We start from the raw sequence: 56,891 nt of genomic DNA on the forward strand, positions 1-56,891 counted from the left end.
TACGACTGGATGTCGTGGCAGACCGGCGCCATGGTCGGCGGTTCGGTGCTGCTCGGGCTGATCTTCGTGTTCGTCGAGTCCAGGGCGAGCGAGCCGATCATCCCGCTGCGGCTCTTCCGCAACCGCACCATCACCCTCGCCTCGCTCGCCTCGCTCTTCGTGGGTGTCGCGATGTTCGCGGGCACGGTGTTCTTCAGCCAGTACTTCCAGCTGGCGCGGGGCGAGTCCCCGACGATGTCCGGCGTCATGACCATCCCGATGATCGGTGGTCTGTTCATCTCCTCCACCGTGTCCGGCCAGGTCATCACCAAGACCGGCAAGTGGAAGGCGTGGCTGGTCAGCGGTGGTGTGCTGGTGACCGCGGGCCTCGGTCTGCTCGGCACCATCCGGTACGACACCGAGTACTGGCACATCGCGATCTTCATGGCCCTGATGGGTCTCGGCATCGGCATGATGATGCAGAACCTGGTCCTCTGCACGCAGAACCAGGTCGCCCCCGAGGACCTCGGCTCCGCCAGCTCCACCGTCACCTTCTTCCGCTCCCTGGGCGGTGCGATGGGTGTCTCGGCGCTCGGCGCCATCATGTCCACGCGCATCACCGACTACGTCAAGGACGGCATCACCGACCTCGGCCCCAAGGCCGCGGCGCAGTTCGGCCACGGCGGCACGGGCGGCGGCGGCATCCCCGACCTGGACAAGATCCCGGAGCCGTTCCGCACGGTGATGGAGAGCGCGTACGGGCACGGCATCGCCGATGTCTTCCTGATCGCCGCGCCGATGGCGCTGATCGCCTTCCTGATCACGCTGTTCATCAAGGAGGTTCCGCTGCGGACGTCGGGCGGGCTCGCCCAGGCCGCGGAGAGCACGGAGGGTGCGGCCCCGACCGCCGCCACGGCCCCCGCAGACACTGCCGCCACCACCGCCGAGCAGCCCGTGCTCGCCTCCGTCACCTCGACGACCGAGACCGGGCCCGAGGGCACGCAGCGGCTCGCCGCCACGGCGTCCGCCGCGCAGCCCGGCGCGGGATCCGGTGAGCTTCCGCAGATCACCGGCGGCATTCCGGTACGCGGCTTCGTCCGCGGCGCCGAGGGCGCGCCCGTGCCGCAGGCCGCCGTCACGCTGATCTCCCTCGGGGGACGGCAGCTCGGCCGCTCGGTCGCGCAGGGCGACGGCGCCTACACCGTCGACGCCCCGGGCGCGGGCTCGTACGTGCTCATCGCCTCCGCCGACGGCTTCCAGCCGCAGGCCTCGACCGTGGTCGTGGGCGAGGAAGCGCTGTCGTACGACATCCTCCTCAGCGGCACCAGCGGGCTGAGCGGCCTCGTGCGCGACGCCGACAGCAAGCTGCCCGTCAGCGGTGCGATGGTCATCGTGACCGATGTACGCGGTGACGTCCTCGCCACCGGACTCTCCGGCGAGCAGGGCGAGTTCACCTTCGCCGAGCTGGTCCCCGGCACCGTCACCATCGCGGTGAACGCCGCCGGACACCGGCCGCTGGCCCTGCCCGTCGAGGTGGGCGGCACCGGGGTCACCCGGGTCGAGGTCGAGCTCAACTCCGGTGCGCGGGTGCTCGGCACGGTGCGCGCGGGCGGCGGCCCGCTGAACGATGCGCGGGTCACGCTGGTCGACGCCGCGGGCAACGTCGTCGCCACCGCCACCACCGGGGCGGACGGGGCGTACGCGTTCACCGACCTGGACAGCGGGGAGTACACGGTCATCGCGACCGGGTACCCGCCGGTGGCCACGGGCCTGACGGTCGCCGGCAGCGGCGTCGAGGGCCACGACATCGAACTCGCCCACCCGGGCGAGTGACCGACCCCGGCCCGTGGCCGCGGACGTGCTTCGAGCGGAGGCGCGGCGGCCCCGGGCCGGTCGTGGGGAAGGCCCCCGGGCCGGCGGTGGCATTCATGGCAGGGGACGGCCGGCCACCGCCGCCGGGGGCCGCCCGCGTTCTGTGGGCCTGTTGGGGCCTGCGCGGCCTGCGCGGCCCGCACGGCCTCTATGAAGCGTGAACGAACGTGAGCTGGACTGTGAGGCTTCCGATCGGATCGGAAGCCCGGCAAGGAGTAAAACGGGATGGGACTCAACGCTCGGATCCGTACGCGTGACGGGTGGGCCGTGCCCCACGCCGTCGTCACGGTGACCGACATGACCGGGGCGCAGGTGCTGCGGGCGGACGCGGACGCGGAGGGCGTCGTACGGGACGGGACGGCGCTCGCGGCCGGGCCGTACACCGTCATCGTCACCGCCGTCGGCTACGCGCCGGTCGCCTCCACCGCGCTCGTCACCGCCAGCGGGCGGGCCGAGGTCGGCAACGTCGTCCTCGCCCGGCAGGGCGGCACGGAGCTGCCCCCGCCCGGGGCGTGGACCGTCGACCCCGCGCACTCGACCGTGGGCGCCGTCGCCCAGCACCTCGGGATCACCAGCGTGCACGGGCGGTTCCTGGAGTTCGGCGGCCGCATCGAGATCGCCGAGGACGTCGAGAAGTCGCGGGTCGAGGCGGTCATCCGGGCGGCCTCGATCGACACGGGGAACGGTATGCGGGACGGTCACCTGAAGTCGGCCGACTTCCTGGACGTCGAGCAGTACCCGGAGATCACGTACCGGTCGAGCGGGCTGAGCCCCGTGGGGCCCGACCGGTGGACGGTCCACGGCGAGCTGGGCATGCACGGCGTCGTGCGCCCCGTCGACCTGGACCTCAGCTACCTCGGCACCGGGGCGGACCCGTGGGGCGGCACACGCGCCGCCTTCCGCGCCACGGCGGAACTGCGCCGCGAGGACTTCGCCATGAACTACAACCAGGTGGTCCAGGCGGGCATCTCGGCGATCGGCACGACGCTGCGGGTGGAGCTGGACATCCAGGCCGTGCAGGGGGAGAGCTTGCCGCAGGCGGGCTGAGGTCCGCGAGTCGCGGACTGCGGGTTGCGGGTTGCGGGCTGTCGGCGGGCTGACGGCTTATGGCGGGCGCCCGAAGGTGAAGCCCCTTCGGGCAGTTGGGGCAGCGCGAGGGCAACAAGGGCAACGCCTGTGACAGAACGAAGACAGCGCGGAGGACCGGCCGTAACTCGGTGCGGGCTACAAATAGTTACGACCACACGCACGGCACCCGCACACCCGCCGCACTTCTTCTGGGGGAAACCATGAAGAACACCCGCATCACCGCTCTCGCCGCCGTCAGCCTCGCCGCCGCCCTCTCGCTCACCGCCTGCGGCGGTGACGACGACGGGCCGGACGCGTCGTCCAAGGGCACCTCGAACTCCTCGTCTTCATCCTCATCCGCGGGGAGCTCCGAGGCGGGCAACGCGGGCAACAAGGAGTCGGGTTCCGGCGAGGACACCAAGACCGAGGCAGCCGCGGGCGGCGCGAAGCCCGGCGCCAAGGCCACGTTCTGCAAGACGGCGGACCTCACCATCGACGCCCGGGACGCCGCCCCCGACGAGAACACCGGCAGCATCGACATCACCATGACCAACCGGGGTTCGACCACCTGCTCGGCGACGGGCTTCGCGGGCGTCGACATCAAGGACGTCGACCACACCTCAAGCTCGATCGAGCGCGGCCGGGCGCAGCCGCGGGTCACCACCCTCAAGCCGGGTGACGCCGCCGTCTTCAACATCGCCTACGACATCGACACCAGCGGCAAGAGCCTCGCGTCGCCGACCCACATCATGGTGACGCCCCCGAACGAGACCCACACCGTCACCCTGAAGTGGCCCGCAGGCGCCGGCGCCATCAAGGGCGCCTACACCGACATGCAGGTCTACCCCACCCACACCAAAAACTAGCCCCGCTCCCCCCGCCCGACCCCCTTCAGCAGCTCACAGGGCCCCCACCCACCCGCCCTACTCCCGCGGGGACATCGCAAGGGCACCCCACCCCCGCGCCCCCGCAGGACGTCGCGAGGAACACCCCCACCCACCCGCCCCTACCCCCGCGGGACGTCGCGGGGCAAACGGGTGGGTGGGTGGGAAGCATCCGCCGCGAAGCGGCGGGCTAGGTGCCCCTACCCCAGCGGTACGACGCAGGCCAAGCCCACCCCACCCACCCACCCCACCCGCCCGCCCCGCGCCGGGTCACGCCTCCCTGGAGAGGAGGGACTCGATTCCCGCGACCATCAGGTCGAGGGCAATCGTGAAGTCCCGTTCCCACATCTCCTCAACCGTGTCCCCCTCCCGAGCCGCCATCAATTCATCCGCACTCTCCAACAGCCCGTGCGACGCCAGCTCGTCGCGGACCGTACCGGCCGCCTCCCGGTAGTACTCCTCCTGCGTCATCCCCACCTCCGCGCACCGCGAGATGTAGTGGCCCTCGATGGTGCCGAAGCCGTACACGAACTGGAAGACCGCCGAGATCGCCCCGTTCTGCGTGTACGCGGGAAGCCCGGTGTTGCGCACCGCGTTCTGGATGGCGAGGGCGAAAGCCAGCCAGTTGGGCCCGATGTTGAGGAAGCGGCCGACCAGCGGTGACACCCAGGGGTGCCGGATCAGCGCCGCCCGGTACTCGCCGGCCAGCGCGCGGAGTTGTTCGCGCCAGTTCTCGGGCGACGCCTCCGTCTCGGGGAGCCGCATCTCGCCGCACACCGAGTCGAGGGCTAGCTCCAGGAGGTCGTCCTTGGTGTCGACGTACCAATAGACGGACATCGCCGTGACGTTCAGTTCCCCGGCGAGCCTGCGCATGGAGAACTTGTCGAGCCCTTCCGCGTCCAGGAGCCGGACCGTGACCTGGGTGATGCGTTCCCGGTCGAGGCCGTTCGGCTGATCGCCCTTGCGGCCGCCGCCACGGGGTGTCCTGGCCTGCAGCCAGACACTGGTCCGCGCCGTGTTCTTCGTGCGGCCGGCTGCCTTCGCCATGGCGCACCTTCCTCGTTGGTCCTCGGGCCCCGGAGCCGTTGTCTCCGGGGGGGAATGCTATGCCGCTGTCTTACCCACGGAGTCTGCCCTCTCCGCCCTGCGCAGCAACGCCGCCGCCAGCATGCCGCCGACGAGCACCGCAGCCGCGCCCACCAGCTGGCTGGTCTCAAGGCCCGAGGAGAACGCGTCAGCGATCCGCTCCCGTTCACCCGTCGACTTCGCCGCGGCCATGGCCGCCGGGAACGACGCGGCGGAGACCGCGACGAGCGACGCGAAACGGGAGTTGAGGACCGCGCCGAGCACGGCGACGCCCAGACCGTTGCCGAACTCCGCGAGCGTGCCGTTGATGCCCGCGCCCACGCCGGCCTTCTCCGGCGGGATGGCGCTCATGATGGCGTTGGCCATGGCCGGCATGGCGAGCGCGATGCCGGCGCCCATCACGATCAGGCCGAACAGCAGGCCGTTGTAGTTGTCGCCGCCGAGCACCGCTATGGCCGCGAGGCCCGCGGCGAGCAGGCTCATGCCGGACATGATCGTGACGGGCGTGCCCATCTTGGCGTGCAGCTTCGCGCCGATGCCCGCCAGGTTCAGGGCCACGATGGTCACCGCGAGCGGCGCCGTGCGCAGGCCCGCCTCCAACGGCTCGTACCCGAGCACGAACTGCAGGTGCTGGGTGAGGAGGAAGAGCGAGCCGCTCAGCCCGAAGGCGACGAGGATGGCGCCCGCCACCGCACCGACGAAGCGCTGGTTGCGGAAGAAGTGCATGTCCAGCATCGGATACGGGATGCGCAGCTCCCAGAGCGCGAACGCGCCGAGCACCAGCACGCCGACGGTGGCGGAGACCAGGACCTGCGCCGACGTCCAGCCGTGCTCGGGGCCGGAGATGATCGCGTAGACGACCGCGGCCATGCCGATGGTCGAGAGCAGGGCGCCCAGCAGGTCGGGGCGGTCGCCCTGGGGGTTCTTGGACTCCGGGACCAGCTTCAGGACCGCGACGAGGCCGAGCAGCGCCACGGGGATGTTGATCAGGAAGATCGAACCCCACCAGAAGTGGTCGAGCATGAAGCCGCCGAGCAGCGGACCGGCGGCGAACCCGAGGGAGTTGATGGTGGCCCAGAGGCCGATCGCCTTGACGCGCTCGGCGTCGTCGAAGATCTGCACGACGACCGCGAGGGTGGTGGTCATCAGGAGCGCGCCGCCGATGCCCATGCCCGCGCGGGCGGCGATGAGCTGTGAGGAGCTCTGGGCGAGGCCGGCCGCCAGCGAGCCGATGCCGAACAGGGCGAGGCCCGCGGCCAGCATCTTCTTGCGGCCGTAGCGGTCGGCGGCGCTGCCCGCGGTGAGCAGCAGACCGGACTGGACCAGCGAGTACGCGTTGATCATCCACTGGATGTCGGACGTGGACGCGTCCAGTTCCCGGGTGAGGGAGGGGATCGCGACGCTCAGGACGGTGTTGTCCAGCAGCACGGTGAGCTGCGCCAGGCAGATGACGCCGAGGATCAGCCAGCGCTGCGGGTGCCTCTGCGAGGCGGTGGGGGTCTCGGCAGTCGTCGCCGTCATGCAGCCCTCCCTTTCCGGGGACCGGTTCTTCTACGGTGTACGGGGTTCTGACGATGTACACCGTAGAACCACCCTCGTACGCCGTACAAGAGATTTTCCGGAAAGGGAGTCGCGCGCCGCGCCGCTCATCCGCCCGCGCAGCTTGTCGCCGTCCGGCGCGACGGCGGAGAGGACGAGCCGTGTCCGTAGGGTCCCCGGGCGGGGACCTCTCACGCGGAGACGGGCACGGCGGCCTTGATCAGATAGCCCGCCCCGCGCCGGGTGTGGATCATCGGCTCCCGGCCGGCATCGATCTTCCTGCGCAGATACGAGATGTAGAGCTCGACGACGTTGGCCTGGCCCCCGAAGTCGTAGTTCCACACCCGGTCGAGGATCTGCGCCTTGCTGAGCACGCGCCGCGGATTGCGCATGAGGTAGCGCAGCAGCTCGAACTCGGTGGCCGTGAGGTGGATGCTGTCGCCGCCCCGCGTCACCTCGTGGCTGTCCTCGTCGAGGGTCAGGTCCCCCACGACCAGCGTCGACTCGCTGCGCCTGTCGGCGGCGCCGGCCCGCCGGATGAGGCCGCGCAGCCGCGCCACGACCTCCTCCAGGCTGAACGGCTTGGTGACGTAGTCGTCGCCACCTGCTGTGAGCCCGGCGATGCGGTCCTCCACCGCGTCCTTCGCGGTGAGGAACAGCACGGGCACGCTCGGCATCTCGCGGCGCAGCCTGCCGAGCAGCGAGAGCCCGTCCATGTCGGGCAGCATCATGTCGAGCACCACGGCGTCGGGGCGGAACGCGCGCGCGGCCCGCACCGCGCCCGCGCCGTCGGCCGCGCTGCGGATCTGCCAGCCCTCGTAGCGCAGGGCCATGGACAACAGCTCGGTGAGCGACACCTCGTCGTCCACGACGAGCACGCGGACGGGGCTCCCGTCCGGCCTGAGCAGTTCGGTACGCGCCTGAGGCGTGGTCGTGGTCATGTCCCACACCCTGCGACCCGCCCCTGAGAGCACTCTTGCGTCAACCTGTGAATTCCCTGAGAAACGGCGCGGGGAGCGCCCTCAGGCTCCCTCATGCACCCTCAGGCATTAAGCCCGAACAACCGGGCACCGTTCCCGTGCAGCACCCCCCGCAGCCACGCGTCCCCGAGCCCGAGCCGCTCCAGGGACTCCAGCTGATGGACGTACGCGTACGGGATGTTGGGGAAGTCGCTGCCCAGAAGCACCTTCCCGCCCAGGTCCGCCAGGCGCGCCGTCTCCTCCTTCGGGAACGGCATGAGCCGCTCGCTGAAGTCCGTGAACGCCATGGTCGTGTCGAGGCGCACCTCCTCGTACCGCTCCGCGAGCGTGAGGAACTCCGCGTACTCGGGCATCCCCATGTGCGCGACGACGACCGGCAGCCGCGGATGGCGCGCGAGGAGCCGGGCGACCGGCTCGGGCCCGGTGTGCTCGCCGGGCGCCGGGCCGGAGCCGCAGTGCATGACCACCGGCACCCCGGCCTCGGCGAGCAGGCCCCACACCGGGTCGAGCAGCGGGTCGCCGGGATCGTAGCCGCCCACCTGGACATGCGACTTGAAGACCCGCGCGCCCGCCTCGACGGCTTCCCGCACATACCGGTCCACGCCCGGCTCGGGGAAGAACGTCGCGGTGTGCAGACAGCCGGGCGTACGCCGCGCGAAGTCGGCGGCCCATCCGTTGAGCCACTCCGCCATGCCCGCCTTGTGCGGATAGACCATCGAGGTGAAGGCCCGCACCCCGAACTCCCGGAGGAGCTCGACGCGCCGCTCCTCCTCGTGCCGGTAGGTGATGGGCCACCGCACCACGCCGGTCGCGTCGTACGAGTCGAAGTACGCCCAGACCTTCCTCAGCACCCGCTCCGGCATGAAGTGCGTGTGTACGTCGACGAGACCGGGAACCCCGACCCGCTCCAGGAACCGCCGTACGGCAACACCGTCCCCACCACTGCTACTTCCACGGCTACTCCCGCACAAAGCCATGACTTCGCTCGACCTTGGCGACGTGGAGGACGTACGACTCGTACCAGTCCTCGCGCCCGCGCCGCTGGGCCGCACGGTGCTCCAGGTCGCTCCGCCAGGCCTTGATGGCCTCCTCGTCGCGGAAGTACGCCACGGTGATGCCGAGGCCTTCCGGGTCGCGGGCCCCGTCGACGCCGAGGAACCCCGGCACCTCGGCGACCAGCTCGTCCATGCGGTCGGCGGTCTTCCCGTAGCCGTTGTCGCCCGCGGTGCGCACGGAGGAGAAGACGACGGCGTAGTACGGCGGTTCGAAAGGCCCGGCGGGACCTCTGTCGTGATCACTCATGGCGTCACATTCGGGCCCGCGCCCCGTGCCTGTCCACCCCTTTCCCCTGTCTCTTGCCCAACGGTCAGCAGGAATTGACCATTCGGTCAGCGAGAACGCAGCGGTCGCGGCTCTCAGAAGAGTCCGTCCTGCTCGACGCCACCGCCACCGCCACCCGCGACCTCCACCGCCTGCACCGGCACCGTGACGCCCGCCCCCGCGCCGGCCGCCACCAGCTCCCACCCCACGAGCACCCGCGTGTCGACCACCAGCGCGCCGCCGCCTGCGATCTCCAGGTGCAGGTCGGGCCCCGCCGCGGCGACGAGCCGCCCCGCGACCGCCCCGCCGTCGACCAGCTCCCGCACGACCCCGCCCCCCGGCGCGGGCCCACCGCGCGCGCCGAGCCCGAACTCCTCCGCGTGATCGACGGCCTCGAAGGCCACCCGTTCCAACGCCTCGGCCCACCCGTCGAGCGCCACGGCCCGCCGGTACAGCTCGTCCAGCTCCCGCGCACGCTCCGGCCGGGCGGGGAGCTCCGCACGCACCCCGCGCTTGCGGGCGTACGCCACCCGGTCAGGCACCCCGAGCGCCGCCCGCAGCAGCTCCTCCGTACGCCGCGCCGCCATCAGCGGCCCACGCCCCAGCCAGCAGAACGCCACCGCGCCCTGCTCCAGGAGCCGCCGGGAACCCCGCTCCTCCGCGGTGATCCCGACCTTCACCAGACCGGCCCCGAACCACGCGAGATACACCCGGTACGTCCGCGGATCGTCGGGCACGCCGTCCGCCGCCACCGAGAACGCCCGGTCGAGCCGCGCACACTCCGCGCAGCGCGCCTGCGTGGCCCGGCCCGGCACGACGGCCCGCAGCGGACACGGATTCCCCCGCGCCCCCACGCACCGCCGCTCACCCACGGCCCGGAACCCGATGTCCGTCCCGTACGCGAGGGCGCTGCGCCGGCCGCCTTCCCACCGCAGCACGGGTCTCCCATCCGGCCACCCGAGCCCCGCGCACCGCCACGCCATCCGCGACTCCCTCATCAACCCCATCAACGCAAAAGGCCCCCGGATCATCTCCGGGGGCCTTTCGACTGTGTGCACTCGGCAGGATTCGAACCTGCAACCTTCTGATCCGTAGTCAGATGCTCTATCCGTTAAGCTACGAGTGCTTGTTTTTTTCTTTTGTTTCCGTCTCCGCTTCCCGGCCCTTCGGCCCGCTCGCGGCGACAGGAAGAACATTACATGACTGCCGCCGCCATGTGAAATCCGTTCTCCGGACCCCTTGTGAGCTGCGGAAACACCCTTCAGCGCGGCGACGGGGCCACGACGCGCCGAAGCCCCGGTCCTCAGGGACCGGGGCTTCGGATCATGCTGCGGAGGCGGAGGGATTTGAACCCTCGATGGGCTTTAAGGCCCAAACCGCATTAGCAGTGCGGCGCCATAGACCGGACTAGGCGACGCCTCCAGCTTGCACACCTGCGCGAGCGCGGGGGGTGCGTGCAGATGATGACACAGCCGAGCGGTCTGTCACCAATCGCGGACTCCACGGTACTAGTCGCGCGGCCCACAGGGCAAAGCGTTTCGCCGCGCCGCCAGACACCGCAACGAAGCGCGGCGTACGGCGTTAGAGCGGTAGAGCCACCCGTCCCGTCGGACTCCGACCGTCCCGCGTCTGACTCCGGCCGCCCTATGCAGAGGAGCCCGCCATGCTGCGTCGTCTCGCCCTCACCGCCGCCGTCTCCGCCGCCGCACTCTCCGCCCTGCCCGCCACGGCCCACGCCTCGACGCCCCCCACGACCCCGATCGACCGGCTCACCGTGACGGTCACCGGCATGGGGGCCGAAGGCGACGGGACGTACCGGCTGAACTGCCACCCGGCCGGCGGCACGCACCCGCAGGCGAAGGAAGCGTGCGCGCGGCTCGACGAGATCAGCGTCTACGGAAGGGACCTTTTCGCCCCGGTACCGCCCGGCACGATGTGCACGATGCAGTACGGCGGGCCCGCCACCGCACGCATCACGGGCACCTGGCACGGACGGCCCGTCAACGCCACGTACGACCGCAGCAACGGCTGCGAGATCGGGCGGTGGAACGCTCTCGTCCCGGTGCTGCCCGCGACCTCCGCGTGACCAGGCAGTACCGAAAACTCACATCTTCTGCGTGCGACCTCCCTCTCATCCGGCGTCGCGCGCACAACCACTCCCCGTAGACTCACTCCCGTGACACGCCACGGGCCGAGGGGCAAAATGGCCTGAGCGAGTCGGCAAGCAGCGGTAACCAGGGAGGAAGCGTCGTCGTGAGCAGCAGGCCATCCCGAGGCGCTGCTCGCCTCGCAGCCATACTCGACGCGCTCCCTGACGCGCTCGTCCTCGTCAACGCCAACGGCACCGTGGTGAACGCCAACGCCATCGCGCTGGAGGCGTTCGAGACACCCGGCACCGCGCTCGTGGGGCGCGGTCTGCTCGATCTGCTGCCGGAGTTCGACTCCCGGCTCATCCCCGGGTCCATGCGGCGCCCGGACACGATCGACGAGCGCGGGCGCACCAAGCCGACGCGGATGACCGCCCGGCGCACGGACGGCAGCGAGTTCCCCGTCGAGGTCACCAGCTCCCCGCTGGAGGACGGCAGGGACGCGTACGACCAGTACGGGTACACCGGTGACGAGCTGCTGATGCTCGTCGTGCGGGACCTGTCGGGCACCGTGGACACCGAGGCCGAGCTGGCGCGTTCGCAGCGGCAGACCGAGATGATCCTGCGGGCCGCGGCCGAGGGCGTCGTCGGCACGGACACCGACGGCCGGGTCGTCCTCGTCAACCCGGCCGCCGCCCAGATACTGGGCTTCCGGGCGAGCGACCTCGGCGGGCGGGAGCTGCACCCGCTGGTCCTGCACTCGCGCGCCGACGGCGAGCCGTTCCCGTACGAGGAGTCCCCGCTCGCCGACACCCTGCGCTCCGGACGCAAGCACCGGGTGCGCGGGCAGGTCCTGTGGTCCAAGAGCGGCGCCAAGGTGCCGGTCGACCTCACGACGTCGCCGGTGCGCGACGGGGACCAACTGGTCGGCGCGGTGATGACGTTCACCGACCGCAGGCCCTACGACGAGCTCAACGAGAAGTACGAGGCCGCCCTCGCCCGGCACGCGGAGGAACTCACCGCCGCCGCGGAGGAACGCGCCGCCGAGATCAAGGCCGCCGAGGAGCAGCGCGCCGAGGCCCTCGCCGCCGAACAGGAGCGGTACGCGGCGCTCGCCGAGCGCGAGAAGGACCGCTTCGAAGAGCTGGCCGAACGCGAGAAGGCGCGGTACGACGCGCTGGCCGCGCGCCACGAGCAGCTGCTCGCCGTGCTCGGCTCCTCCCTGCGCGGGCCCCTCGACGAACTGCGCCGCGAGCTCGCCGCGCTCGCCTCGGACGACGCGGGACAGCTGTGGCCCGAGGCCAACCAGGTCCTGCACCACCTGTCGGCCGGGTACGCCCGGATGACCACCCTCGTCGACAACGTCCTCGGCTACCAGCGGCTCGACGCGGGCGCCGAACAGCTGTCCCGTACGAGGGTCATGCTCGACGCGGTCGTAGCCGCCGGCGTGGAGGGCGCGGTCGAACTGATCGGTCCCGGGCGCGCCCAGTTCGCGGTGCACGCGCCGCCGATCGAGCTGGTGGCCGACGCGGAACGGCTCGCCACGGCGGTCGCCCACCTCGTCGCGGACGTGGTGGGGATCGACGCGACCGGCAACACGCGCGCGGGTGGCTATCCGGGCGGCTACGCGGACTCGACCGTCGTCGTGGCCGCGGCCCAGCGCGGCGAGGTCGTCCGCATCGAGGTGCGGGGCCCGTACAGCGGCGGAGACCCGGTGCACGAGCCGATCGTGCGGGGCATCGTGCGGGCCCACGGAGGCGTCCTCCAGACGCACGAGGTGCCGGGCATGGGCGGCAGTGCGTATGTCCTTGAGGTGCCGATCGGGGCGGGGCCTACGGAGGGTGCGTCTTCTTCGGACGCCCCGGGTTCCGCGGGGTCCTCGGGCTCTGCGGGGGCTGCAGGCTCTGCGGGATCTGCGGGGTCTTTGAGTTCGGTGCCTTCTGGGGGTGCCGCTCCGGGTAGCGCGGTGGTGGTGCCCGAGCAGGCGTCGGCCACTTCCGGCGGCGGGCGCCGACGGGCTCGACGCCCCTCGGTGGACTCCTTCCTGGAGAGTGCGAGTTCGAGTTCGAGTGCTGTGCCGGGGGCCGCGGGCTCTTCTGGTGGGGCCGGGGCGGAATCCGACACTGACGGCTCCGGCTCCGGTGTCGCTGGTGCGCAGGGCGCCGCGCAGGGTGCCGCGCCGAGCGGCGGTACGGGGCGGCGCAGGGGCAGGCGTGCGGCGGAGGCCTCTTCTCCGGAGACGCTCGGCGGAGCGGTGGCCACGGAGCTGGTGAGCGGCCCCGGCACGGGGACGCAGGCTGCGGAGGCGGCCAGTGGCGGTACCGGGCGGCGCCGCGGTCGGCCGAGTGCCGCCGAGGGCACTGAAGGCACCGAAGGTGCCGTGATGACGGCCGCCGAGCACGCGGCGGGGTCCGCCGCGCTGGGCGAGACGGTGCCGCCGCAGGGCGTACCCGTGCCCAACGGGCCGACGGGGCGCCGCGCCCGGCGCACGGGCGAGCAGCACGCGCTGCCCGCGCTGGCCTCGGGGCCCGCTGAGACTTCCGGGGCCGCCGGAGCCGTCCCGGGCACCGAGCTCGCCGCGGTGGAGGCCGGACACGGTGACGCCGCGCGGCCCACGGGGCGGCGGGCGCGGCGTGCGCTGGCCGCCGCCAGGGAGCGTGCCGCCGCCGAGGAGGCCAACAACGGCCGCGTCTTCGCGCTGCCGCCCGCCACGGCCGACCGCGCGCCGGGCCAGGACACCGCGGGACAGGAGTACGCGGCTGTCCAGGGCGACACCGGGCACCATGCCGCGGCCGTACGTGGGGGCGATGACCACACGCCACCGCAGCCTCATCCGGTGCAGGCGCCGCCGCATGCCTCGACGCAGGCCGCGTCGCAGGCCCCGACGGGGCGCCGTGCCCGACAGGCGCCTCCAGGGGGTCCTGCGGCTCCGGCTGCTTCGGGGACGCCCGCGCAGGGGACGCCCGCGCAGGGAACGCCCGCGCAGGGCGTGCCCTCTCAAGGGGTGCCCTCTCAGGGTGGCCAGGGCCCGAGGGGTCCGCAGCAGGGCGGCCGGGGCGCCGCCGCCGAGCCCGGTCCGCTGCCCGCGCCGCAGCCGTGGCCGGACGGCACCACTCCGGCGCAGGGCATTCCGACGCCGGCCCATGGAGCCGCACTGCCGCCCGAGCGCGGCGCGCAGGCCCGGGCCGCCCAGCCGCTGCCTGCCGAGACCGCGCCCGGTGCGCCCGGTGCGCCCGGTGACCCCAACTCGACGCAGGGGCGTGCGATCAGCGTGCGTACCCTCGGGCAGGGCGTGCCGTTCAGTCGGCAGATCGTGGAGCAGCAGCGCGGTCCGCAGGGTGGAGCGCAAGGTGGCCCGCAAGGTGGACCGCAGGGGGGTGGCGGCCCGGCCGTACCCGGCCAGGGCCAGCAGCCGCCGCGGAACGCCCGCATCCCCGAGTCGCCGCAGCCCCCGCTGCCGCCCCAGACACCTCACGCACCTCAGACGCCTCCGTCCGGTCAGACGGCAGCGGCGGCGGGCGTGGGTCCGATGCCCGCACCCCAGGCCCCGGCTCCGGCTCCGGCTCCGGGGCCGGAGGCCTCGCCCACCGAACCGCAGCAGCAGGCCCGGACACCGGGACAGACACCGGCTCACGCACCGGCTCACGCACCGGGGCAGACACCTGCTCAGCCGCAGGCGGCCGCCGCGCAGTCGCACACCCTCGGCGGCTCCGGGCGCAGGCGCAGGCTGGCCACGCCGCCCGAGCCGGCTGCCGACGGGCGCCCCGACGCCTCGGCGCGCCCGCACCCGCTGCCCCAGCCGCAGCCCCACGCACCGTCCCACCCGCAGCCGTCGGCACCGGCGCACCCCCAGTCCCGTATCGGGTCCACCACCGAAGGGGCCGGTCGTTCGTACGCGATCGGCGCCCCGGATGAGGACGCCGACGAGGGACCGGAGCCGTTGGACGGGCCCGGCGGCGCCGTCGAGGTCGCGAACCGGCCCCAGCCGCAGCCGATGGACGACGAGCTGCCGCCGGAGCCGCTGGACAACCCGCGCCGTCTCCTGGTGTGGCCCGCGCCCGACGCCACCACCCAGCAGGCGCTCAGCGACCGCGGCTACCGTCCCGTGATCGTGCACTCGCGCGAGGAGGTCGACGCGCAGATCGCGGCGTTCCCCGCGGCTCTCTTCGTGGATCCGCTGACCGGCCCGATCACGCGCACGGCGCTGCAGTCGCTGCGTCAGGCCGCCGTGGCCGCCGAGGTGCCCGTGCTCGTGACGGCGGGCCTCGGCCAGGCGACGCGCGAGGCGGCGTACGGCGCCGACCCCGCCGTACTCCTGAAGGCCCTCGCTCCGCGCGACAGCGAACAGCACCCGTCACGCGTCCTGCTCATCGAGGAGCACGAGGAGATCGCGCTCGCCCTGACGGCCACTCTGGAGCGGCGCGGCATGCAGGTCGCGCGGGCCGAGAGCGACGCGGACGCGGTGACGCTTGCGGCACAGATGCGGCCGAACCTCGTGGTGATGGACCTGTTCCAGGTACGTCGCCGCAGGGCGGGGATCGTCGACTGGCTGCGCGCGAACGGCCAGTTGAACCGCACTCCGCTGGTCGTCTACACCGCGGCCGTCGACGAGACGGAGCTGCCGAAGCTTGCGGCGGGCGAGTCCGTGCTGTTCCTGGCGGAGCGCTCCACCAGCACCGAGGTGCAGAGCCGGATCGTGGACCTGCTGGCGAAGATCGGCACGAACTAGCGGACCGGCCGGGGCGCGAACCAGCGAACCGGCCGGGGCGTGAATCCGCGAACCGACCGGGGCGGTAACCGGCGAACCGGCCGAGGCGCAGGCGGCGTCAGACGGCGTCAGGCGGCGTCAGGCGGTGTCAGACGGCCGTGATGCTTCGTACCGCCGCCTTGATGGAGGCGCGCAGCCGCTCACGGTCGGCGTCCTCGTCACCGACGAGAATCCGCCGCATCTGCGGCACGGCCGTCGACCAGCCGGCCAGCGCGACCACCATGAAGAGCAGGTGGGACGCGGGGATCTCGTCGCTGATCACGCCCCGGGCCTGGGCGTCGGCGAGGACGGCGACCTTGCGGTCGTAGTGGTCCCGGCGCTCCCGCTCGTCGGGCAGTTCCTCCGTGCCGTACTCGATGCCTTCCCAGAAGAGCAGGCGCAGCAGCTCGGGATGGGCGGCGTGGTAGTCCATCAGCCGGTCCAGCCAGCCGTCCATGTCGTCCGCGTCGACCGGGTTGGCGACGGCCATGTCCAGCATGCGCTTCTCCAGAACCTGCGCGAACAGCTCCGCCTTGTTGCCGAAATAGGCGTAGATGAGCTGCTTGTTGGCCTTCGCCTCGCTCGCGATGCGGTCGATGCGGGCGCCCGCGATGCCGTACCGGGCGAACTCGGCGACCGCCGCCTCGAAGATCCGCGCCTTGGTGGCCTCGGGGTCTCTCACTGCCATGAGCACAGGTTAGGCGAACCCGTTCGGGTAACCAACTGTTTGGTTGCTTGACAGCCCGATCTCCACAGGCGCAGACTTTTCCCAGCAGCCAACCAACTAGTTGGTTACTACGGCCTACCCCCCGCCCCGTGCCCGTCCTCGTCCTCGTCCCCGGAGGAGCCCCCGCCCATGCCCTCATCAGCGACCTCCAACTCCGCCTCCGCCTCCGCCTCCCCACCAACATCCCCCCTCACCCCCGCACCCCCTGCTCCCCTCCCCGTCCCGCCCACCGTGTTCCTCGTCCTGATCGCCGTCTGCACCGCGGTGACGGCCGCCAACATCTACATAGCCGCGCCGCTGCTCCCCCTGATGGCCCGGGACTTCGGGTCGACCCCGTCGGCCGTCGCGTGGATCGCCTCGGTGGCCCAGTTCGGGTACGCGGCGGGGCTGCTGTTCTTCGCCCCGCTCGGTGACCGGGTCGACCGCCGCAGGCTCGTCGCGGCGCTCTCCGTGGTCACGGCGGTGGCACTCGGCCTGGGCGCGGCAGCCTCGGGGGCCACCGCGCTCGCCGCCGCCGTCCTGGTGGCCTCCGCCGCGACGGTCGTGCCGCAGCTGCTCGTGCCGCTGGTCGCCGAGCGGGCGCCCGCGCACCGGCGGGCCAGCCATGTCGCGGCGCTCATAGCCGGCCTCTTCACGGGCATCGTCGCGGCCCGCGTCCTCGGCGGCCTCGTCGGCCAGGCCTTCGGCTGGCGTTACGTCTTCGTGGGCGCCGCCGCCCTCACGGCCCTGCTCGGCCTGGCCTCCGCCGCCGTGCTGCCCGCCGAGCACCGTCGGCGGACCGGACCGCTCTTCGCCGGTCTCGTCCAACTGCCCGCCGTGGTGCGGAGCTCCGCCGAGCTGCGACGCGCCTGCATACGCCAGGGCGGGATGTACGGCGCGTGGAGCGCGCTGTGGACCTCGCTGGCCCTGCTGCTCACCGGCAGCGGCGGCGACGGGTACGGCATGTCGACCGCCACCGCGGGCCTCTTCGGCCTCTTCGGTCTCGCCGCGGCTGTCGTGGCACCGCTCGCGGGCGGCCTGGTCGACCGCTTCGGCGCGGCCAAGGTGGTCTCGTCCGCGTACGGCACGGCCGCTGTGTCGGTGCCGCTGTTCTGGCTGGGCGGCGGGGCGCTCTGGGCCCTGTGCGCGGCGGCGGTCGTCCTCCACATGGCGCTGGTCGCCAACCACATCGCCAACCAGACGCTCGCGCTGACGACCACCTCCACCCCCGCGGTCGCCAACACCGCCTATGTCGTGGCCGGTTTCGCGGGCGGCGCGATCGCCTCCGCCCTCGCGGGCACCGCGTTCACCCACTGGGGGTGGACCGGTGTGTGCGCGGTCGCAGCCTTCTGGCTCGCGCTCGGCTGGGCGACGACCGCGATACCGGGCCGCCGCCCCGGGCGGCCCGTCAGAGCCGCGTGACGTCCAGCTCGCCGTCCGCGTACTGCCTGCGCAGTACCTTCTTGTCGAACTTGCCGACGCTCGTCTTCGGGACCGCGGGGATGACCGCCCAGCGCTCGGGCAGTTGCCACTTGGCGATGTGCTCCGCGAGGAAGTCGCGGAGGGCGGCGTAGTCGGCGGTCGCGTGTTCCTTCAACACGACGGTGGCGAGCGGGCGTTCGCCCCACTTCTCGTCGGGGACGGCCACGACCGCGGCCTCGGCGACTTCCGGGTGGGACATGAGGGCGTTCTCCAGCTCGACCGACGAGATCCACTCGCCGCCCGACTTGATGACGTCCTTCGCCCGGTCGGTGAGGGTCAGGAAGCCGTCCGCGGTGATCACGCCGACGTCGCCGGTCTTCAGCCAGCCGTCCTCGCTGAACTTGTCCTCGGGCCGGAGCATCTCGCCGCCCGCGCCGCCGTAGTAGGCGCCCGCGATCCAGGGGCCGCGCACCTCCAGCTCACCGGCGGACTCGCCGTCCCACGGCAGGTGTTCGCCGCCGGGGCCGACCAGCCGGCCCTCGACGCCGGCGGGGAAGCGGCCCTGCGTGAGCCGGTAGCCGAACTCCTCGTCGGTGCCGATGGCGTGGGCCGGCGGGCGGGCGACCGTACCGAGCGGGGATGTTTCCGTCATGCCCCAGGCGTGACAGACCCGCATCCCGAACTGGTCGAAGGCCTCCATCAGGGCGGGCGGACAGGCCGAGCCGCCGATGGTGACCTGGCCCAGCGAGCTGACGTCACGCGGCTTCGCGGTGAGCTCGGCGAGGAGGCCCTGCCAGATGGTGGGGACGGCGGCCGCGTGCGTGGGCCGCTCCGACTCGATCATCTCGGCGAGCGGGGCGGGCTGCAGGAAGCGGTCCGGCATCAGCATGTTCACGCCGGTCATGAGGGTGGCGTGCGGCAGTCCCCACGCGTTGACGTGGAACTGCGGGACGACGACCAGCGACGTGTCCGCGTCCGTCAGACCCATCGACTGCGCCATGTTGACCTGCATCGAGTGCAGGTAGATGGAGCGGTGGGAGTAGACGACGCCCTTGGGGTCGCCGGTGGTGCCGGAGGTGTAGCACATGGCGGCGGCCGCACGCTCGTCGAGCTCCGGCCAGTCGTAGGCGATGGGCTTGCCCGCGATCAGCTCCTCGTACTCGTGCACCTGCGCGTGCGAGCCCGCGAGCAGGGAGCGGTCGCCCGGGCCCGACACCACCAGGTGCTCGACGCTCGTCAGCTGCGGGAGGAGCGGCGCGAGCAGGCCGAGGAGGGAGCCGTTGACGATGATGACGCGGTCGGCGGCGTGGTTGACGATCCACACCAGCTGGTCGGCGGGCAGCCGCAGGTTGAGGGTGTGCAGGACGGCGCCCATGCAGGGCACCGCGAAGTAGGCCTCGACGTGCTCCGCGTTGTTCCACATGAAGGTGGCGACGCGCTCATCGTCCGTGACGCCGAGGTCCTCGCGCAGGGCGTGGGCGAGCTGAGCCGTGCGCTCGCCGATCTCGCGGTAGCTGCGGCGCTGCGGGTCGCCCTCGCCGGTCCAGGTCGTGACCTGTGATGTCCCGTGCACGGTCATGCCGTGCCGGAGGATGCGGGTGACAGTCAGCGGTACGTCCTGCATCGTGCTCAGCACGGCGTCCTCCTGGGGCGACATCGCCTGCGCGGCGGTACGGGCTGCGCGGCAGTAAGGGTTGGCGCTGATTCTGCGCGCATACCACTTGGTATGTCACTACTCCAGGGGATGATCGATCATCCGCCCCCGGCGCGCCCGCTCAGCGGACCGGCGTGAGTTCCGGGTCTTCGCGGAGCTTGCCGAGCGCGCGGGACACGGCGCTCTTCACGGTGCCGACGGACACCCCGAGCACCTCGGCGGTCTGCACCTCGCTCAGGTCCTCGTAGTACCTGAGGACGACCATCGCCCGCTGCCGCGCCGGCAGCTTCAGGATCGCGCGCCACATCGCGTCGCGGAGCACCTGCTGCTCGGCCGGGTCCCCGCCCGGCGTCACGTCCGGCTCCGGCAGCTCGTCGCACGCGAACTCGTCGACCTTCCGCTTGCGCCACTGCGACGTACGCGTGTTCAGCAGGGCCCGGCGCACATAACCGTCGAGGGCGCGGTGGTCCTCGATCCGGTCCCACGCCACATACGTCTTGGTCAGCGCGGTCTGCAGCAGGTCCTCGGCATCGCTCGGATTCGCGGTCAGCGAGCGGGCGGTGCGCAGCAGTACGGGCTGGCGGGCCCGTACGTAGGACGCGAACGACGGGTACGTGGAGGGCCCTATGGCCCGCGTCGGACCCGTGCCCCGCGTCGCGGCCGTGGAAGCGCTGGTGCACACGGACACCATGGATGCGGTCATGGCTCCACGCTAGAAGCGCCCCCTACTTCAGCGGATCGGCCGGAGGTCCCGAAGCCGTGTCCGCCTCAGGTTGTACGAGGGGTGTTGTCTACACCTCCTACAGGTGGAGGAGACGGAGCACGTCTCTGAGGGTTCGCCCCCGAGAGCCGCCCGGGCGCACGGTCCGCCCGGGCGGCCGTCCGGCTAGCTGATGCGCGCCACCGGAGCGTGCACGAGGTTGCGGTCGATCACCAGCGTGCGCCCGCCGTGCCGCTCCTTCACGTTCCCCGCGTACTGGTGGATGCGCCGCGCCGGGCGCCACGCGTTGTCGCTCAGCGAGGGCTCCCCGTACAGGTGCGGCTTGGTGCGCCAGCGCGCGAACCACATCACCGACGGCAGGTCACCCACGCCGGCCCGCCGTGCCGCCTCCATGTGCCGCACGCCGGAGTCGGCACTGCTGTAGAAGCCGGGGACGTAGCCCTGTCTGCGCACTTCGCGGTCCCAGGAGCGGACGAAGGAGAGCGTGGTGTTCGCGCAGCTCTTGTTGCGGTAGGCGTACGCCTCCATGTCCAGGTAGAGCGGGCTGTCCTGCTGGATGCCGACCGCCTTCGCCGCGCGTACCGCGTCACGCCCCTCCTGCTTCCCCTGACTCCAGGGCTGCCGCCCGATGCGTACGTTCTTCTTGTTCTTAGCGACGACACACGGCGACTGCGACCCCACGTACAGCGGGAGGACGCGCCAGCCCATCCCCTTCACCGCCCGCATCCAGGCGTGGTTGAGGTGCGGCTGCCGCTTGCAGGCCCGGCCGCGGCCCCCGAAGTACACGCCGACGGCGCCGTACTTGGACTGCCGCCAGCGCCGCATGGTGTCCGTGGACCGGGTGAGGCAGGTGTCGAAGGCCCAGCCGCGGAAGGTCGACACCTTCGCGGCTGCCCCGCGGGCGGTGTGGTCGGAGGCGACGCCCGGTGGTGAGGCGGTCATGTCCGCGGCCAGGGCCGTCAGGACGAGGACGAATCCAATGATCATCGTTCGAAGACGCATACGCCGAGTGAAAGCGTCCGGGCCCGATCCGCGGCCGGGACACGCGCCGCGTTCAGCCGTCCGACCGCAGAATCAACCCCGATGTGGGAACGCCCGTGCCCGCCGTGACCAGAGTGCGCGCCGCGCCCGGTATCTGGTTCACGGAGGTGCCGCGCACCTGCCGGACGGCCTCCGCTATGCCGTTCATGCCGTGGAGATACGCCTCTCCCAACTGTCCGCCGTGCGTGTTCAGGGGCAACCGCTCCTCGGCGACGAAGCCCGCGCCCTCGCCTGGCGGGCAGAATCCGAACTCCTCCAATTGCATCAGCACGAACGGGGTGAAGTGGTCGTAGAGCACCCCGACGTCGATGTCGCCCGGCGCCAACCCGGAGGTGCGCCACAGCTGCTTCGCCACCACGCCCATCTCGGGCAGCCCTCTCAGGTCGTCGCGGTAGAAGCTGGTCATCTGCTCCTGCGCCCGGCCCGCGCCCTGGGCCGCCGCAGCGATCACGGCCGGCGGACGCGGGAGGTCGCGGGCCCGCTCCACGCTCGTGACGACGATCGCCTGCCCGCCGTCCGTCTCCTGGCAGCAGTCCAGGAGACGCAGGGGCTCGACGATCCAGCGCGACGCCGCATGGTCCGCGAGCGTGATCGGCTTCCCGTGAAAGTACGCCGCGGGGTTGGTGGCCGCGTACTTCCGGTCCATGACGGCCACATGACCGAAGGCCTCCGGCGTCAGACCGTACGCATGGAGATAGCGCTGGGCCGCCATCGCCACCCAGGAGGCGGGCGTCAGCAGTCCGAACGGCAGGGCCCAGCCGAGCGCCGCGCCCTCGGCGGACGGCTCGCGCCGCTGCACCCCGGAGCCGAATCTGCGCCCCGACCGTTCGTTGAACGCGCGGTAGCAGACGACGACCTCCGCCACCCCGGACGCCACCGCGAGGGCCGCCTGCTGGACGGTGGCGCAGGCCGCCCCGCCGCCATAGTGGACGCGGGAGAAGAAGGACAGTTCCCCGATGCCGGCCGCCTGGGCGACCGTGATCTCCGGGCTGGTGTCCATGGTGAAGGTGGCCATGCCGTCCACGTCGGCCGGTGTGAGCCCGGCGTCGTCGAGCGCGGCGCCCACCGCCTCCACGGCCAGCTTGAGCTCGCTGCGCCCCGAGTCCTTGGAGAACTCCGTCGCCCCGATCCCGACGATCGCGGCCTTCCCGCCGAGGCTGTCGCGCGTACGGACGCTCATGCGGTGCCTCCCGGGGGGACGGTGACCGTGACCGTGCCGGTCACGTGCTTGCCGATGCCGTTGGTGCCGACGACCGTGACGACGGCCGTGTCGCCCCCGGGCGCGGCCTCGACGTCCTCGACGGTTCCGGTCAGCACCATGGTGTCCCCCGGGTAGTTGGGCGCCCCGAGGCGTATCGCCACCTTGCGCAGCACGGCGGTGGGGCCGAAGTGGTCGGTGATGTACCGCCCGACGAGGCCGTTGGTCGTGAGGATGTTCATGAAGATGTCGGGGGAGCCCTTCGCCCGCGCGAGCTCCGCGTCGTGGTGCACGTCCTGGTAGTCGCGGGACGCGATGGCCCCGGCGACGATGAGTGTCCGGGTGATCGGGATCTCCAGCGGCGGCAGCTCCTCACCCGTCGTCACACCGGTCCCGCTCTTCACAACACCGGACCCGCCCTTCGTGATATCGGTCCCGCCCTTCGTGACATCGGCCGCGCTCTGCGTGACACCGGTCTCCCCCTTCATGACGGCTCCCCCTTTGCGATCAAGTCACCCAGCTCCTGGAGCACTTCGCTGCCGCACCCCAGATACGCGTCCAGCTGCCGCCCCCACAGGAAGTGCCGGTGCACGGGGTGGTCGAGGTCGGCGCCCATGCCGCCGTGCAGGTGCTGGCCCGCATGCACGACACGCTTGCCCGCCTCCGAGGCCCACCAGGCGGCGGTCAGGGCGTGCGTGCAGTACGGCAGTCCGGTGTCACGGCGCCAGGCCGCCTCGTAGGTCGTGACTCTGATCGCCTCGGTGTCCATGTAGGCGTCGGCGGCGCGGAGTTGGACGCCTTGCTTCGCGGCGAGGGGGCGGCCGAACTGCTCGCGCGTGTTCGTGTGGGCGACCGCGCGGGCCAGCGACCCCGCGCACACCCCGGCCTGCAGCCCGGCGAAGGCCGTCCGTGCGCACGCCTGCACGTCCTCGTATGCGGCGGGACCTCCCAGCCGCTCCCCCGGCGTCCGGTCGAGGATGAGCCGGCCCGCCGCCCAGGGCGCCGTCAGCTCGACCGGCTCCACGCGCGCGTCGGCGACCCGCACCAGCCACAGGCTCCGGTCGGCCGCCGCCACCAGGACCCGCTTCGCGTCCCGCAGCCACGGCACCCACGTCACCGTGCCGCTCAGCACCCCGTCCGCGGACGCCACCACCCCGCCGCGGGCGGGCAACGCTCCCGTGACGACCGCGCTCCCCTGCCTGAGCGCCGGCAGCAGCCGGTCCCGCTGCTCGGCCGTGCCGTGCGCGGCCACCGCGAGTAGGCCGTAGACACAGCTCGCCGCGAACGGCACCTGTGCCGTCACCCGCCCCTGCTCCTCCAGGAGCAGCACGAGCCCGAGCAGCCCGATGTCCTCGACCGCGCCCGGCAGCCCCGCCGCGCACAGGGCCTTCCAGAGCTCGGCGTCCGAACCCGTCCCCACCGCCGCGAGCCGCTCCGGCGTGGCCAGGTCGGTGAAGATCTCCCGGGCGAGGTCGCGCGCGGCCGCCTGCTCCTCCGTAGGCGTGAAGTCCACGTCAGCCACCGCCTTCCGTCGCGCCCCCGGAGGCCGCCACGCCCCCGGAAGCCGCCGCACCCCCAGAAGCCGACACGCCTTCGACGGCCTCCCCGCCCTCGACGGCCCGGAACACCGGCAGCTCCAGCTCGGCGTCCACCCGCTCGAACGCGAGCCGCACCGGCATCCCGATCCGCACCTTGTCGTACGGCACGCCGGTCACGTTGCTGATGATGCGCACGCCCTCCGCCAGTTCGACGAGCGCCACGGCGTAGGGAGGGTCGAAGGCGGGGAAGGGCGGGTGGTGCATCACGACGTACGAATAGACGGTGCCCTCGCCGCTCGCCTCGACCGTGTCCCACTCGAGCGAACCGCAGGCGTTGCAGCCGGGGAGCCAAGGGAAGCGGAGTGTGTCGCAGCCGCCGCAGCGCTGGATCAGCAGGCGGTGCGCGGCGACGCCCTCCCAGAAGCCGGCGTTGTCCCGATTGATGACCGGACGGGGGCGCTCGCCCTTCGGTTTCCGTTTCGCCGGAGCGTATTTGAGGATGCGGAAGCGGTGGGTGCCCGCGAGCCGGCCGCCCGCGCGGACGTCCATCCGTGTCGTGACGAAGTGCCCCGTGCCCAGCTTGGTCGTCTTGCGCTCCGACACCGACTCGATCACCGCGTCGAAGGTGATCTCGTCACCGGGCCGCAGCGCCCGCAGATACTCCTGCTCGCAGTCGGTGGCGACCACCGAGGTGTACCCGGCGTCGTCGAGCAGGGCGAACAACGCGTCGTACGCCTCCGAGCGGCCGTCGTGGCCGGAGAGTCCTCCCATCGTCCAGACCTGGAGCATCGTCGGGGGCGCCACCGGGTCCGCGCCCCTGTACGCGGGGTGCGTGTCGCCCATCGCCTCGCACCAGTGCCTGATCATGGGTTCGTTGACCAGGTCCTTGCCCAGGCCCGCCTCCGCCGCCGGCCTCCCCTCGAACGCCCGCAACTCCTCGTACGCGGTCTCCTTCACAGCTGCCTCCGCCGTCTCCGCTGCCCCCGCCGTCTCCGCCCCCTGGGCCCCCGCCGTCACCGCCCCCTGGGCCGCCTCCCTCTCCGACACCTGGGCCGCCTCCGCCTTCGTCACCCCCGCCATCACCGTCGCCCCCTCCGCATGCCGAGCCGCATCGTCGCGACGATCTCTCGCTGCACCTCGCTCACCCCGCCCCCGAACGTGTTGATCTGCGCGGCCCTGTTCATCCGCTCCAGCTCGCCGTCGTCCCCGAGACCGCCCGGCGAACCGGCTCGCACGAGCCCCGCTTCGCCCGCGATCTCCTGACACATTCGGTACACCTCCACGGCCGACTCGGTTCCCGCGAACTTCACGCCGCTCGCGTCGCCCGGCGCCGGACCCCCGGTCCCCACATCACCCACCAAACGCCAGTTGAGCAGGCGCGTTGCCGCAAGCCGGGCATGCGCTTCGGCCAGCCTCGACCGCACCCACGGAGCGTCAATCCGGCGCTCACCCGTCACCGGATCGGGTGTACGCGCGCGGTCCAGCGCCGCCGCGTAGAAGTCCTCGGCCTGCATGCCGATCGCGGCGAGCGCGACCCGCTCGTGGTTGAGCTGGTTGGTGATGAGCCCCCAGCCGCCGTTCTCCTCGCCGACGAGGTTCGCGGCCGGCACCCGGACTCCGTCGTAGTACGTCGCCGTCGTCGTCAGTCCGCCCACCGTCTCGATCGGTGTCCAGGAGAAGCCGGGGTCGTCGGTCGGCACGAGGAGGATCGAGATGCCCTGGTGTTTGGGGGCTTCGGGGTCGGTGCGGCAGGCCAGCCAGATCCAGTCGGCGTTCTGCGCGTTCGAGGTGAAGATCTTCTGCCCGTCGACCAGCCAGGTGTCGCCGTCGCGCACGGCCCGGGTCCGCAGCGCCGCCAGGTCCGTCCCGGCGGAGGGCTCGCTGTAGCCGATCGCGAAGACGACGTCGCCGCTGAGGATGCGGGGCAGGAAGGTGTCCTTCTGCTGCTCGGTGCCGTATTTCATGAGGGTCGGCCCCACGGTGTTCAGGGTGACCATCGATACCGGGGCGCCCGCGCGGTGGGCCTCGTCGAAGAAGACGAACTGCTCGTCGGCGCCGCGCCCCTGGCCGCCGTACTCGACGGGCCAGCCGAGGCCCAGCATGCCGTCGGCGCCGATGCGGCGCAGCAGGCGCCGCTGTCCCTCCGCGTCCGTCCCGTCGGGCGGCCCTTCGGGCATCACCTCGCGGAAGTACGCGCGCAGTTCGGCACGGAGTCGGCGCTGGCGTTCGGTGGGGGCGAGGTGCACGGGGGCGGCCTCTCCGTCTCGTACCGGCAGGGTTTCTGACTGTCCGTCAGGTACGGTGCGGTGTCAAGGGATCACCCGCCGCCGGCTCCACGGAGGAGCCCCCCCCCCCCGGACCCGTCACCCCCCTCCCCGGACCCGTCACCACCCAGACCCGGCACCGCCCCCCCCGGACACGCCTGTGCGGCGGCACCGAAGCGCCGCCGCACAAGAGCGTCACACCCCACAGCTCACGCCCCTTGGAGCCGTCCCGAGCGGCTCCAGAGGGCACCGGCTCACCAGAGCTCGGCGAAGTTGACCGCGACGTTGTCGTTCGACTGGTCGATCGCCGTGAAGCCGGATCCGTTCACCTGGGCGGTGTTGTTCTGGTTGGAGGCTCCGTTGCCGATGGCCTGCTGCTGCGTCGTGGTCGAGTTGCCCCCGTTGTCATCACCCACGCCACTGCCGTTCACAGTCGCCACACCGGCGTTGGATCCGTTGTTCGCGAAGGCTCCGTTGTCGGCCAACGCGACGCCCGAGAAGAGCGCGGCGGCCAGCGGCACGGCTGCGGCGGCGGCGATGATGCGGGCGCTACGGATACTTGCCATGTCTGTTCCTCCAGAGCAGGAGGCACGCGTCGGCCGAGGCCTGGCGCACCTGAAGTACGGCTTATTCCAAGGCAGTTGGCCGACCGCCCCGGAGTGTGCTGCACGACGTCGCGGGTCCAGAGTTGCCCACCGAATCCCCGGCGAACCACCCCGGAAGCCGTGATTCCCCCGCAAGCGTGAGGACATATCGATAAACGCTCCGCGCGCCCCACCGGTCTGCTCCGAGGCCCACGGACCCCCGGCCGCATTGCACCCCCGGCCGGGCATCGCACGAGGTGAAGCGTTACGGCAGCCTTCCTCCCGAAGGCCGCGCAGGGGGGCGGCGCCCCCTCCCGGATCACCCCGTCCGGCCCAATCCCGGCCCGCTCCCTCTTCCCTTCTTCGAACGTGCGTACGAAAATGAGGTCATGGCCACCACCGACCGCCATGCCACCACCCTCGCGCTCGCCCACGCCCTGTCGGCCGCCGAACGCGGCCTCGCGGTGCTCCCGCTGTCCCGCACCAAGCTCCCCGCCCTGCGCTCCCCCCACCACGGAGACCCCCGGCCAGCCCTCTGCCACGGTGAATGCGGACGCCTCGGGCACGGCGTGTACGACGCGACGACCGACCCCCGGCGCATCCGCGAACTCTTCGCCGCCGCCCCCTGGGCCACCGGCTACGGCATCGCCTGCGGGCTGCCGCCACACCATTTGATCGGCATCGACCTGGACACCAAGTCCGGTACGGACGCCTCGGCGGCCCTGCGCGAACTGGCGCTGCGCCACCTCTTCACGATCCCCGACACCGTCGTCGTGATCACGCCCAGCGGCGGCCGCCACATCTGGCTCACCGGCCCACCGGACACCGTGATCCCCAACTCGGCGGGCCGGCTCGCCCCCGGCATCGACGTCCGGGGCGCCGGCGGCTACCTCGTCGGCCCCGGCTCCCGCACCGAGCACGGCCTCTACAGCACCGCGCCCGGCACCGCCCACCTGCCCCCCGCGCACTGCCCTCCGGCCCTGTTGCGCCTGCTCACGCCCCCGCCCCGCCCCCACCAGCACGCACCCCGCGGGGCCGACAGCGCGCCGGCCGGACACCCTGACGCGTTACCCCAACGCGGCCAGGGGCTGGTGCAGTTCGTTCTCGCGGCGCACGAGGGCCAGCGCAACACCCGCCTCTTCTGGGCCGCCTGCCGGGCCTACGAGAACGGCATCGGCGAGGCCCTGGCGCCCCAACTCGTGGACGCCGCCCTACGCGTCGGCCTCACCGAACGCGAGGCCCTCTCGACGATCGCCTCGGCGGCCCGCCTCACGGGTGACACGTGAGCCGACCCGGCCCGCCCAAGGGCATGTCTAAAGGGCGCCCAAGCGCCCAACGGGACCCCAAGCGCCCAACGCGACAGGGCACTGCAACCTTCTGATCAGTGCGTCGGACAGGGCCCCTCGTGATCCGCTGTACGAAAGGCCCCGAGATGTCGTAGCGTGGTAAGGCTTCTGCTCCGGAGATCTCGGCAGCAGTGGCCGAAGTTCCTGTTCCTTCTGCTTCCTGTTCCTTCTGCGTCGATCTTGAGGTGACGTCCTATTAACCAGGCCATGTAGCCGTCCGCGTTCCCCACGTGCTGTTTTGTCGCACGTGTCCGGGGGCGGACGTCGCGCTGGCCTGAGTTGCGTCACCCCCGTGTGTCCCCCCGCAGTTTTCTGTCTTTCCCCGGGTGCAGCTCTGCCGTCTGCCCCGGGTTTCGTGTTTTTCCGACCCCGGTGCGGCTGTCGGCAGGGCTCCCCGATCCCCTTGGATCAGGAGTTTCCGTCGTGTCTTCCTCCGCGCTCGACAACGAGCCGCAGCACACCACCCAGTCCCCGCCCCGCCCAGCACCCGGATCGTCGAAGTTGGGCCTGGCTGCCTGGATCGCTCTCTTGGTGCTCCTCGGCGCCGAGCTGATGGACATGATCGACCAGTCGGTCGTCCTCACCGCCCTGCCCGCCATCCAGGAGTCCACCGGCGCCGGACCTGACGCGGTGCAGTGGGTGACCACCGGCTATTCACTGCCCATCGCCGTCGGGCTGATCACCGGCGGACGCCTCGGCGACCTCTACGGCCGGCGCAGGATCCTGCTCATCGGCACCGTCGTGTTCACCGCGGCCTCACTGCTGTGCGGCCTCGCTGCCGGGCCGGGTCTGCTGATCGCCGCCCGCGCCCTCCAGGGCGTGGGAGTGGCCGTGATGATCCCGCAGATCCTGGCCACCCTTCACGTCACCTTCGAGGGCCAGAACCGCAGCAAGGTGTTCGGCCTGTACGGAGCCGTCATGTCGCTCGCCAATGTCCTGGGCCCGGTGATGGGCGGTCTGCTGACCGAGGCGGACCTGTTCGGGCTGTCCTGGCGGCCGATCTTCCTGGTCAACGTGCCCGTCGGCCTCGCCGTACTCCTCCTGGGCCGCAGGTTCATCCCCGAGTCGACCGTGCAGAAGGCCGACCGGCTGGACCTCACCGGCATGCTGCTGTCCGCGCTGGCCATCGTCCTCATCGTCTTCCCGCTCACCGAGGGGCATCTGCATCACTGGCCGCTGTGGTGCTTCGCCCTGCTCGCCGCGGGCGTTCTCGTCCTCGGCGTCTTCCTGCGCCACCAGCGGCGCAAGCAGGGCGACGCACCCCTCGTGGCCCTGTCCCTCTTCCGGAGTCGGCAGTTCTCCGGCGGCATGGCCGCGCAGCTGATGCACGGCCTGCTGTGCGGGCTGTTCTTCATGACCTGGACGCTCTACCTCCAGCGCGGACTGGGCATGAGCCCCCTCCAGGCGGCCCTGGCCTTCGTGCTGCTCTCCCTCGGAGAGCTGGCCGGCGCGACGATCGTGGCGAAGAGCGGCGGGCGCTTCGCCCGACGGCTGCCGCAGACGGGAGCTCTCGTCGCGCTCGCCTCGATGGCTGCCTACGGACTCCAGGTCGACGCGGGCCAGGCGGGCCTGACCCTGCCGGCGATGACCGCTCCGGTGGTACTGATCGGGTTCGGACTCGGCATGGTCGGCGGCCCGCTCGCCGACATGTCGCTGGCGCGGGTGCCGCATGAGGACGCCGGGTCGGCCTCGGGCCTGTTCAACACCGTCATGCACCTGGGCATCGCCCTCGGCACCGCGCTGACCGCCCTGGTGTTCTTCGCCACCACTGGCGGCTCGCTCGACGCCGGGCTCAACCGTGACGCGTTCCTCACCGTGCTGTGGTGGGCCGGCGGCCTCCTCGCCCTCCTGTGGGCCCTGATGTTCTGCCTGCCCAAGCGGCCGAACGGCCCGGCCGATTGCTGAAAAAGGGTGTCTCCCCATGGGAGACACCCTTCTGCACTGCTACTGCTCTGACCTGCAAGCGGTGGGTGTGGGATTTGAACCCACGGTGGCGTGAACCACGACGGTTTTCAAGACCGTTCCCTTAGGCCGCTCGGGCAACCCACCCCGCGCCGTCCGACGGAAACCGAATCAGGACCGCGCGGGGACAAGACTAGCGGGTCAGCTGTCACCCTTGCGCTGGCCCAGGGTCACGTCGACCGCGTGCTCCTTGCCGTCGCGCTCGTATGTGATCTTGACGGTGTCGCCCGGCTTGTGGGTCCAGATCTGGCCGATCAGGGTCGGGCCGCTGTCGATCACCGTGTCGTCCAGCTTCGTGATGACGTCGCCGGGCTTGAGGCCCGCCTTGTCCGCCGGGCCGTTCGGGGTGATCGGTTCCGCGCCGCCCGTGGCCTCCTGGGAGATCGTCGCGCCGTTCGTGCCCTCCTGCTGGAGGGAGACCGAGGCGCCGATCACGGGGTAGACCGGCTGACCGGTCTTGATCAGCTGCTGGGCGACCTGCTTCGCCTGGTTGACCGGGATCGCGAAGCCCAGGCCGATGGAGCCGGACTGGCCCGACCCGCCGAGGCCGCCGCCGCTCTCGGCCGGCTTGATCGCGGAGTTGATGCCGATGACCGCGCCGCGCGAGTCGAGCAGCGGGCCGCCGGAGTTGCCCGGGTTGATGGAGGCGTCGGTCTGCAGGGCGCTCATGTACGAGCTCTTGCCGCTCTGTCCGCCGTCGCTGGAGGTCACCGGGCGGTTCTTGGCGCTGATGATGCCGGTGGTGACGGTGTTCGACAGGCCGAAGGGGGCGCCGATCGCGATGGTCGAGTCGCCGACGGCCACGCGGTCGGAGTTGCCGAGCTTGAGCGGCCGCAGACCGTCGGGGGCGTTCTTGAGCTTGATGACCGCCACGTCGTAGCCCTCGGCGCGGCCGACGACCTCGGCGGCGTACTTCTTGCCGTTCGAGAACGTCACCTGGAGCTTGCCGCCCTCGGCCGCCGACGCCACCACGTGGTTGTTGGTGAGGATGTGGCCCTGCGTGTCGTAGACGAAGCCGGTGCCCGTGCCGCCCTCGCCGCCGCCGCTCTGCGCCTCGATGGTGACGACGCTCGGCAGTGCCTTGCTGGCGATGTCGGCGACCGAACCGGGCTCGCGCTTGAGGTCGGCGGGGGTGTCGGGGGCGGACACCGTGGTCGAGCTGGTGTCGCTGTCGTTCCGCTCGGCCGCCCAGTAGCCGACGCCTCCGCCGATGCCGCCCGCGATCAGGGCGGCCGCGAGCACCGCGGCGACCAGGCCGCCGCGCCGGCCGCCGGGCTTGGGCTCCTGCGGGTGGTACGAAGCGCCCCAGCCGGACCCGGAGCCGCCGCCCGTGGCGTACGACGGCATGGCGGGCGGCTGCGGGGGCGGCCAGTCGGCACCGGCAGCGCTCGGAGCGGCGCCTTGCGGGGCGCCTTGCGGGGCGCCCGATACAGGACCTTCCGGGGCACCTTGCGGGGCGCCCGGCACAGCACCTTCCGGGGCACCCGCGGAGGCGTGGGCGGGAGCATGCCCGGGGGCGTGTGCGGGCGCGGCGTGCGAGGGGGCGGCGTGCGCGGGAGCAGAGTGCGCCCCCTCATGCCCCGGCTGCCCGCCCGGCGCACCGGACCCGGCTGCACTGGAGTCGGCGGGAACAGCGGGAGCGTCCACCGGCGCGGGGGGCGCGGACGGGGCCTGGGGTACCTCGTTGCCCTCGTTCTCGGTGCTCACAGCTCTTCTCCTCGGTCCATGCTGTCGTTACGTACGTTCTCGGTCACGGCCAGGGGTGTGCCGACTGTGCAGTTGTCAGCGGGTGCCGGCGGGTGCCGGCGGGTGCCGGCGGGTGCCGGCGGGCGTCAGCGGAGGCCGACGACTGTCGGCTGTCGTCCGCCCGTCCTCTGCCCCGTCATCTGCCATCCGTCATTTTTGTCTGCTGTCAGCTTTTCCCATGGGCTGTCAGGGCACCATAAGCCGATCCTGTGTGTTCGGCGTCCCGGCGGGGTGTCGTCCGGTGGGGTGCCGTCGGCGGAGTGTCGTCCGGCGAGCCGACGAGTACCCCGTGATGGCACCATGACGCGGTGACCCTCGCACGACAGCACCAGATTCAGGTCATCGCCCACCGCGGAGCCTCCGAGGACGCCCCCGAGCACACGCTGGCCGCCTACAAGAAAGCGGTCGAGGACGGTGCCGACGCCCTCGAATGCGATGTGCGGCTGACCGCCGACGGCCATCTCGTGTGCGTCCACGACCGCCGCGTGAACCGCACGTCGAACGGCCGCGGGGCCGTCTCCGCCCTTGAGCTCGCCGACCTCGCCGCCCTGGACTTCGGTTCCTGGAAGAGACATCACGGCGAGGCCGAGGAGGACCCGGACTGGGAGGGCTCAGCCGAGGACACCTCCGTGCTGACCCTGGAGCGCCTCCTTGAGCTGGTGGCCGAAAGTAATGCCTCGGGACGACAGGTGCGGCTGGCCATCGAGACCAAGCACCCCACCCGCTGGGCGGGCCAGGTGGAGGAGCGCCTGCTGCTTCTCCTCAAGCGCTTCGGCCTGGACGCGCCGCCCGCCGACGGTCCTTCGCCGGTACGGGTCATGAGCTTCTCGGCGCGTTCACTGCACCGCGTCCGGGCCGCTTCGCCGACGCTGCCGACCGTCTACCTGATGCAGTTCGTCTCGCCGCGCCACCGCGACGGCCGCCTTCCGCAAGGGGTGCGCATCGCAGGTCCCGCCATGCGGATCGTGCGCAACCACCCGTCGTACGTGGCGAAGCTGAAACGCGCGGGGCACGAGGTGCACGTGTGGACCGTGAACGAGCCGGCGGATGTCGAACTCTGTGCCGAACTGGGCGTCGACGCGATCATCACCAACCGCCCCAAACAAGTTCTGTCCCAACTGGACCGGCTGGGACTCCGGTAACTCCCGTTACAGGGAGTGCACCGGCGCGTTCGGTGCGTATTCGATCGTCACGAGTGCGTCACCGGGCGTGGGTTGGCCGGTTTCCGGTCCAGTCCATTGGGGCATCCACACCGTGGCGTGGGGCGAAGGAGGTCTCGGGGGTGGCGTTGGTGGTGGCACGGGAGGTGCCCACGTCGTCGAGCATGGCCGTACCCCATGGCCCTGCGGGCGTGGGGGAAGCAAGACACCGTATGCGTGATCAGCTGCGCATGAGCGGGGTCTCGGAGTCGGTCGTCGACGATGCCGTACTGATCCTGTCGGAGTTGCTCAGCAATGCCTGCCGGCACGGCAGGCCGCTGGGCCGCGGGATGGTCGGGGACGGGGACGTGCGCGCGGCCTGGCACGTCGACAAGGCGGGCAGGCTGACGGTCGAGGTGACGGACGGCGGCGGTCCGACCCGTCCGGCCCCGGCCACCCCGTCGGTCACGGCGCACGGCGGCCGCGGGCTCAACATCATCACGGCGCTCGCCGACACCTGGGGAGTCCGTGACGACGTGCACGGCGAGGTCACCGTGTGGGCCGTCGTCCAAGCCGCCCACCACCGCGAGGATTTCGCTACGCGCGTCGCCGCCCCGTCGGCGGCCGCGATATCCGACCTCGCCTTCGTGGACCCCTTCGACGAGTCGGACTGAATCCGCGAACGGCTAGGCTCGCGCCCGTACGCAAGAGAGCCGTAGCCGGGAGACACCCAAGATGGCCAAGAAGCGCCCCCAGCCCAAGGGCAAGCAGCAGCCGCAGCTCAAGGGCGGCCCCGGCGACGGGGAGATTCCCGTCGTCGGCGCCCGTGAACCCTGCCCCTGCGGCTCGGGCCGCCGCTACAAGGCCTGTCACGGCCGGGCCGCCGCGCACGCGGTGACCGAGCTGGTGCAGCGCCCCTTCGAAGGCCTGCCCAGCGAGTGCGACTGGGTCGCGCTGCGCGAGCTGGTCCCCGCCGCCACGGTCGAGCTGACGCTCAAGGGCGGCCTCCCCGAGGGCATCCCCTCGGTCTCCCTCGCCACCGTGCTGCCGATGGCCTGGCCCGCGCTGCGCCGCGACGACGGTTCGGTCCTGATCGGCCTGCAGAACGACACCTCGTCCGGTGACATCAGCCGCGACCTCGCCGACACGCTGCAGCGCGCCCTGGAGGCCGACCCCGGCACGCCGGTGAAGGGCCGCCGCGCGCCGGCCGACGGTCCTCGGCTGCAGGACCTGCTCGACCCGGAGGGCGCGTTCGAGCCGGTCGTGCACCCGGGCTTCGAGTTCTGGGTGCCGGACGCGGACAACGCCACGCCGGAGGTGGCCGCGTCCCTCGAGCGGGCGAACGACGCCGCCATCCCGACGGCGAAGCTGACCGGTGTCGACGCCGCGTACTGGTGCGAGACCCCGGAGAAGAACCACCTCCGCTGGGTCATGCCGCACCCCGAGGAGAAGCTTCTGGACGCGCTGGCCCGGCTGCACGCGGCCGGCACGTCGAGCCTCGGCGAGGGCACGCGCCTGGTCGGCTCCTTCCGGGCGCACGGCCTGACCGTGCCGGTGTGGGACCTGCCGACCGGGGTCTCCGCCGCGGACGTCGAGAAGCCCGCCGCGGAGTTCGCCGAGCGGCTGGCGGCGGCGCTCGCCTCGGACGCCCCGCTGACCGCGGACGAGCGCCGGGCGCGCGGTGGTCTCACCAACCGTCAGGTGACGCTCAGCTGAAGCGCGCTGCCCGACTGACCGTGCCGTACCGACTGACCCACCAGTCAGTCGGTACGACACGAAGTGGAATGCGTGGCTCCTGTCACGGCTTCCCGTAGTCACGGATAAATCGCTGTCCGGATAACTGGGATCGAATTTGCCAGGAGCCGATCTCTTGTTACCGTTCAGGTAGCCCGGTTGCTGGTGCATCCCCCGTCGCCAGCAACCGGGCCCTTTTGCGCCCGGAGACCGGTTCAGGACTCAACTGTCCTGCGGCGATGCCGAGTTGCTGCCCGCCCGCAGCAGCAGCCCTTCCGCTTCGCCCGCCGCGTACTCCGCCACCGCCGAGTACGCCGTCGCATCGCCCGCCGACCGCTCGCGCGGGGTCTCGCACGCTGCCGGTTCGTCCCCCGCCGCCACCTCGCAGTACAGCTGTACGGTGCGCGCGTCCGGGCCCATCAGGGTCAGGACCGCGGTCAGCTCCTCGCCGGTGGCATTGCGGTAATAGGTACGCGCCCAGGTGTCGCGGCCCAGCGTGAGGACACAGGTCTGCGCTTCGAGGCCGTCGGGCGAGGAGAGTTCGGGGCCGCACCGGGCGGCGGTGGCCGCTCCGAGACCCGTGAGCAACGAGGACTCCGGACCCGTCTCCGCCGCCCGACGCTCCCCCGAAGAGGCGTTCGAGGGAGGGGGCGACGGGGAGGGGAGGGGCGACTTCGCGTCACGGTCGCCGACCGGTCCCGCGGACGCGCCCGCGAGCGGCAGGAGGGCCGTGACGGCCACGATGCCCAGGAGCACGATCAGGCGGGGTTGCATGAGCCGAAGATAACGACCGCGGGCGCGCGGCCTGCTCGCCGCGCGCCCGATTCCCCTACAACTCGGGGGCGCTCACACCCGTACGAGTGAGCGCGTCCACCACGGCGTCCACCACCGCTTCGACGTCCGGCACCCAGGGGGCGGCGGAGCCGGGCAGCGGGGCGCGCTCCCAGCGCACCCGGCCCTGTCCCGTGTCGGAGGGCGGCAGGGCGAGATAGCCGCCCTCGCCGTGGAAGCGGAGCGAGCCCGGGACGCAGTCCTTGGCATAGAGGAGCTCGCCCAACTGGGCCATGGAGTACGGCGCGACGAGCAGATGGAGTCTGGCCTCGGTGGCGACCACCGGGCCGAGCCTGATGCCGGCCTCGTCGAGTGCGGCGAGGGCGCGTGCGCCCGCTTCCGCGGGGAGGCTCACGGCGCACGGGGCGCGGCCTCCGGTGGCGAGTACGACGGGTGCGCCGGGTCGGTTGGTCCACCACCAGCGGACCATCCGCTCGTCGGTGGTGGCGGCGAGGAGGCCGGGGTCCAGGGGGTGCGCGCCCGGTACCGCGCAGTCGGGGTCGGGGCAGGAGCACCGGCTGCCGTCGCGCCGGTCGAGACCGACTCCTGGCAGTACGGGCCACCGCCATGCGGTCGCGAAGGTCAGAGCCGCGCCGAGCTGTCCGGCACTCCGGCCGGGCTTCCTTCCGATTCGCCAGGACAGGAGCCTGCGTCGCCTTCCGAGGATCTCGCGCATGAGCGCTCGTTCCTTTCCGTTGCACGCCGGCGTTAGCCGGGGAGACTGCGGGCCACATCACACCATGTGTGGATCACTTCGCTGTACGTACGAACTGGCACATCCGACCCCAGCCTGCGGCATGGGGAACCACTCTGAACCGAGCGTTGACGTGGCGTGGGGTGGCGGCGCCTGGCGTTTGCCGTCCCGCGATATTGCTTGCCGCCTCCGCCACGGGAGGATGGGGCACGGTCGTCGTGAATGAGGACGCCCGGGTCCTTGGTCAGGTTCCGGACGGACCCCAACTGCCCCTGGCCATCACTGAGTACGTACCCAGCGCGACCACTGCAACGCTCTACCGAACAACGTCAGTCGACCCTAATATGCCCTAACCCGGCGCTGTTTTCAGCCAACTTAACAAGATCTTTTACAGCTCTCGCAAATACCTCGGACACCAGGAATCCCCGCAGGACAATGCTGGACATCCCCTCACCAGGGCGTGTACATCTGGAGACATTGCTAGCGGCGCATAATGACATGGGGGTTTGCGATGCTATCGAGCATTACGCACCGGCCGGAAAGCCGTCAGCCATGAACGCCCCGCACCTCCCGAAAGTGGCCGGAATCGATTCAACAGTTCCGCCACCGGCCCACACTGTCGCGCCCACCGCGCAGACCCCGCCCGCCGCAGCACCCCCGGAGGGCCCTTCCGTACCGAGCGCGCCCTGCGCCGTGCTCCAGGACCGGCTCGCCGGCTGGGTCTCCGACCTCACCACGCTGCACGAACTCACCGAGCGGCTCGCCCGCACGGGCACCCTCGACGAGGCGCTGCGGGAGCTCCTGCGCGCCGGTGCCGCCCTGGTGGGCGCGCGGCGCGGACTCGCCGTCGTCGAACCCGCCGACGGCCTCGGGCCCGACACCACCGTCGGCCTCGGCCTGGCCCGCGCCGACCTCGGGCACATCGAGACGGTGCCGCGCGCGGCCACCTCGTACGGCAGGATCCTGGACGCCCCCGAGGGCCGGCCGGGTGCCGTGCCGGTGGAGATCGCGCAGCCCGACCTGCTCGCCGAGGAGGGCCTCGACCCGCTGCACCGCGAGGTCGCCCACCGCATCGGCTACGCCGCCAGTTACGCCCTCCCCCTCGCCACCGAGACGGCGGGCCGGCTCGGCGCCGCCGCCTGGCTGTACGACGAGCCCGCCGAGCCGGACGAGCGCAGACGCCACCTCGTCGGGCTCTACGCCCGGCAGGCCGGCGAGCACGTGGCGCGGCTGCTCGAACTGGACCGCGCCCGCACGACCGACGCCACCCTGCGCGAGGAGCTCATGCCGTCGCGGCTGCCCCGGGTCGCCGGGGTGCAGCTCGCCGCCCGGCACCGCACGGGACCGCGCGGCGGCGGCGACTGGCACGACGCGCTGCCGCTGCCCGACGCGGCGCTGGGCCTCGCGGTGGGCTCCGTGACCGGGTCGGGGCCGAGCGCGGTGGCCGCGATGGGGCGCCTGCGGGCGTCCCTGCGGGCGTACGCCGTGATGGAGGGCGAGGACCCCGTCGCCGTGCTCTCCGATCTGGAGCTGCTGCTGCGGCTCACCGAGCCCGCGCGGTCGGCGACCGCGCTCTTCGCGTACTGCGAGCCCGCCCTGCGCAAGGTGGTGCTCGCCGGGGCCGGACACAGCCCGCCGCTGATCATCGGGGAGCGCCGCACGGAGTTCGTGGAGACCTCCCTGTCCGCGCCGCTCGGCATGCTCGCCTGCTGGGAGGCGCCGAGCGTGGAGCTCAGCCCCGAGCCGGGAGAAACGGTGCTTCTCTACACCGACGGGCTCCTGCACCGCACCGGCGACCCGATGGACCGGGCCTTCGCGCGGCTGCACGCGGCGGCGGCGAGCGTGCCGAGGGCCATCAGGGACGACCCCGGTGCGATCGCCGACCACGTGCTGCACGCCGTCCTGCCCGACGGGCTCGACGCCGTGGACAGCGAGGAGGACGTGGTGCTGCTCGCCGCCCGCTTCGAGTGAGGCTGCGGGCACTATCGGTAAGTGGCCTTCTGGCCCTGGGTCCCCTTCCGTACGCCCGTACGATGGAGGACGGCCCAGTGTCGTACATAGGAGGCAGATCGTGTCGGAGGCGCTCAACCCGGCGAACCCGGAAGAGACCGAAGAAGAGCCGATCAAGCAGCGCAAGAACGGCCTGTACCCGGGCGTTTCCGATGAGCTCGCCGAGAACATGAAGTCCGGCTGGGCCGACACCGAGCTGCACGACCTGCAGCCGATCGCCCAGGCCGAGCACACCGCCGCCCGTCGCGCCGCGCTCTCCGCGCGCTTCCCGGGCGAGCGCCTGGTGATCCCCGCGGGCAACCTGAAGACCCGTTCGAACGACACCGAGTACGCCTTCCGCGCCTCCGTCGAGTACGCGTACCTGTCGGGCAACCAGACCGAGGACGGCGTCCTCGTCATGGAGCCGAGGAGCGGCGGCGGCCACGACGCGACCATCTACCTCCTGCCGCGCTCCAACCGCGAGAACGGCGAGTTCTGGCTGGACGGGCAGGGCGAGCTCTGGGTCGGCCGCCGGCACTCCCTCACCGAGGCCGAGAAGCTGTACGGCATCCCCGCCTCCGACGTGCGCGAGCTGGCCGGCAAGCTGCGCGAGGCGACCGGCCCGGTCCGCGTCGTGCGCGGTTACGACGCCGGCATCGAGGCGGCCCTGACCGACAAGGTCACCGCCGAGCGCGACGAGGAGCTGCGCGTCTTCCTCTCCGAGGCCCGCCTCGTCAAGGACGAGTTCGAGATCGGCGAGCTGCAGAAGGCCTGCGACTCGACCGCCCGCGGCTTCGAGGACGTCGTGAAGGTCCTCGACAAGGCCGAGGCCACCAGCGAGCGCTACATCGAGGGCACGTTCTTCCTGCGCGCCCGCGTCGAGGGCAACGACATCGGCTACGGCTCCATCTGTGCCGCGGGTCCGCACGCGACCACGCTGCACTGGGTGCGCAACGACGGCCCCGTCCGCTCGGGCGACCTGCTCCTGCTCGACGCCGGTGTGGAGACCCACACGTACTACACGGCGGACATCACGCGGACCCTGCCGATCAACGGCCGCTACACCGAGCTCCAGAAGAAGATCTACGACGCCGTGTACGAGGCCCAGGAGGCCGGCATCGCGGCGGTGAAGCCGGGTGCCAAGTACCGCGACTTCCACGACGCGGCGCAGCGCGTGCTCGCCGAGAAGCTCGTCGAGTGGGGCCTCGTCGAGGGTCCCGTCGAGCGCGTCCTGGAGCTGGGTCTGCAGCGCCGCTGGACGCTGCACGGCACCGGCCACATGCTCGGCATGGACGTCCACGACTGCGCCGCCGCGCGCACCGAGACGTACGTGGACGGCACGCTGGAGCCCGGCATGTGCCTGACGGTCGAGCCCGGTCTGTACTTCCAGGCGGACGACCTGACCGTGCCGGAGGAGTACCGCGGCATCGGTGTCCGGATCGAGGACGACATCCTCGTCACGGAGGACGGCAACAAGAACCTGTCGGCCGCTCTGCCGCGTACGTCCGACGAGGTCGAGGCGTGGATGGCGCGGCTCAAGGGCTGACCCGCACACGCGTGACGAAGGGCCGGTTCCCCGCGGGGGCCGGCCCTTCGGCGTGCCTCAGTGGGCCACCCGCTCGTCCTCGCCCGCGACCTTGGCGGTGCTCAGGGCGATGCGGTTCCAGGTGTTGATGGTGAAGATCAGGGCGAGGACGCGGGCCAGTTCGGACTCGTCGAAGTGCCGAGTGGCCTCTACGTAGACGTCGTCCGGGACGCCGCCCTGGGAGACGAGCGTGACCGACTCGGTCAGGGCGAGGGCCGCCTGCTCCTTCGCGGTGAAGAAGTTCCGGGCCTCGCGCCACACGCCGATCATGTGCAGGCGTGCCTCGTCCTCGCCGGCCTTGCGGGCGTCGGAGGTGTGCATGTGGAGGCAGTAGGCGCAGCCGTTGAGGAGCGAGGCGCGGATCTGGATCAGTTCGACCAGGGCCGGGTCGAGGCCGTCGCGGGCGGCGGCGTCGAAGCCGATGAGGGCCTTGAAGGCCTTGGGGGCGGCCTGGGCGAAGTTGAGGCGGGGGGTGGCGGCGGGGGCGGCGGAGGTGCTGGTGGCGGGGGCGGGCGCGGTCTGCGTGATGGGGGCGGTGGGGGTCGTGGTCGCGGTCTGCGTGATGGTCGCGTTGTTCGTCATGACCATGAATCTAGGGGCGGGAAAGACCTCGCGTAGGGTGCATTTCCATGCCGGAATCATGGGTCAATTTGGCGGAGCGCATCGGCAGTGACCTGCACCTGGACCTCTCCGGTCCCGGCAGTCGCCGCGCCGTTCTCATCCGTGCGCTGCGGGACTCCGTACGCGAGGGGCGGCTCCCCCCGGGCACCCGGTTGCCGCCCTACCGCTCGCTCGCCGCCGACCTCGGTCTGGCCCGCAACACAGTCGCCGACGCCTATGCGGAGCTGGTCGCGGAGGGCTGGCTGACGGCGCGGCAGGGGTCGGGGACGCGGGTGGCCGAGCGGGCCGCGCCGCCCAAGCGCCCGCGCAAGCCGAAGCCCGCTCCGACGCGCCCCGCCGCACCCGCGTACAACCTGCGCCAGGGCACGCCCGATACGGCCTCCTTCCCGCGTACGGCCTGGCTCGCGGCCGCCCGGCGCGCCCTGGCCGCCGCGCCCAACGAGGCCTTCGGGCCCGGCGATCCGCGCGGCCGCGTGGAGCTGCGCCGGGCGCTCGCCGACTATCTGGCGCGGGCCCGCGGGGTGCACGCCGACCCCGAACGGATCGTGGTCTGCTCCGGGTTCGCGCACGCCCTTCGGCTGCTGTTCGCGGGGTCGCGCGGGGCGGGCGGCGCGGTGCTGCGGGGGTCCTTCGCCATGGAGTCGTACGGGCTCGGGTTCCACCGGGAGATCCTGGCGGACGCGGGCGTGCGGACCGTACCGCTGGGCCTGGACGAACAGGGTGCCAGGGTCGAGGAGTTGGCGGAGGGTCCGCGGGTCCGCGGCGTACTGCTCACGCCCGCACACCAGTTCCCGACCGGCGGCCCGCTCCACCCCGCCCGGCGCGCGGCGGTCGTCGACTGGGCCCGTAGCAGCGGCGGTCTCATCCTTGAGGACGACTACGACGGCGAGTTCCGTTACGACCGTGAGCCGGTCGGCGCCGTACAGGGTTTGGATTCCGAACGGGTCGTCTACCTCGGCTCGGTCAGCAAGAGCCTCTCCCCGGCGGTACGCATCGGCTGGATGGTGCTGCCCGAGCAGCTCGTCGACGGCGTGCTCGCCGCCAAGGGGGAGCGGGAGGCGTGGGCGAGCGTCCTCGACCAGCTCACGCTCGCCGAGTTCATCGCCTCCGGACAGTACGACCGGCACATCCGCCGGATGCGGCAGCGCTACCGGCACCGTCGGGACCGGCTCGTCACCGCTCTCGCCGAGCGCGCCCCGCACATCACGGCCACCGGCATCGCGGCGGGCCTGCACGCAGTGCTGCGGCTGCCGCCCGGGACGGAGGCGTCCGCGGTCAAGGCGGCGGCCTGGCAGGGGATCGCGCTGGACGGGCTCGCCGCGTTCCGTCACCCGGGGGCGACGATGCCGGCCGGGGACGGTCTCGTCGTCGGGTACTCGACGCCGACGGAGCACGCGTACGGGGCCGCGTTGGAGGCGCTGCTGCGGGCGCTGCCACCGGCCGACGGGGAAGCCGGTGAATAAGCCGGTCCGGTTAATAGGCCGGTCCGGTGCAGAAGCCGGTCAAGAGGTCGGCACTTCCTCACGCCGTCATCAACGGCGCGTCCTCCCGCCACTTGAGGATCTTGTCGAAGCTGATCACCGCACCGCTCCTGCCCGGCTTGTTGCCGAGGTGGACGTGGTCGGCGAGTTCTCTGATCAGGCACAGGCCCCGGCCGTGCTCGTCCGTCTCCGCGGCGGGCGGCCGGGGCGCGGGACAGCCGCGCGCCGTGCCGGGAAAACCGGGCCCGGAGTCGTCCACCTCGATGCGGCACTTCTCGCCGTCCAGGTAGGCCGTGACGCGGTAGCCGCCCGGTGCGGCTCCGGGCGCGCCGGCGCCGCCGTGCTCGACGGCGTTGGCACACGCTTCGCTGAGGGCGACCGACAGATCGTAGGAGACGTCGGGGTCCACGCCCGCCGTCTCCATCGTGCCGATCAGCAGCCGGCGGGCGAGCGGAACGCTCGCGGCCTCGCGCCGCAAATGGAGAGACCACCAGATGCTCATGCTCCAGCCTCCTGGCTGCGGCTCGACATACCGATACGTATTGCCGCGCGCGCCCCCGAATAAGCGCCCGAAGGACGTGAGACCGCCCATACGGCGGACGCGCGCCCCCCGTCAGCCGGTGTAGGACGGCGGGACGGAACACGGCGCTCGCACCGCCGCAGGCCCACCAGAGCCGCACCCATCACCTGGAACAGGACCTTCCGGACCTGCCGTACGCATGGGGCGGGCTCAGTGCGATGATGGCCCGGCCATGACTGCCCCCCACCAGCGCCTGCCGCGCGACGGAGCCGACCTCCGGCTGCTGAGGGCCGCGACGTTCGCCGCGGTCTGCGTCGTGCTGTCCGCCGGGGGCCATGTGCTCGCTTCCTGCGTCGCCGTCCCGCTGTGGACGCTGGGCGCGGGCTTCCTCGTCGTCCTCGCGGTCGCGCTGCCGCTCGCCGGGCGGGCCCGCTCGCTGCCTGGAATCGCCGCGCTGCTCGCGACGGGACAGCTCGCTCTGCACGCCCTGTTCGGTCTCGGCCAGCACGGCGCGGGCGCGGCGAGCGCCATGAACGGCGACGCGTCCCTGGTGGAGCGGGCGGCACGCCTGGTCTGCGGGGCGGGCGCGGCGACGATCACGCCCGCGCAGGCCCACCGGATCCTCACCACCGCCGGGCTCGGACCCGGCGGCGCGGGCGCTTCCGGAGCGGGTCAGTCCGCCGGGCATCAGCACGGCCGGTCCGCCGCCGCGGCCGCGGACACCGCGCTGGACTCGGTCGCGGCCGGCGCGTCGCACACCGGTGGCATGGGGTCGACGGGCGCGATGGCGCTCGTGCCGTCCCTGCCCATGCTCGTCGCCCACATCCTCGCGGCCCTCGCCGCCGGCTGGCTGCTCCGCAGCGGCGACCTCGCGCTGCTCCGCCTCGTCCGGCTCGCCAACGGAGCGCATGGTGTCGCGGAAGGGGCGCTCGTACGCTCCCTGCGCTCGGCTCTCACTCTCGTACGCGCCCTGCGGGCGGGTCTGCCCGGCGCGCCCGAGACGACCGGCCCGCGCCCTCCGCGCACCACGCTGCTCGTGACGCCGAAGCCGCGCACCGTCGCGCTGGAGGACGCGGTGATCAGGCGCGGTCCCCCGGCCGGGGCCCACGACGTCGAACTCGCCGCCTGACGCGACACACTCCACACCGCTGTACGGAGAACACTCCACACCGCAGTACGGAGGGGTCGCTCGGCGCGCACGCGCGCGTGCCCGACGCGGCCGCGCTCACCCCTCGTACTGATCACCACTGACGAAAGTGGAGTGTCCCTGTCATGAAGATGTCCCGTATCGCCGCTGCCGGCACCGTCGCCGCCTCCGCCGTCCTCGTTCTCTCGGCGCCCGCCTTCGCGCACGTCAGCGTCTCGCCCGAGGGCCAGGCCGCCAAGGGCGGGTACGCCACGGTCAACTTCAAGGTGCCGAACGAGATGGACGACGCCTCGACCAACAAGCTCGAGGTCTCCTTCCCGGCCGACCACCCGCTCGCCTCCGTGATGACGCAGCCCGTCCCCGGCTGGACCGCGAAGGTCACCAAGAGCAAGCTCGACAAGCCGCTGGAGATCCACGGCGAGAAGATCGACGAGGCCGTCACCAAGGTGACCTGGACCGCCGACGGCAAGGGCATCCAGCCCGGCACCTTCCAGAAGTTCCCGGTCTCGATGGGCCAGCTGCCCGAGGACACCGACGAACTCGTCTTCAAGGCCGTCCAGACGTACGACAACAAGGAAGTCGTCCGCTGGATCGAGCCGCAGCAGAAGGGCCAGGAGGAGCCGGAGCACCCGGCGCCCGCCCTCCCGCTGACCGCCGCGTCCGACGGCCACGGCGGTGGCGCCGACACCGCGAAGTCGGACGACAAGTCGCACGACACGGAGAGCGCGTCGTCCGACTCCGACAGCAGCGACACCACCGCCCGCGTCCTCGGCATCGTCGGCATCGTCATCGGTGCCGCGGGCCTCGCCTTCGGCGTGGTCGCGGGCCGCCGTCGCGTCACCGGCTGAGCCGCCGGCCTAGCCACCCGCGGGGCGCACCGGCGCGGCGTACAGCCGCCCCGGTGCGCCCCGGCCCCCCTCACATCTGGGACATTTTCGTATGCGCACCAAGAGCTCGAAGAGCTATGCGAAGAGCACCGACAAGAAGCTCGCCGCCGCTGCCCTGCTGGCCGTGGCCGCCCTCACCCTGACCGCCTGCGGCGGTGGTGACGACAACAAGAAGCCGGTCGCCGAGGTCTCCGTGGAGACCGACTCGGGCAAGGCCGCCACGGTCCTGGACAAGCCGTACAAGAAGCCGGACCTCGTCCTCACCGACACGCACGGCAAGAAGTACGACCTGCGCGAGGAGACCAAGGGGCAGCCGACACTCATCTACTTCGGCTACACGCACTGCCCCGACGTCTGCCCGCTGACGATGAACAACATCGCGGTCGCCAAGAAGGCCCTGCCCAAGGCCGACCAGGACAAGCTGAAGGTCGTCTTCGTGACCACCGACCCCGAGCGCGACACCCCCGCCGAGCTCGGCAAGTGGCTCAAGGGCGTGGACGCCGACTTCATCGGCCTGACGGGAGACTTCGACACCATCCAGGCCGGCGCCCGCCAGCTCGCCATCAGCATCGAGCCGTCCAAGAAGGACAAGAAGGGCAAGATCGTCTCGATGCACGGCACGCAGGTCTTCGCCTTCTCCCCGAAGACCGACGCGGGATACGTCCTGTACAGCGAGAAGGCCACCGCAGGCGACTACACCCAGGACCTGCCCAAGATCGTCAAGGGACAGACCCCGTGAACCACCGCACCACCAAGCACCGCACGCTCGCCGCAGGGGCCATGGCGCTGACCGCCGCGCTGGCCCTCGCGGGCTGCGGTGACGACTCGGGCTCCGGCTCCGGGGACACCCCGAAGAAGCCCGAGCTGAAGGTCAGCGGGGCCTATGTCCCCGAGCCCACCATGGACGACATGGCGGCGGGCTTCTTCACGCTGACGAACAAGGGCAGCGCCGACCGGCTCACCTCCGCCACCAGCGACATCGCGGGCGCCGTCACGCTCCACAGCACCAAGGGCGGCGCGATGAAGGAGGAGAAGTCCTTCGACGTGCCCGCGAACGGCGAGCTCGACTTCGCCAGCGGCGGCAACCACCTGATGCTCGAAAAGCTCAAGCGCAAGCCGAAGCAGGGCGAGAAGATCGCCATGACCCTGCACTTCCAGAAGTCGGACCCGATCACCGTCGAGGTTCCGGTCAAGGAAGCGACGTACAGCCCCAAGCAGCACAAGTCGCACTGAGGGACGGATCGTTGATGCAGACCATCGCTCCCCGCTCCAGGGGCGTTTCCCGGGCCGGTACAGCTCCCCGCCTCTGGCGGCTCCTTCTGGTGCTTCTCGCCGCGACCGGCGTCTTCCTCGCCGGTGCCGGGCCCACGTCCGCGCACGCCGCGCTGACCGGCAGCGACCCGAAGCAGGGAGCGGTGGTCGACAAGGCCCCCGACCAGGTCAAGCTCACCTTCTCGGAGAAGGTCGCCATGTCGGACGGCTCGGTGCGGGTGCTCGACCCGTCCGGGAAGCGGGCCGACACCAAGAAGACGACGGACCTGGGCGCCAACACGTACGGCGTGAAGCTGCGTCCGGGCCTGCCCGACGGCACCTTCACCGTCGCCTACCAAGTGGTCTCCGCCGACAGCCACCCCGTCGCCGGTGCCTTCACCTTCTCCATCGGCGCGCCCTCCGACACCACGGTCGCGCTGCCCGACCAGGAGGCCGGCGGCGGCCTGGTCGGCACGCTCTACGACATCGTGCGCTACTTCTCGTACGCCGGGTTCATCCTGCTCGTCGGCGGCGCCGCCTTCGTCCTCGGCTGCTGGCCGCGGGGCGCCGGGGCGCGGCCGGTGCAGCGGCTGGTGACGGCCGGCTGGGTCGCGCTCACCGCCTCCACTCTCGTCCAGCTGCTCCTGCGCGCCCCCTACACCGGCTCAGGGAAGCTCGCCGACGCCTTCGACATGGGCAAGCTCGGCGACGTGCTCAACACCAAGACGGGCGCCGCCCTGGTCTCCCGGCTGCTGCTGCTCGCCGCCGCCGCGCTGTTCATCGCGGTGCTCTTCGGCGCGTACGAGAAGCGTGAGGACCCGAAGGAGAAGAAGGACCTCACCTTCGGGCTCGCCATCGGCGGCACCGTCGTCGCCATCGGCATCGCGGCGACCTGGGCGATGGCCGAGCACGCCTCGACCGGCATCCAGGCGGGCATCGCGATGCCCGTCGACGTCCTGCACCTGCTGGCCGTCTCCGCCTGGCTCGGCGGACTCGCGTCGCTGCTCGTCGCGCTCTTCCGCACGACCGCGGTGGAGGCGTCGGCCGTGCAGCGGTTCTCGACCGTGGCGTTCACCAGCGTCGTCGTGCTGGCGGCGACCGGCACCTATCAGTCGTGGCGGCAGGTCGGCTCGTGGTCGGCGCTGACCGGCACGTCGTACGGACAGCTGCTCCTCGTCAAGATCGGTCTGGTCGTCGTCATGGTGCGCGTCGCCTCCGTCTCGCGGCGGTGGACCGGACGGATCGCCGCCGAGGCGGGCGGCATGGCTCCGGAGAGCGCGGCCGCCGTGGTCGTCGAGCAGCGCGCGAAGCAGTCGGCCAAGCAGGCTTCGAAGCAGACCCAGAAGAAGCCGGTCACGGTACCGGCCTCCTCCGGAGACGCGGGCGACGACCCCAAGCGCTCCGCCCAGCTGGCGCGCCAGCAGGCCGCCATGGACAGCGCCCGCGAGAAGCGCCTCCGCGACGCCGACCCGCACCGCTCGGGCCTGCGCCGCTCGGTGCTCACCGAAGCCGGCATCGCCGTCGTCCTGCTGGCCGTGACGACCCTCCTCACCACCACCGAGCCGGGCCGCACCGAGGAGGAGGCCGCCAACGCCACCGCCGCGGCGGCGACGCAGCGCTCCGGACCGCTCAAGCTCAAGGTGCCCTTCGACACGGGCGGCACCGACGGCAAGGGCGCCGTCCAGCTGGACCTCGACCCCGGCCGCGGTGGCAGCAACACCCTGCACCTGTATGTGAAGCGTCCCAACGGCAGCGCCTTCGACGTCCCCGAGGTGAAGGTCTCCTTCACCCTCGAGTCGAAGGACGTCGGCCCGCTGCCCGTCGCCCCGGACCGCATCGCCACCGGGCACTGGACCGCGAACGGCGTGCAGATCCCGATGGCAGGCAAGTGGAAGATCGCGGTGACGGTGCGGACCTCCGACATCGACCAGGTCACCGTGAAGAAGAACGCGCAGATCGGCTGAACGGAACAACCATGGCGGACAACGGGATTTCCAGGCGGCGGCTGCTCGGCACCGCCGGCGCGACGGGCCTCGCGCTCGGCGCGGCGGGCGGCGCCGTCGGATACGCGGCGGCCCCGGACGCCTCGGCGGACTCCGCCGGCGCGTCGCGGACGGAGCTCGCCTCCGTGGGCGCCGAACAGGTGATGTTTCACGGGAAACATCAGCCCGGCATCACCACGCCCCTCCAGGCCCGTGGCCACCTGGTCGCGTTCGACCTGACGGCGGGCGCGGGCCGCAAGGAGGCGGCGGCCCTGCTGCGCCGCTGGTCGGCGACGGCCGAGCGGCTGATGGCGGGAGAGCCGACCGGCGGGGCGGACACGGCGGTCGCCCGGGACGCGGGCCCGTCCTCGCTGTCCGTCACGTTCGGCTTCGGTGCCTCCTTCTTCTCCCGCACGGGCCTGGAGAAGCGGCGCCCTGCCGCCCTCGCCCCGCTGCCGGACTTCTCCTCGGACCACCTCGACAAGGCGCGCAGCAACGGTGACCTGTGGGTGCAGATCGGCGCCAACGACTCGCTCGTCGCCTTCCACGCGCTGCGCGCGATCCAGCGGGAGGCGGCCGGTACCGCGCGGGTGCGCTGGCAGATGAACGGCTTCAACCGCTCGCCGGGCGCGACCGCGCGACCGATGACGACCCGCAACCTGATGGGTCAGGTCGACGGCACGAACAACCCCAAGCCGACGGAGAAGGACTTCGACGAGCGGATCTTCGTGCCGGGCGACGGCGACCCCTCCTGGATGGCGGGCGGCTCCTACGTAGTCGTACGCCGTATCCGGATGCTCCTCGACGACTGGGAGAAACTGGACCTGAAGGCGCAGGAGGCGGTGATAGGACGGCACAAGTCGGACGGCTCACCGCTGACCGGCGGTACGGAGACGACCGAGCCGAAGCTCGACGCGACCGGCCCGGACGGCAAGGTCGTCATCCCGCTCGACGCGCACGCCCGCATCACCCGGCCCGACCAGAACGGCGGCGCCGCGATGCTGCGCCGCCCGTTCTCGTACCACGACGGCTTCGACGCCAAGGGGGTGCCCGACGCGGGGCTGCTCTTCGTCTGCTGGCAGGCGGACCCGATGCGCGGCTTCGTCCCGGTGCAGCGCAAGCTCGACCGGGGCGACGCCCTGTCGGAGTTCATCCGGCACGAGGCGAGCGGCCTGTACGCGGTGCCGGGCGGGGCGGCGAAGGGCGAGTACGTGGGGCAGCGGCTCCTGGAGGCGTAGGGCGGCGCGCGGTGTCGGCGGTCTACGTAGAGGGCCTTCGTACGCGTGTGCGTGAGGCGGGCGCCGCTCTGTGAGACGCGTGAGCCGGGCCACGTCGGGCCCATTAGGGTGACGGTATGTCGGCGACGCGCTATACGTACCTGGGCCCCGAAGGCACTTTCACCGAGGCGGCTCTCCGCACACTGCCCGAGGCGGCCGCCCGGGAACTCGTCCCGATGGTCTCCGTGCCCGCCGCGCTGGACGCGGTCCGCGGCGGCGAGGCGGCGGCGGCGCTGGTGCCGATCGAGAACTCGGTCGAGGGCGGCGTCACCACCACCGTCGACGAGCTCGCCAAGGGCGACCCCCTGATGATCTATCGCGAGGTCGTGCTGCCGATCGCCTTCGCGCTGCTCGTCCGGTCCGGCACGAAGCTCAAGGACATCAAGACGGTGACGGGCCACCCCGTGGCCCAGCCGCAGGTCCGCAACTGGCTGGCCGCGCACCTGCCCGACGCCCTGTGGGAGTCGGCGGCGTCGAACGCGGACGGCGCCCGGCTGGTCCAGGAGGGCCGCTTCGACGCGGCCTTCGCGGGTGAGTTCGCGGCGGCGACGTACGGCCTCGAACCGCTGGTCAGCGAGATCCACGACGCGGCGAACGCCGAGACCCGCTTCGTGCTGGTCGGCCGCCCGGCCCGCCCCGCCGCGCCGACGGGGGCCGACAAGACCTCCGTCGTCATCTGGCTGGGCGACGACCACCCCGGTGCCCTGCTCGAACTCCTCCAGGAATTCGCCGTGCGGGGCGTCAACCTCATGCGCATCGAGTCACGACCGACGGGCCAGGGCATCGGCAACTACTGCTTCTCGGTGGACGCCGAGGGGCACATCACGGACCGCCGGGTCGGCGAGGCCCTGATGGGGCTCAAGCGGATCTGCCCGCAGGTGCGCTTCCTCGGCTCGTATCCGCGGGCCGGAGTGTCGACAGAGGACGTCAGGCCGCTGCGGCCCGGCACGACGGACAGCGAGTTCATCGCGGCGTCGGACTGGCTGGCGCACTGCCAGGACGGCCGTTTCTAGCCAGCCCCGCGCCACCTTCTGGTGGCGTCCCTGCGGCCATTCCTGCGGTCCTACCTGCAGATTTACGTTGTCCACAGAAGTTATCCACAGGCGCGCGTCTCGACCTGGGGACAAGTCGACAACGAAGCGCGACATGGTCGACAAATCGGCTCACAGCCCCCAAGTCCGTCCACAGGCCCGCACGTCACCCCTCGTCCACTCTTTTCTATTGATCAACTCTTTAGAGCGAGGCATTTCCACTCGAAAGAGGGTGTGCGGGTGGTTTGGGAAGGGATTCCCCGTGCGTGTGAGGGGCTTTGGAAACGGCCCGTTCCGACATCCACAGATCTTTCGCACACCCTGTGGATAACCGTCCGGAGGCGCTGGTTCCTGTGGACAACCACGGTGGACGGACCGCCCAAGTCCCGTCTCCCGCAAGGGGTTCCGGTCAAGGCCGCAGACACGCTCTGCCCCCTTTCGGGGAATAGTGCCCTTTTTATTGACCGCGGGTCGGACTGCCCGGGACGGAGCTTTTCCGGCCGCCCCGAAGCGGAAATTCACATTCCGGCAAACCGGGCATAACGTACACAATGGAATATGGAGTCGTGGGCCGGAAGCGCGCACCGGTAGCCTTGAGGGGTGATTGACCTTCGCCTGCTCCGTGAGGACCCCGACCGTGTTCGCGCCTCCCAGCGCGCCCGTGGAGAGGACGTCGCACTTGTCGACGCCCTGCTCTCCGCCGACGAGCGCCGCAGGTCGTCCGGGCTCCGCTTCGACGAGCTCCGCTCCGAGCAGAGGGCGCTCGGCAAGTTGATCCCCAAGGCCGCGCCCGAGGAGAAGCAGGAGCTCCTGAAGAAGGCGGGCGAGCTCTCCGCCGCGGTCAAGGCCGCCGACGCCGCCCAGAACGAGGCCGACGAGGAGACCCAGCGCCTCCTCAAGCAGCTGGGCAATCTCGTCCACCCGGACGTTCCCGTAGGCGGCGAAGAGGACTTCGTCGTCCTCGACACGATCGGCACCCCCCGCGACTTCGCGGCCGAGGGCTTCGAGCCGAAGGATCACCTGGAGCTCGGCGAGGCGCTCGGTGCCATCGACGTCGAGCGCGGCGCGAAGGTCTCCGGCTCGCGCTTCTACTACCTCACCGGTGTCGGCGCCCTGCTGGAGCTCGCCCTGGTGAACGCCGCGATCGCGCAGGCCACCGAGGCCGGCTTCATCCCGATGCTGACGCCCGCCCTGGTCCGCCCGCGCGCCATGGAGGGCACCGGCTTCCTCGGCCAGGCCGCGGAGAACGTGTACCACCTGGAGAAGGACGACTACTACCTGGTCGGCACCTCCGAGGTCGCGCTCGCCGGGTACCACATGGACGAGATCATCGACGCCGACAAGCTGCCCCTGCGGTACGCGGGCTTCTCGCCCTGTTTCCGCCGCGAGGCCGGCACGTACGGCAAGGACACCCGCGGCATCTTCCGCGTCCACCAGTTCGACAAGGTCGAGATGTTCTCGTACGTCGACCCGGACGACGCGGAGAACGAGCACAAGCGTCTCCTGGAGTGGGAGAAGCAGTGGCTGACCGGCCTCGGCCTGCCCTTCCAGGTGATCGACGTGGCGACGGGCGACCTCGGCGCGTCGGCCTCCCGCAAGTTCGACTGCGAGGCCTGGATCCCCACCCAGGGCAAGTACCGCGAGCTGACCTCGGCCTCCAACTGCGACGGCTTCCAGGCCCGCCGCCTCTCGGTGCGCATGCGTGACGGCAAGAAGATCCAGCCGCTCGCGACACTGAACGGCACGCTGTGCGCCGTCCCGCGCACGATCGTGGCCCTCCTGGAGAACCACCAGCAGGCCGACGGCTCCGTGGTGGTGCCCGAGGTGCTCCGTCCGTACCTCGGAGGCCGAGAGATCCTGGAGCCCATCGCCAAGTGAGCCACCCTGCTCCGGTCACGCCCTCCTTCCCGTACAAGCTGGTCGCGACCGACCTCGACGGGACGCTGCTGCGCCCCGACGACACGGTTTCGGAACGGACGCGCCAGGCGCTCACCGCGGCCACCGCGGCGGGCGCGGCGCACATCATCGTCACCGGCCGTGCGGTGCCCTGGACCCGCCACATCCTCGACGACCTCGGCTACGACGGCCTCGCGGTGTGCGGCCAGGGCGCGCAGGTCTACCACGCGGGAGAGCACCGCCTGCTCACCTCCGTGACGCTCGACCGGCAGCTGGCGGGCTTGGCGCTCGCCAAGATCGAGGCGGAGATCGGGCCGCTCGCCCTCGCGGCGAGCCGCGACGGCCTCGAAGGCGAGGTCCTGGTCGGCCCGGGATACGCGGTCCAGGACGGCCCGCTCCCGGCCGTCCCCTTCACGGACGTCGCCGACCTGTGGGCCGCCCCGCTGAACAAGGTCTACATCCAGCACCCCGGTCTGAGCGACGACGCGCTCGCCGAGGTGGCGCGCAAGGTCGCGGGCGACCTGGTCGGCGTGACCATGGCGGGCGAGGGCATAGTCGAGCTCCTGCCCCTCGGCCTCTCCAAGGCCACGGGCCTCTCCCTGGCGGCACGCCGACTGGGTGCGAAGGCCGTGGACACGATCGCCTTCGGCGACATGCCGAACGACATCCCGATGTTCGCCTGGTCCGCGCACGGCGTCGCCATGGCCAACGCCCATGACGAGCTCAAGGCCGTGGCGGACGAGGTGACGACGTCGAACGAGGCGGACGGCATCGCGGTGGTGCTGGAGCGCCTCCTCGGCTGACCCGAGGCGCGCGGCCGCGCCCCGGATCCGGTCCGGGGCGCTTGCCACTCCTCCGTGCCACTCCGCTGTGCCTACTCCTCCCCGGCCAGCTTCAGCGTCCTGAGCTTCTGTCCCGCGTACCAGGTGGCGAGCGCGGTGACCGCGACCAGCAGGACCGTCGCGGCCGGCAGGCCGACGTCCGAGGTGATCAGGTCGCCCTCGCCGACCTTCTGGGCCACGGCGAGGGACCACTGCTGCACGCTGAGCGTGCGGGCCCCGGAGACCAGTGACCCGAAGAGGGCCTCCCAGACCAGGGCGTAGACGAGCCCGAAGACCACGGCGTGCCGGGTGACCGTGCCGAGCAGCAGGAAGATCGCGGCGTACGTGATCGAGGCGACCAGCGCCGCGACGGTGTAGGCGATGGCGATCTGCTGGCCGTTGCCGTTCAGGATCATCCCCGAGATGAAGGTGGGGATCGCGGAGAAAGCCATGGTCACGGCGATGGCGACGATCAGCTTGGTGAAGATGATCGTGGGTCGCTTGACCGGCTTGGACAGCAGATAGACGACCGATCCGTCGTCGATCTCCGGGCCGATGGCGCCCGTGCCCGCGATGACGCCGATGATCGGCACCATGGTGGCGAGCGCGAAGCCGCCGAGGACGTCGACGGCCACTTGGTCGTCGGCGCCGCTGAAGCCGCGTACGGCGGCGGAGATGGCGATCAGCAGGACGGGCAGGGCGAAGAGGATCAGAGCCCGGCGGCGGCCGAGCAGGGCCCGGTAGGTGAGCCGGGCGACTGTGGGGTTGTACACGATGGCTCCCTTTCAGGCCGCGACGAGGTAGGAGAAGACCGACTCGAGGGACTCGTCCGAGGGCGAGACCGTCAGGAGCCGGATGCCGTGCTCGCGGGCGACCCGGGGCAGCAGCGTCGTGAACCGGCCGAAGTCGACCGCCTGGATGCGCAACGCGCCTTCCTTGAGGTCGACTTCGATGCCGGCCGTCGAGGGGTCGGCGATCAGCGCGGCGGCCAGCGCACGGTCGTCGCTGGAGCGGACCAGATAGCGGTGGGGCCGGTCGGTCATCAGGCGGCGGATCCTGCGGAAGTCGCCGCTCGCCGCGTGCCGTCCGGCGACGATCACCTCGATGTGCGAGGCCAGTTGCTCGACCTCTTCGAGGATGTGCGAGGAGAACAGGACCGTGCGGCCCTGGTCCCCCATGGTCCGCAGGAGCTCCATCAGCTGCATGCGCTGGCGCGGGTCCATGCCGTTGAAGGGCTCGTCGAGCAGCAGTACGGCCGGGTCGTGGACCAGGGCGGAGGCCATCTTCACGCGCTGCCGCATACCCTTGGAGTACGTGGAGATCTTCCGGTCCTGCGCGTACTCCATCTCGACCGTGGCCAGCGCCTTCTTGGCGGCCCGCTCGTCGAGGCCGTGCAGCTCGGCGTTGGCGACGACGAACTCGCGGCCCGTGAGGAAATCGTACATGGCCTCGCGCTCGGGGACGATGCCGATGTTCTTGTAGATCTGCTCGTTCCGCCAGATCGGCTGGTCGTCGAGGGTGACGCTGCCCGTGGAGGGGGCAAGGAAACCGCCCATCATGTTGATGAGGGTCGACTTGCCCGCGCCGTTCGGGCCGAGGAGCCCGGTGACGCCGGGGCCGATGTTCATGGTGATGTCGTTGACCGCCACCACGTTCCCGAACCAGCGGGAGGTGTGGTCGATGTTGATCGTGCTCACAGCCCGACCTTTCGGTAGCGGCGCGACAGTGCGCCGTAGCAGCCCGCGATGAGGCCGAGGACGACCAGGACGTAGACGACGCCGACACCGGACGAAGGGCCTTCCCCTCCGGGGAAGGCGGAGGTCGCGCCGAGGAAGGCGGTCTGCACGCCGTCGATGAGCGTGATCGGCGAGAAGAGTCCCAGCCAGGCGATGGCGTCGGTGCTGCCCTGTTCGTGGGCGATCGCCTGGACGGTGGACACCGCTCCGTAGGTGATGGTCAGGACGGCGATGACGGCGGCGATGCCGAAGCCGCGGCGGGGAGTGATCGCCGAGATGACGAGTGCGATGCCGGAGAAGAGCAGGGAAAGCAGCGCCACGGAGACTAGTCCCTGGGCGAACCCCTTCGTCTGGTCGGCGAAGTCGAGCTTGGCGAGCAGCGCCCCTACGTAGAGCACGAGGAGGGGGGCGGCCGTGAGGACGAAGAGGGCCGAGGTCATCGCGGCGAACTTCGCCACTACGTAGTCACCGCGCTCGATGGGCCGGGAGAAGTAGAGCGGCACTGTCTTGAAGCGCAGGTCGCGGGAGACGGTCTGCGGGGCCTGCGCGGCGAGGAAGAGGCTGATGACGGCCTGCAACACGATCGCGTAGCGCGTGTAGTCGAGGGGGAGGTCCTTGGCCTTGGTGGCCACGGCGACCGCCACCATGATCGCGGCGGGCAGGCACATCACCGCGAAGAGGATCATCGGCAGGACCTTGGACTTGGCGGAGCGGCCGAGGCCGTACGCGCCGCGCAGGCTCTGGGAGAAGAGCGAGCGGCGGGCGTAGGCACGGCCGAGGCGCGGTCCGTCGTAGTTCCGGTAGCCGATGTTGTGGATCCGGGTGGACTCGGGGGTCCGGGCGGGATCGGGGACGCGGGTGGGATCGGGGCTGCGGGTGGACTCAGTGCTCATCGCGTCGGCCTCCTGTCTGCTGTGCGGCCGCGGGGACGGGCTCCGGCCTGGACGCGTCCTGGTCCTTGAAGACCTCCGCGATGTGGTGCCTGCGCTGTTCCATCCGGATCAGGCCGAGGCCGAGGTCGGCGACGAGGTCGCGCACGACGTCGTACGTCTCCTCGCCCTCCGCGGTGAGCAGGATCGTGTGTCCCGCGCCGGGCAGTTCGCCGCCGGTCTCCGTGGCGATGTCGCGCGCTCGCAACGCTTCGCGCAACGCCCGGGTGCCGTCGGGATGTTGGTCGCTGTCCGTGACCTCGACGGCGAGCGTCGTGGTGGTCTGGGTGAAGTCGGTGGTGGAGCTGGACCGCAGGAGCTTGCCGCCGTCGATGACGACGACGTGGTCGCAGGTGCGCTCCAGCTCGCCGAGCAGGTGCGAGGTCACCAGGACCGAGATGCCGAAGTCGGTGTGGACGCGGCGGATCAGGCCGAGCATCTCGTCGCGGCCGACCGGGTCGAGGCCGTTCGTCGGCTCGTCCAGGAAGACCAGTCGGGGGTCGTGGACGAGGGCCTGGGCGAGCTTCACCCGCTGCTTCATGCCGGTCGAGTAGCCGCCCATGGGGCGGTACCGCTCTTCGTAGAGACCGACGTGGCGCAGGGTGTCCGCGGTGCGCTCGCGGGCCGCGGACGGCGGGAGGCCCGACATGCGCGCCATGTGGACGACGAACTCGGTGGCCGAGACGTCGGGCGGCAGGCAGTCGTGCTCCGGCATGTACCCGACGCGCTCGCGGATCTCGCCGCCGCGGGTGGCGACGTCGAGGCCGAGCACGGCGGCCCGGCCCTCCGTGGCGGGGGACAGACCCAGCAGGATCTTGATCAGTGTGGACTTGCCGGCTCCATTGGCTCCGACGAGTCCGGTCACACCGGGCCCGATATCCATGGAGAGCCGGTCAAGCGCGGTCACCCTCGGGAACCGCTTGCTCAGGCTTTCGGTCGCGATCACAGTCACGTTTCGACGGTAGTGGCGCAGACCACACCGGCGCGTCAGACCAAGGGCCTGCCCTGCCCTCACTCTGGAGTATTACGGGCCCGTAGGGGTCGTCCGGAAGTCGCCCCCTGGGGGATCTCCCGGACCTGTCCCGCAGGGTCGGACGGAACTATTGACGTAGCCGCCGGGCATTGTCACATTCATCAGTGTCAAGTTACGACCGCGTACGGCGATGGACCGGACACGGGTGGACCGGACTCGGGACGGACGGTGGCATGACCTCAGCAGTGGCAGGTGAACTCTCCGCGGAACTGCGGGGGTTCAGAGAAGTGCAGACCCTCGCGTATGCCTGCGCGGAGGCGGTCGCGGCACAGCTCAAGCCGGGTGTGACGGAGCGCGAGGCCGCGCGGATGCAGCGCGAGTGGCTGCGCGAGCGAGGTGTGCGGGACTGGTTCCACCTGCCGTTCGCCTGGTTCGGGGACCGCACGGCGTTCGTGAACTTCCGGGTGCCGCTGCAGTTCTTCCCGACCAACCGCAAGCTGGAGCCGGGGATGCCCTTCATCCTCGACATGGCCCCGGTGTACAAGGGATTCACGGCCGACATCGGCTATTCCGGCTGCCTCGGTCTCAACCCCGTGCACGACAAGCTCCTCGCCGATCTGGAG

The 56,891-nt window shown here is 71.6% G+C and carries 49 protein-coding genes and 3 tRNA genes (2 of these 52 running past the window's edge); 24 read left to right on the forward strand and 28 right to left on the reverse strand.

The features are described 5' to 3' along the window. The 3 genes from ACH4D5_RS13400 to ACH4D5_RS13410 all read left to right on the forward strand — a co-directional run. On the forward strand, positions 1–1,812 hold the 3' portion of the coding sequence (locus ACH4D5_RS13400; RefSeq protein ID WP_398301650.1) for an MFS transporter. 747 nt of this gene lie to the left of the window's left edge; 1,812 of the gene's 2,559 nt are visible here — the last part of the coding sequence; its start codon lies off the left edge, out of view; it ends in the stop codon at positions 1,810–1,812. A gap of 264 nt (positions 1,813–2,076) precedes the next feature. Then, a complete protein-coding gene (locus ACH4D5_RS13405; protein WP_398301652.1) occupies positions 2,077–2,898 on the forward strand; it encodes a YceI family protein in 822 nt (273 codons plus the stop codon). Between the two features lie 242 nt (positions 2,899–3,140). Further along, a complete protein-coding gene (locus ACH4D5_RS13410) occupies positions 3,141–3,785 on the forward strand; it encodes a DUF4232 domain-containing protein (RefSeq protein WP_398301654.1) in 645 nt (214 codons plus the stop codon). 288 nt (positions 3,786–4,073) lie between these two features. Here ACH4D5_RS13410 and ACH4D5_RS13415 read toward each other — a convergent pair whose 3' ends face one another. The 8 genes from ACH4D5_RS13415 to ACH4D5_RS13450 all read right to left on the reverse strand — a co-directional run bounded on the left by ACH4D5_RS13415 (position 4,074) and on the right by ACH4D5_RS13450 (position 10,150). Further along, positions 4,074–4,850 (reverse strand): TetR/AcrR family transcriptional regulator, encoded by a 777-nt coding sequence (locus ACH4D5_RS13415; protein ID WP_398301655.1) that lies wholly within the window; start codon positions 4,848–4,850, stop codon positions 4,074–4,076. A 57-nt stretch (positions 4,851–4,907) separates the two neighbouring features. After that, positions 4,908–6,410: an MFS transporter gene (locus tag ACH4D5_RS13420; RefSeq protein ID WP_398301657.1), complete on the reverse strand. Its 1,503-nt coding sequence runs from the start codon at positions 6,408–6,410 to the stop codon at positions 4,908–4,910. 209 nt (positions 6,411–6,619) lie between these two features. Beyond that, positions 6,620–7,369 (reverse strand): response regulator transcription factor, encoded by a 750-nt coding sequence (locus ACH4D5_RS13425; RefSeq protein ID WP_398301659.1) that lies wholly within the window; start codon positions 7,367–7,369, stop codon positions 6,620–6,622. Positions 7,370–7,470: 101 nt separating this feature from the next. After that, positions 7,471–8,385, reverse strand: coding sequence for an amidohydrolase family protein (locus ACH4D5_RS13430; protein ID WP_398301661.1), 915 nt, complete (start codon positions 8,383–8,385; stop codon positions 7,471–7,473). After that, positions 8,366–8,710, reverse strand: a complete 345-nt coding sequence (locus tag ACH4D5_RS13435; RefSeq protein ID WP_398301663.1) for an antibiotic biosynthesis monooxygenase family protein — start codon at positions 8,708–8,710, stop codon at positions 8,366–8,368. Before ACH4D5_RS13435 ends, ACH4D5_RS13430 begins: the two co-directional genes overlap by 20 nt. A 113-nt stretch (positions 8,711–8,823) precedes the next feature. Then, on the reverse strand, positions 8,824–9,666 hold the full coding sequence (locus ACH4D5_RS13440; protein WP_398301665.1) for a DUF2797 domain-containing protein: 843 nt from the start codon (positions 9,664–9,666) through the stop codon (positions 8,824–8,826). 115 nt (positions 9,667–9,781) lie between these two features. Further along, positions 9,782–9,854, reverse strand: a tRNA-Arg gene (locus ACH4D5_RS13445). Positions 9,855–10,059: 205 nt separating this feature from the next. Then, positions 10,060–10,150 (reverse strand) — tRNA-Ser (locus ACH4D5_RS13450). Positions 10,151–10,391: 241 nt separating this feature from the next. Here ACH4D5_RS13450 and ACH4D5_RS13455 point away from each other — a divergent pair. Next, the gene (locus ACH4D5_RS13455; protein ID WP_398301667.1) at positions 10,392–10,814 is read left to right on the forward strand and encodes an SSI family serine proteinase inhibitor; all 423 of its coding nucleotides are present in this window, start codon (positions 10,392–10,394) and stop codon (positions 10,812–10,814) included. Positions 10,815–10,981: 167 nt separating this feature from the next. After that, the gene (locus tag ACH4D5_RS13460) at positions 10,982–15,544 is read left to right on the forward strand and encodes a PAS domain-containing protein (protein ID WP_398301669.1); all 4,563 of its coding nucleotides are present in this window, start codon (positions 10,982–10,984) and stop codon (positions 15,542–15,544) included. A 127-nt stretch (positions 15,545–15,671) separates the two neighbouring features. Here ACH4D5_RS13460 and ACH4D5_RS13465 read toward each other — a convergent pair whose 3' ends face one another. After that, positions 15,672–16,250, reverse strand: coding sequence for a TetR family transcriptional regulator (locus tag ACH4D5_RS13465; RefSeq protein ID WP_398301671.1), 579 nt, complete (start codon positions 16,248–16,250; stop codon positions 15,672–15,674). A gap of 168 nt (positions 16,251–16,418) precedes the next feature. On the opposite strand from ACH4D5_RS13465, the gene ACH4D5_RS13470 reads away from it, so the two are divergent. Beyond that, a complete protein-coding gene (locus tag ACH4D5_RS13470) occupies positions 16,419–17,690 on the forward strand; it encodes an MFS transporter (protein WP_398301672.1) in 1,272 nt (423 codons plus the stop codon). Here ACH4D5_RS13470 and ACH4D5_RS13475 read toward each other — a convergent pair. The 9 genes from ACH4D5_RS13475 to ACH4D5_RS13515 all read right to left on the reverse strand — a co-directional run bounded on the left by ACH4D5_RS13475 (position 17,677) and on the right by ACH4D5_RS13515 (position 26,672). Further along, positions 17,677–19,347, reverse strand: a complete 1,671-nt coding sequence (locus tag ACH4D5_RS13475; RefSeq protein ID WP_398301674.1) for a long-chain fatty acid--CoA ligase — start codon at positions 19,345–19,347, stop codon at positions 17,677–17,679. The two genes, ACH4D5_RS13470 and ACH4D5_RS13475, sit on opposite strands and share 14 nt — an antisense overlap. 118 nt (positions 19,348–19,465) lie before the next feature. Then, the gene (locus ACH4D5_RS13480) at positions 19,466–20,047 is read right to left on the reverse strand and encodes a SigE family RNA polymerase sigma factor (protein ID WP_398301676.1); all 582 of its coding nucleotides are present in this window, start codon (positions 20,045–20,047) and stop codon (positions 19,466–19,468) included. Positions 20,048–20,230: 183 nt separating this feature from the next. Next, on the reverse strand, positions 20,231–21,067 hold the full coding sequence (locus ACH4D5_RS13485; RefSeq protein WP_398301678.1) for a glycoside hydrolase domain-containing protein: 837 nt from the start codon (positions 21,065–21,067) through the stop codon (positions 20,231–20,233). Between the two features lie 52 nt (positions 21,068–21,119). After that, positions 21,120–22,286, reverse strand: a complete 1,167-nt coding sequence (locus ACH4D5_RS13490) for a lipid-transfer protein (protein ID WP_398301680.1) — start codon at positions 22,284–22,286, stop codon at positions 21,120–21,122. Then, positions 22,283–22,690: a MaoC family dehydratase gene (locus ACH4D5_RS13495; protein WP_398302596.1), complete on the reverse strand. Its 408-nt coding sequence runs from the start codon at positions 22,688–22,690 to the stop codon at positions 22,283–22,285. The genes ACH4D5_RS13490 and ACH4D5_RS13495 overlap by 4 nt, the downstream gene beginning before the upstream one ends. Positions 22,691–22,788: 98 nt before the next feature. Beyond that, positions 22,789–23,817 (reverse strand): acyl-CoA dehydrogenase family protein, encoded by a 1,029-nt coding sequence (locus ACH4D5_RS13500; RefSeq protein WP_398301682.1) that lies wholly within the window; start codon positions 23,815–23,817, stop codon positions 22,789–22,791. Between the two features lies 1 nt (position 23,818). Continuing rightward, positions 23,819–24,922 (reverse strand): bifunctional MaoC family dehydratase N-terminal/OB-fold nucleic acid binding domain-containing protein, encoded by a 1,104-nt coding sequence (locus ACH4D5_RS13505; protein ID WP_398301684.1) that lies wholly within the window; start codon positions 24,920–24,922, stop codon positions 23,819–23,821. Continuing rightward, positions 24,922–26,088 (reverse strand): acyl-CoA dehydrogenase family protein, encoded by a 1,167-nt coding sequence (locus tag ACH4D5_RS13510; RefSeq protein ID WP_398301686.1) that lies wholly within the window; start codon positions 26,086–26,088, stop codon positions 24,922–24,924. The genes ACH4D5_RS13505 and ACH4D5_RS13510 overlap by 1 nt, the downstream gene beginning before the upstream one ends. Positions 26,089–26,360: 272 nt before the next feature. Next, positions 26,361–26,672 carry a hypothetical protein gene (locus ACH4D5_RS13515; RefSeq protein WP_398301688.1) on the reverse strand — a complete coding sequence of 104 codons (312 nt, stop codon included), beginning with the start codon at positions 26,670–26,672 and terminating at the stop codon, positions 26,361–26,363. Positions 26,673–27,079: 407 nt separating this feature from the next. Here ACH4D5_RS13515 and ACH4D5_RS13520 point away from each other — a divergent pair, with 407 nt between their 5' ends. Next, positions 27,080–27,976, forward strand: a complete 897-nt coding sequence (locus ACH4D5_RS13520) for a bifunctional DNA primase/polymerase (RefSeq protein WP_398301690.1) — start codon at positions 27,080–27,082, stop codon at positions 27,974–27,976. Between the two features lie 483 nt (positions 27,977–28,459). After that, on the forward strand, positions 28,460–29,941 hold the full coding sequence (locus ACH4D5_RS13525; protein WP_398301692.1) for an MFS transporter: 1,482 nt from the start codon (positions 28,460–28,462) through the stop codon (positions 29,939–29,941). A 59-nt stretch (positions 29,942–30,000) separates the two neighbouring features. On the opposite strand, the gene ACH4D5_RS13530 is transcribed toward ACH4D5_RS13525, so the two are convergent. Both ACH4D5_RS13530 and ACH4D5_RS13535 read right to left on the reverse strand, forming a co-directional pair. Continuing rightward, a tRNA-Ser gene (locus tag ACH4D5_RS13530) sits at positions 30,001–30,085 on the reverse strand. 54 nt (positions 30,086–30,139) lie between these two features. After that, positions 30,140–31,705, reverse strand: a complete 1,566-nt coding sequence (locus ACH4D5_RS13535; RefSeq protein ID WP_398301694.1) for a S1C family serine protease — start codon at positions 31,703–31,705, stop codon at positions 30,140–30,142. Between the two features lie 347 nt (positions 31,706–32,052). Here ACH4D5_RS13535 and ACH4D5_RS13540 point away from each other — a divergent pair, with 347 nt between their 5' ends. The 3 genes from ACH4D5_RS13540 to ACH4D5_RS13550 all read left to right on the forward strand — a co-directional run bounded on the left by ACH4D5_RS13540 (position 32,053) and on the right by ACH4D5_RS13550 (position 34,599). Continuing rightward, positions 32,053–32,886 (forward strand): glycerophosphodiester phosphodiesterase, encoded by an 834-nt coding sequence (locus tag ACH4D5_RS13540; RefSeq protein ID WP_398301696.1) that lies wholly within the window; start codon positions 32,053–32,055, stop codon positions 32,884–32,886. Positions 32,887–32,939: 53 nt separating this feature from the next. Then, positions 32,940–33,557 (forward strand): ATP-binding protein, encoded by a 618-nt coding sequence (locus ACH4D5_RS13545; RefSeq protein WP_398301698.1) that lies wholly within the window; start codon positions 32,940–32,942, stop codon positions 33,555–33,557. A 61-nt stretch (positions 33,558–33,618) separates the two neighbouring features. Then, positions 33,619–34,599 carry a DUF5926 family protein gene (locus ACH4D5_RS13550; RefSeq protein WP_398301700.1) on the forward strand — a complete coding sequence of 327 codons (981 nt, stop codon included), beginning with the start codon at positions 33,619–33,621 and terminating at the stop codon, positions 34,597–34,599. Between the two features lie 240 nt (positions 34,600–34,839). Here ACH4D5_RS13550 and ACH4D5_RS13555 read toward each other — a convergent pair whose 3' ends face one another. Next, the gene (locus ACH4D5_RS13555) at positions 34,840–35,391 is read right to left on the reverse strand and encodes a hypothetical protein (RefSeq protein ID WP_398301702.1); all 552 of its coding nucleotides are present in this window, start codon (positions 35,389–35,391) and stop codon (positions 34,840–34,842) included. A gap of 55 nt (positions 35,392–35,446) precedes the next feature. Further along, entirely contained in the window at positions 35,447–36,124 is a 678-nt protein-coding gene (locus ACH4D5_RS13560) for a bifunctional DNA primase/polymerase (protein WP_398301704.1), read from the reverse strand. Positions 36,125–36,577: 453 nt separating this feature from the next. On the opposite strand from ACH4D5_RS13560, the gene ACH4D5_RS13565 reads away from it, so the two are divergent. Together ACH4D5_RS13565 and ACH4D5_RS13570 are read left to right on the forward strand one after the other, a co-directional pair. Continuing rightward, positions 36,578–38,113 (forward strand): PP2C family protein-serine/threonine phosphatase, encoded by a 1,536-nt coding sequence (locus ACH4D5_RS13565; RefSeq protein WP_398301706.1) that lies wholly within the window; start codon positions 36,578–36,580, stop codon positions 38,111–38,113. A gap of 100 nt (positions 38,114–38,213) precedes the next feature. Further along, positions 38,214–39,677, forward strand: coding sequence for an aminopeptidase P family protein (locus ACH4D5_RS13570; RefSeq protein WP_398301708.1), 1,464 nt, complete (start codon positions 38,214–38,216; stop codon positions 39,675–39,677). Between the two features lie 57 nt (positions 39,678–39,734). Here ACH4D5_RS13570 and ACH4D5_RS13575 read toward each other — a convergent pair whose 3' ends face one another. After that, entirely contained in the window at positions 39,735–40,304 is a 570-nt protein-coding gene (locus ACH4D5_RS13575) for a carboxymuconolactone decarboxylase family protein (RefSeq protein ID WP_398301709.1), read from the reverse strand. 41 nt (positions 40,305–40,345) lie between these two features. Between ACH4D5_RS13575 and ACH4D5_RS13580 the strand changes: the two genes are divergently transcribed. Continuing rightward, positions 40,346–41,800, forward strand: a complete 1,455-nt coding sequence (locus ACH4D5_RS13580) for a PLP-dependent aminotransferase family protein (RefSeq protein WP_398301711.1) — start codon at positions 40,346–40,348, stop codon at positions 41,798–41,800. Positions 41,801–41,858: 58 nt separating this feature from the next. On the opposite strand, the gene ACH4D5_RS13585 is transcribed toward ACH4D5_RS13580, so the two are convergent. Continuing rightward, positions 41,859–42,320: an ATP-binding protein gene (locus ACH4D5_RS13585; protein ID WP_398301713.1), complete on the reverse strand. Its 462-nt coding sequence runs from the start codon at positions 42,318–42,320 to the stop codon at positions 41,859–41,861. 250 nt (positions 42,321–42,570) lie between these two features. Between ACH4D5_RS13585 and ACH4D5_RS13590 the strand changes: the two genes are divergently transcribed. The 9 genes from ACH4D5_RS13590 to ACH4D5_RS13630 all read left to right on the forward strand — a co-directional run bounded on the left by ACH4D5_RS13590 (position 42,571) and on the right by ACH4D5_RS13630 (position 52,612). After that, positions 42,571–43,467, forward strand: a complete 897-nt coding sequence (locus tag ACH4D5_RS13590) for a hypothetical protein (protein ID WP_398301715.1) — start codon at positions 42,571–42,573, stop codon at positions 43,465–43,467. A gap of 143 nt (positions 43,468–43,610) precedes the next feature. Further along, positions 43,611–44,333, forward strand: coding sequence for a YcnI family protein (locus ACH4D5_RS13595; RefSeq protein WP_398301717.1), 723 nt, complete (start codon positions 43,611–43,613; stop codon positions 44,331–44,333). 91 nt (positions 44,334–44,424) lie between these two features. Further along, positions 44,425–45,111: an SCO family protein gene (locus tag ACH4D5_RS13600; protein WP_398301718.1), complete on the forward strand. Its 687-nt coding sequence runs from the start codon at positions 44,425–44,427 to the stop codon at positions 45,109–45,111. Between the two features lie 41 nt (positions 45,112–45,152). Further along, positions 45,153–45,605 carry a copper chaperone PCu(A)C gene (locus tag ACH4D5_RS13605; RefSeq protein ID WP_398302598.1) on the forward strand — a complete coding sequence of 151 codons (453 nt, stop codon included), beginning with the start codon at positions 45,153–45,155 and terminating at the stop codon, positions 45,603–45,605. A 14-nt stretch (positions 45,606–45,619) separates the two neighbouring features. Next, the gene (locus ACH4D5_RS13610) at positions 45,620–47,587 is read left to right on the forward strand and encodes a copper resistance CopC/CopD family protein (RefSeq protein WP_398301720.1); all 1,968 of its coding nucleotides are present in this window, start codon (positions 45,620–45,622) and stop codon (positions 47,585–47,587) included. 11 nt (positions 47,588–47,598) lie between these two features. After that, positions 47,599–48,843, forward strand: coding sequence for an iron uptake transporter deferrochelatase/peroxidase subunit (efeB, locus tag ACH4D5_RS13615; RefSeq protein WP_398301722.1), 1,245 nt, complete (start codon positions 47,599–47,601; stop codon positions 48,841–48,843). A 116-nt stretch (positions 48,844–48,959) separates the two neighbouring features. Next, positions 48,960–49,895 (forward strand): prephenate dehydratase, encoded by a 936-nt coding sequence (pheA, locus tag ACH4D5_RS13620; RefSeq protein WP_398301724.1) that lies wholly within the window; start codon positions 48,960–48,962, stop codon positions 49,893–49,895. A 618-nt stretch (positions 49,896–50,513) separates the two neighbouring features. Further along, the gene (serS, locus tag ACH4D5_RS13625) at positions 50,514–51,791 is read left to right on the forward strand and encodes a serine--tRNA ligase (RefSeq protein WP_398301726.1); all 1,278 of its coding nucleotides are present in this window, start codon (positions 50,514–50,516) and stop codon (positions 51,789–51,791) included. After that, a complete protein-coding gene (locus tag ACH4D5_RS13630) occupies positions 51,788–52,612 on the forward strand; it encodes an HAD family hydrolase (RefSeq protein WP_398301728.1) in 825 nt (274 codons plus the stop codon). Before serS ends, ACH4D5_RS13630 begins: the two co-directional genes overlap by 4 nt. Before the next feature lie 71 nt (positions 52,613–52,683). Here ACH4D5_RS13630 and ACH4D5_RS13635 read toward each other — a convergent pair whose 3' ends face one another. The 4 genes from ACH4D5_RS13635 to ACH4D5_RS13650 are packed head-to-tail and all read right to left on the reverse strand — an operon-like array spanning position 52,684 to position 56,241. Beyond that, positions 52,684–53,403: an ABC transporter permease gene (locus ACH4D5_RS13635; RefSeq protein ID WP_398301730.1), complete on the reverse strand. Its 720-nt coding sequence runs from the start codon at positions 53,401–53,403 to the stop codon at positions 52,684–52,686. Between the two features lie 12 nt (positions 53,404–53,415). After that, positions 53,416–54,327, reverse strand: coding sequence for an ABC transporter ATP-binding protein (locus ACH4D5_RS13640; RefSeq protein WP_398301731.1), 912 nt, complete (start codon positions 54,325–54,327; stop codon positions 53,416–53,418). Next, complete coding sequence (locus tag ACH4D5_RS13645; protein WP_398301733.1) at positions 54,324–55,259, reverse strand: ABC transporter permease; 936 nt, start codon at positions 55,257–55,259, stop codon at positions 54,324–54,326. Before ACH4D5_RS13645 ends, ACH4D5_RS13640 begins: the two co-directional genes overlap by 4 nt. Then, positions 55,249–56,241, reverse strand: coding sequence for an ABC transporter ATP-binding protein (locus ACH4D5_RS13650; RefSeq protein ID WP_398302600.1), 993 nt, complete (start codon positions 56,239–56,241; stop codon positions 55,249–55,251). Before ACH4D5_RS13650 ends, ACH4D5_RS13645 begins: the two co-directional genes overlap by 11 nt. 260 nt (positions 56,242–56,501) lie before the next feature. On the opposite strand from ACH4D5_RS13650, the gene ACH4D5_RS13655 reads away from it, so the two are divergent. Further along, positions 56,502–56,891: the start of a M24 family metallopeptidase gene (locus tag ACH4D5_RS13655; protein WP_398301735.1), read on the forward strand. It continues 462 nt past the right edge of the window; only the first 390 of its 852 coding nucleotides appear in the window; the start codon lies at positions 56,502–56,504; its stop codon lies off the right edge, out of view.

The sequence above is a fragment of the Streptomyces sp. NPDC018029 genome (genome assembly GCF_044327655.1).
In the GTDB taxonomy this organism is placed as follows: Bacteria; Actinomycetota; Actinomycetes; order Streptomycetales; family Streptomycetaceae; genus Streptomyces.

Bases quoted from the DNA above. Each gene is read 5' to 3' on its own strand.
- ACH4D5_RS13405 (WP_398301652.1), top strand. From the start codon at position 2,077: ATGGGACTCAACGCTCGGATCCGTACGCGTGACGGGTGGGCCGTGCCC.
- ACH4D5_RS13410 (WP_398301654.1), top strand. From the start codon at position 3,141: ATGAAGAACACCCGCATCACCGCTCTCGCCGCCGTCAGCCTCGCCGCC.
- ACH4D5_RS13415 (WP_398301655.1), bottom strand. From the start codon at position 4,850: ATGGCGAAGGCAGCCGGCCGCACGAAGAACACGGCGCGGACCAGTGTC.
- ACH4D5_RS13420 (WP_398301657.1), bottom strand. From the start codon at position 6,410: ATGACGGCGACGACTGCCGAGACCCCCACCGCCTCGCAGAGGCACCCG.
- ACH4D5_RS13425 (WP_398301659.1), bottom strand. From the start codon at position 7,369: ATGACCACGACCACGCCTCAGGCGCGTACCGAACTGCTCAGGCCGGAC.
- ACH4D5_RS13430 (WP_398301661.1), bottom strand. From the start codon at position 8,385: ATGGCTTTGTGCGGGAGTAGCCGTGGAAGTAGCAGTGGTGGGGACGGT.
- ACH4D5_RS13435 (WP_398301663.1), bottom strand. From the start codon at position 8,710: ATGAGTGATCACGACAGAGGTCCCGCCGGGCCTTTCGAACCGCCGTAC.
- ACH4D5_RS13455 (WP_398301667.1), top strand. From the start codon at position 10,392: ATGCTGCGTCGTCTCGCCCTCACCGCCGCCGTCTCCGCCGCCGCACTC.
- ACH4D5_RS13465 (WP_398301671.1), bottom strand. From the start codon at position 16,250: ATGGCAGTGAGAGACCCCGAGGCCACCAAGGCGCGGATCTTCGAGGCG.
- ACH4D5_RS13470 (WP_398301672.1), top strand. From the start codon at position 16,419: ATGCCCTCATCAGCGACCTCCAACTCCGCCTCCGCCTCCGCCTCCCCA.
- ACH4D5_RS13475 (WP_398301674.1), bottom strand. From the start codon at position 19,347: ATGTCGCCCCAGGAGGACGCCGTGCTGAGCACGATGCAGGACGTACCG.
- ACH4D5_RS13480 (WP_398301676.1), bottom strand. From the start codon at position 20,047: ATGACCGCATCCATGGTGTCCGTGTGCACCAGCGCTTCCACGGCCGCG.
- ACH4D5_RS13485 (WP_398301678.1), bottom strand. From the start codon at position 21,067: ATGCGTCTTCGAACGATGATCATTGGATTCGTCCTCGTCCTGACGGCC.
- ACH4D5_RS13490 (WP_398301680.1), bottom strand. From the start codon at position 22,286: ATGAGCGTCCGTACGCGCGACAGCCTCGGCGGGAAGGCCGCGATCGTC.
- ACH4D5_RS13505 (WP_398301684.1), bottom strand. From the start codon at position 24,922: ATGGCGGGGGTGACGAAGGCGGAGGCGGCCCAGGTGTCGGAGAGGGAG.
- ACH4D5_RS13515 (WP_398301688.1), bottom strand. From the start codon at position 26,672: ATGGCAAGTATCCGTAGCGCCCGCATCATCGCCGCCGCCGCAGCCGTG.
- ACH4D5_RS13520 (WP_398301690.1), top strand. From the start codon at position 27,080: ATGGCCACCACCGACCGCCATGCCACCACCCTCGCGCTCGCCCACGCC.
- ACH4D5_RS13550 (WP_398301700.1), top strand. From the start codon at position 33,619: ATGGCCAAGAAGCGCCCCCAGCCCAAGGGCAAGCAGCAGCCGCAGCTC.
- ACH4D5_RS13555 (WP_398301702.1), bottom strand. From the start codon at position 35,391: ATGCAACCCCGCCTGATCGTGCTCCTGGGCATCGTGGCCGTCACGGCC.
- ACH4D5_RS13560 (WP_398301704.1), bottom strand. From the start codon at position 36,124: ATGCGCGAGATCCTCGGAAGGCGACGCAGGCTCCTGTCCTGGCGAATC.
- ACH4D5_RS13565 (WP_398301706.1), top strand. From the start codon at position 36,578: ATGCTGGACATCCCCTCACCAGGGCGTGTACATCTGGAGACATTGCTA.
- ACH4D5_RS13575 (WP_398301709.1), bottom strand. From the start codon at position 40,304: ATGGTCATGACGAACAACGCGACCATCACGCAGACCGCGACCACGACC.
- ACH4D5_RS13580 (WP_398301711.1), top strand. From the start codon at position 40,346: ATGCCGGAATCATGGGTCAATTTGGCGGAGCGCATCGGCAGTGACCTG.
- ACH4D5_RS13585 (WP_398301713.1), bottom strand. From the start codon at position 42,320: ATGAGCATCTGGTGGTCTCTCCATTTGCGGCGCGAGGCCGCGAGCGTT.
- ACH4D5_RS13590 (WP_398301715.1), top strand. From the start codon at position 42,571: ATGACTGCCCCCCACCAGCGCCTGCCGCGCGACGGAGCCGACCTCCGG.
- ACH4D5_RS13595 (WP_398301717.1), top strand. From the start codon at position 43,611: ATGAAGATGTCCCGTATCGCCGCTGCCGGCACCGTCGCCGCCTCCGCC.
- ACH4D5_RS13600 (WP_398301718.1), top strand. From the start codon at position 44,425: ATGCGCACCAAGAGCTCGAAGAGCTATGCGAAGAGCACCGACAAGAAG.
- ACH4D5_RS13605 (WP_398302598.1), top strand. From the start codon at position 45,153: ATGGCGCTGACCGCCGCGCTGGCCCTCGCGGGCTGCGGTGACGACTCG.
- ACH4D5_RS13610 (WP_398301720.1), top strand. From the start codon at position 45,620: ATGCAGACCATCGCTCCCCGCTCCAGGGGCGTTTCCCGGGCCGGTACA.
- efeB (WP_398301722.1), top strand. From the start codon at position 47,599: ATGGCGGACAACGGGATTTCCAGGCGGCGGCTGCTCGGCACCGCCGGC.
- pheA (WP_398301724.1), top strand. From the start codon at position 48,960: ATGTCGGCGACGCGCTATACGTACCTGGGCCCCGAAGGCACTTTCACC.
- ACH4D5_RS13645 (WP_398301733.1), bottom strand. From the start codon at position 55,259: ATGAGCACTGAGTCCACCCGCAGCCCCGATCCCACCCGCGTCCCCGAT.